This window comes from Falsiroseomonas sp. CW058, from assembly GCF_050563535.1.
Lineage (GTDB): Bacteria > Pseudomonadota > Alphaproteobacteria > Acetobacterales > Acetobacteraceae > Falsiroseomonas.
Window position 1 is genome coordinate 1 of the sequence record NZ_JBNXUO010000016.1, and the last position, 55973, is coordinate 55973.

Here is a 55973-nt window from a genome sequence, read left to right on the forward strand (position 1 = left end):
CCGATGAGAGCCCCTCCGCGCCCGGGCTCGACCTGCTGCTCCGGTCCTCGCCGGAGTTGCCGCGTTGGGCCGCGGGCCTGCCCGCACCCGTCGTCACGGGGCTGACGGCGGACAGCCGCGCCGTCGCGCCCGGCTTCCTGTTCGCCGCCCTGCCCGGCGCGCGCGCCGATGGCCGCGCCTTCATTGCCGATGCCGTCGCGCGCGGCGCCGCCGCCGTGCTGGCGCCCACCGGGACGGCCTGGCCCGAGGGCGTGGCGCCGCGGCCGCTGCTGGCCGCCGAGGACCCGCGCCGCGCGCTCGCGCTGCTCGCGGCTGCCTTCCATGGGGCGCAGCCGCGCATCGTGGTCGCGGTGACGGGGACCAACGGCAAGACGAGCACGGTCGACTTCCTGCGCCAGGTCTGGGCGGCGGCGGGGCTGCGCGCCGCCTCGCTCGGCACGCTCGGCCTGCGGGCGGAGGGGTTCGCGCCCGGCCCCTCGCTGACCACGCCGGATCCGGTCGCGCTGCATGCCACGCTCGCCGCGCTCGCGCGCGCACGCGTGGAGGCGGCGGCGATGGAGGCGTCTTCCCACGGGATCGACCAGCGCCGGCTGGACGGCGTGGCGCTGGCGGCCGCGGCCTTCACCAACCTGACGCGCGACCACCTGGACTACCACGGCAGCATGGCGGCGTACCGTGCGGCCAAGCTCCGCCTGTTCGACACGCTGCTGCCGGCCGGCGCGCCGGCGGTGGCGCATGCGGGGATGGAGGCCGGGACCCTCGATGCGCTGCGCGGCATCGCGGCGCGGCGCGGCCTGCGCCTGCTGACGGTGGGCGAGGACGGGGATGCGGTGCGGCTGGTCGCCCAGCGCCCGACCCCGGCGGGGCAGGAGATCCGCCTCGACGCCTTCGGCCGGCGGGAGGACCTCGTCCTCGCCCTGCCCGGCCGCTTCCAGGCGGACAATGCGATGGTCGCGCTGGCGCTCGCGGTCGGCTGCGGGATGGAGGCGGCGCGCGCGGCCGCGCTGCTGCCGCGCCTCATGGGCGTGCGGGGGCGGATGGAACTGGCGGCGAGGCTGCCGAACGGCGCCGCCGTCTATGTGGACTACGCCCACACGCCGGATGCGCTGGAACGGCTGCTCGCCGCCCTGCGCCCGCATGTGGCGCCGGGGGCACGGCTGCATGTGCTGTTCGGCGCCGGCGGCGACCGCGACCCGGGCAAGCGCCCGCTGATGGGCGCCGCCGCGGCGCGCCATGCCGATCTCTGCTGGGTGACGGACGACAACCCCCGCAGCGAGGACCCGGCCGCGATCCGCCGCGCCGTGCTGGCCGGCTGCCCGGGCGGGGTGGATGCGGGCGAACGCGCCGACGCCATCGCGCGGGCCATGTCGGCGCTCCGCCCCGGCGACGTGCTGGCGGTGGCGGGCAAGGGGCATGAGAGCGGGCAGACCATCGGCGCCGTGACGCATCCCTTCGACGACGCCGCGCTGGTGCGCGGCCTGGCTGGGGGAGCCGCGGCATGACCCCGCTCTGGACCGCGGCGGAGCTGCGGGCGGCGACCGGCGGCAGCCTGGCCGGCGAGGGCGGCGCGACCGGCGTGTCGATCGACAGCCGCGCCATCGCGCCGGGCGACCTGTTCGTGGCGCTGCGAGATGCGCGGGACGGGCATGATTTCGTCGCGGATGCGCTGGCGCGCGGCGCCGCGCTTGCCATGGTGGACCGCGACCCGCCCGGCGTCGCGCCCGGTGCCCCGCTGCTGCGGGTGGCGGACACGCTGACGGGACTGGGCGCGCTGGGCGCCGCGGGGCGGGCGCGCAGCGGGGCGCGGGTGGTGGGCGTGACCGGCAGCGTCGGCAAGACGACCACGAAGGAGATGCTGCGCCTCGTCCTCGCCGCGCTCGGCCCCACCCATGCCTCGGCGGCGAGCCACAACAACCACTGGGGCGTGCCGCTGACCCTCGCGCGGCTGCCGCGCGACGCCCGCTTCGCGGTGGTCGAGATGGGGATGAACAACCGCCACGAGATCGCGCCGCTCTCGCGCCTCGCGCGGCCGCATGTGGCGGTGGTCACGGCGATCGGCACCGCGCATATCGGCCATCTCGGCAGCCAGGCCGCGATCGCGGAGGAGAAGGCCGACATCGTGCTGGGGCTGGAGCCGGGCGGCGCCGCGGTCCTGCCCGCCGACACGCCCTTCCTGCCGCGGCTCCGTGCCCGCGCGGCGGAAACGGGGGCCACGGTCGCCACCTTCGGCGAGGCGGCCGAGGCGGATGCCCGGCTGCTGTCCTGGCGCGGCGACGCGACGGGGGTGGACGCCGAGATCGAACTGCGCGGCGCGGTGCTGCCGGTGCGCATCGGCGCGCCCGGGCACCACATGGCGCTGAACGCCTGCGCGGTGCTGGCGGCGGTGGCCGCGCTCGGCGCCGATGCAGGCCGGGCGGCCGCGGCGCTGGCGCTGTTCGGCGCGGGGGCGGGGCGCGGGCAGCGGGTGGCGCTGCGCCTGCCCTCCGGCAACGCGACGCTGATCGACGACAGCTACAACGCCTCCCCCGCCTCGATCCGGGCGGGGCTCGACGTGCTGGCGGCGCAGCCGGCGGCACGGCGCATCGTCGCGCTCGGCGACATGCGGGAGCTGGGGGCGGAGGCGCCGGCGATGCATGCGGAGCTGGCCGGGGATGTCGCGCGGGTGGCGGACCTCGTATTCTGCTGCGGCCCGCTGACCGGCCACCTGTTCGCCGCGCTGCCCCCCGCGCGGCGCGGCGCGCACCTGCCGGACAGCGCGGCACTGGCGCCGTTGCTGGCCGCCGCGATCCGTCCGGGCGACGCGGTGCTGGTGAAGGGTTCGCTCGGCAGCCGGATGGCGCTCGTGGTCAGCGCGCTGAAACAACTGGACGCGAATGTCGGCATGGCCGGCGCAGGGGTGCTTTCGTGATCTTCAACCTGCTCTCGCCGCTTGCCGACGAGTTCATCCTGTTCAACCTGATCCGCTACACGACCTTCCGCGCCGGCGCCGCCTGCATGACCGCGCTGTTCCTGGCGCTGTTCTTCGGGCCGGCCATCATCCGCTACCTGCGCGCCACGCAGAACGGCGGCCAGCCGATCCGCGAGGACGGGCCGCAGAGCCACCTGGTGACGAAGAAGGGCACGCCGACGATGGGCGGCGTGCTGATCCTGTTCGCGCTGGCGGTGTCCACGCTGCTGTGGGCGGACCTGCGCAACGGCTTCGTCTGGGCGGTGCTGCTGGTGACGCTGGGCTATGGCGCGCTGGGCTTCGCGGATGACTGGCTGAAGGTCACGAAGCGCAACACCAAGGGGGTGTCGGGGCGGCAGAAGCTGGTGGCGCAGGCCGCCATCGGCGCGGTGGCCGCTGTCTGGATCGCCTGGCTGATGCCGCCCGGCCTCGGCGACAAGCTGGCCTTCCCGGTCTTCAAGGAGGCGCTGCTGCCGCTCGGCCTCGCCTTCCCCATCCTGGCGATGCTGGTGATGATGGGCGCGTCCAACGCGGTGAACCTGACCGACGGGCTGGACGGGCTGGCGATCGTGCCGGTGATGATCGCGGCGGGGGTCTTCGGGCTGATCGCCTACCTCGTCGGCAACCGCGTCTTCGCGGACTACCTGCAGCTGCATTTCGTGCCGGGCACGGGCGAACTGGCAGTGTTCCTCTCGGCGCTGATCGGCGCGGGGCTCGGCTTCCTGTGGTTCAACGCGCCGCCCGCGGCGGTCTTCATGGGCGACACCGGCAGCCTGTCGATCGGCGGCGCGCTCGGCGCGGTCGCGGTTGCGACCAAGCACGAGATCGTGCTGGCCATCGTGGGCGGGCTGTTCGTGGTGGAGACGCTGTCGGTCATCATCCAGGTCTTCTGGTTCAAGCGCACCGGGCAGCGCGTCTTCCTGATGGCGCCGCTGCACCACCATTTCGAGAAGAAGGGCTGGGCGGAGCCCACCATCGTCATCCGTTTCTGGATCATCGCCATGGTGCTGGCGCTGGTCGGCCTGTCGACGCTGAAGATCCGATGAGCGCGCCGGGCCGCGAAGCGCCGCAGGGGCGCAACCCGGACATGGCCGGCGGGCCGCGCTTCGCACCCTTCGCGGGGGAACGCGTGGCGCTGGTGGGCCTCGGCCGCGCCGGGCTGCCGGCGGCGCTGCGCCTGCGCGACTGGGGCGCCGAAGTGACGGTGTGGGACGACCGGGCGGAGGCGCGCGCGGCGGCCGAGGCCGCAGGGCTCGCGCTGCGCGACGTCTCCTCCGGCCCCTTCCCGGCCGATGCATTGCTGCTCTCGCCCGGCATACCCCATGCAATGCCCAGCCCGCACCCCGCCGCCGAACGCGCGCGGGACGCGGGGGTGCCGATCCTCTGCGACGTGGAGTACCTGTTCCGCGCGGTCCGCGCCGCGGGCAGCGGGGCGGCCTTCGTCGGCATCACCGGCACCAACGGGAAGTCCACCACGACGGCACTGGTCCACCACCTGCTGCGCGGCGCGGGGCGGGTGGCGGAGGTCGGCGGCAATCTTGGCCCCGCGGCGCTCGGCCTCAAGATGTTGGGGTCGGACGGCGTATACACACTCGAAATGTCGTCTTACATGTTGGAGCGAATCGCAACGGTCGTCTTCAACCTGGGCGTGATGCTGAACCTCAGCCCCGATCACCTCGACCGTCACGGGAGCATGGCCGGCTATGCCGCTGCGAAGGCGCGCATCTTCGCCGGACAGCGCCCGGAGGATCTTGCCGTGCTGGGCCAGGACGACCCGATGACGGCGGCGATGGCGCCGGCGGTGACGGCGCGCCTGGTGCCGATCTCGGGCCGGCGCCGGGTGGCGGGCGGGATCTGGGCGGAGGGGATGTCGCTGCGCGACGAGGCGGGCGAGATCGCGGACCTGCGCGCCGCCCCGGCCCTGCCCGGCGCGCACAACGCGCAGAATGCGGCGGCCGCGGCGGCGGTGGCCTTCGGGCTCGGCCTGACGCGGGCGCAGGTGGCGGCGGGGCTGGCCGGCTTCCCCGGGCTGGCGCACCGGCAGGAAGGGGTGGGCAGCCTCGGCGGCGTCGCCTTCGTCAACGACAGCAAGGCGACCAACGTGGACAGCGCGGCGCGCGCGCTCGGGTCCTATGACCGCGTGGTGTGGATCGCGGGGGGGATGGGCAAGGAAGGCGGGATCGAGGGGCTGGCGCCCTTCTTCCCGCGCATCGCCCGCGCCTTCCTGATCGGGCGCGACGCGGCCGCCTTCGCGCAGACGCTCGCCGAGGCCGGCGTCCCGCACGAGGTCGCGGGCACGCTGGAGGCTGCGGTCCCGGCCGCCGCGGCGGCCGCGCTCGGCGGCGCGGCGCCGGTGGTGCTGCTGTCGCCCGCCGCGGCCAGCTTCGACCAGTTCACCGGCTTCGATGCGCGCGGCGACCGCTTCCGCGCGCTGGTGCGGGCGATGATCGCCGGCGCCGCAGGCTCGCCCGGGGGGAAGGCCGCATGATCGCCGTCTCGCGCGCGGACACGTCCCGCCTCGGCCGCTGGTGGTGGACGGTGGACCGCTGGACGCTGGCGGCGCTGCTGGCGCTGATCGGCTTCGGCTACGTGATGATGCTGGCGGCGTCGCCCGCGGTGGCGGAACGCATCGGCGCCTCGTCGCGCAACATGTTCTTCCTGCGCCAGATCTTCTACCTCGGCGCCGCGACGGCTGTGATGCTGGCGGTCTCCACGCTGAACGTGAAGGAGGTGCGGCTGCTCGCCTGGCTCGGCTTTGCGGGGGCGCTGCTGCTGGTGGCGGCGACGCTGGTGGCGGGGGTGGAGATCAAGGGCGCGCGGCGCTGGCTGTCGCTGCCCGGCATCGGGTCGCTGCAACCGTCGGAATTCCTGAAGCCGTGCTTCGCCGTGGTGGCCGCCTGGCTGGTCGCCGAGGGCAAGGTGAACCGGCGCTGGGGCGCGACAATCCTCGCCATCGCGCTCTACCTGCTCATCGCGGGCCTGCTGAAGGGCCAGCCGGACATCGGGATGCTGCTGGTGGTCACCGCGGTGTTCTTCGCGCAGTTCTTCGTGGCGGGGCTGAACCTGTTCGCGGTGGGCTTCGTCGGCGCGCTCGGCGTGGCGGGGGCGGGGCTGGCCTATCTGCTGTTCCCGCACGTCCAGTCGCGCGTGCACCGCTTCCTCGACCCCGCGGCGGGCGACAACTACCAGGTGACGGTGGCGCTGGAGGCCTTCGGCAATGGCGGGCTGCTGGGCCGCGGCCCGGGCGAGGGGCGGGTGAAGAACGTCCTGCCCGACGCGCATGCCGACTTCGTCTTCGCCGTCGCGGGGGAGGAGTTCGGCCTGGTGATCTGCCTGGTCATCCTGGCGCTGTTCTGCTTCGTGGTGGTGCGCGGCCTGGTGCGGCTGCTGGGGGAGACGGACCTGTTCATCGTGCTGGCGGCATCGGGGCTGCTGACGCAGTTCGGGCTGCAGGCCTTCGTCAACATGGCGTCCTCGCTGCACCTGATCCCGACCAAGGGGATGACCCTGCCCTTCGTCAGCTATGGCGGGTCCTCGGTGCTGGCGATCGCGCTGGGGATGGGGTTCCTGCTGGCGCTGACGCGCCGGCGCCTGTCCCGCGCCGAGGATGAGCGATGATGCGCGGCCCCGTGGCACGCCCCATCGTGATCGCCGCCGGCGGCACCGGCGGCCACCTGTTCCCGGCCGAGGCGCTGGCGGCGGAGCTTGCGGCGCGCGGAGAGCGCATCGCGCTGATGACCGATGCGCGGAGCTCGGCCTATGAAAGCCCGGCCTTTGGCGGGGCGGAACGCTTCGTCCTGAAGGGCTCGGGCCTGGCCGGGCGGGGCGCGCGGGCGGCGGCGCGCGGCGCGCTGGCGCTGGCGGCGGGCACGATGGAGGCCCGCGGCATCCTGAAGCGGCTCGACGCGGCGGCGGTGGTGGGCTTCGGCGGCTACCCCTCGGTGCCGCCGCTGCTGGCGGCGCGCACGCTCGGCCGTGCCCGGCGGCCGGTGACGGCCCTGCACGAGCAGAACGCCGTGCTCGGCCGCGCCAACCGGATGCTGGCGCCGGGCGCGGACCTGCTGGCGCTGTCGGTGCAGGACACGACGAAGGTGCCGGCCTCGGCGCGGGTGGAGGTGGTGGGCAACCCCGTTCGCCCCGCGCTGGCGGCGCTGGCCGGGCAGCCCTATTCCCCGCCGGCGGAGGACGGGGTGATCCGGCTGCTGGTGCTGGGCGGGTCGCTCGGCGCGCGCGTGCTGGCGGATGTGGTGCCGGCGGCGGTGGCCTCACTGCCCGATGCGCTGCGCGCGCGGCTGGTGGTCACGCAGCAGACGCGGGCGGAGGACCTGCCGCGGGTCGAGACCGCGTATCGCGCGGCGGGCGTGCCGGCCGACCTGTCGCCCTTCTTCGGCGACGTCGCGGTGCGGCTTTCGGTCGCGCATCTGGTGATCGCGCGGGCGGGCGCCTCGACGGTGGCCGAACTCGCCTGCGCGGGTCGTCCTTCCATCCTGGTGCCGCTGCCGCACGCGATCGACGACCATCAGACCGCCAACGGAAGGTCCCTTGCCTCCGTCGGCGCGGCGTGGCTCATGCCGCAACCCGGCTTCACCCCCGATGCACTGGCCAGGCACCTGGCGGCGATGTTCGCCTCGCCGCCCGTGCTGGCGCGCGCGGCGGGGGCGGCGCAGGGGCTGGCGCGCCCGGATGCGGCGCGGCGGCTGGCCGACCTCGTCCTCTCCCTCGTGGCGCGCGCGGATGCGTTGCCGGAGCCCCGCTAGATGCGCGCCCTGCCCCTCTCGATCGGCCCCATCCACTTCGTCGGCATCGGCGGCATCGGCATGTCCGGCATCGCCGAGGTGCTGCACAACCTGGGCTATGCGGTCCAGGGCAGCGACATCTCGGAAGGCTACAACGTCGCCCGCCTGCGGGAGGCCGGGATCCCGGTGATGGTGGGCCATGACGCCGCCAACCTGGGCGCGGCGCAGGTCGTCGTCGTCTCCACCGCCGTCAGGCGCGACAACCCCGAGGTGCAGGCCGCCCGCGCGCGGCTGGTCCCCGTGGTGCGGCGCGCCGAGATGCTGGCGGAGCTGATGCGGCTGAAGTGGTCGGTCGCCATCGGCGGCACCCATGGCAAGACCACCACCACCAGCCTCGTCGCCGCCGTGCTGGAAGCCGCGCGGCTCGACCCCACCGTGATCAACGGCGGGATCATCAACGCCTATGGCACCAACACCCGCCTCGGCGCGGGCGACTGGATGGTGGTGGAGGCGGATGAGAGCGACGGCAGCTTCCTGAAGCTGCCCGCCGTGGTCGCCGTGGTGACCAACATGGACGCCGAGCACCTGGACCACTGGGGCACGGCCGAGGCGATGAAGGAAGGCTACGCCGCCTTCGTCGGCAACATCCCCTTCTACGGCTTCGCCGTGCTCTGCGCCGACCACCCGGAGGTGCAGGCGATGATCCCGCGCCTGTCGGACCGGCGGATCATCACCTACGGCTTCTCGCCGCAGGCGGATGTGCGGGCCGAACGCCTGATCACCGACCGCATGGGCGCCACCTTCGAGGTGGTGGTGCGCGACCGCGCCACCGGCCGCAGCCGCACCATGAAGCCGATGCGCCTGCCGATGCTGGGCAGCCACAACGTGCAGAACGCGCTTGCCGCCATCGCCATCGCCACCGAGATGGACGTGGACGAGCAGACGATCCGCACCGCGCTGGCCGGCTTCAAGGGCGTGAAGCGCCGCTTCACCCGCACGGGCGAGGCCGGGGGCATCACCATCATCGACGACTACGGCCACCACCCGGTGGAGATCGCGGCGGTGCTGAAGGCGGCGCGCCAGGCCGGCGCGCGCGACGTGGTGGCGGTGGTGCAGCCGCACCGCTACTCGCGCCTCGCCTCCCTGTTCGAGGATTTCTGCGCCTGCATGAACGACGCCGGCACGGTCATCGTCGCCGATGTCTACGCGGCGGGCGAGCAGCCGATGCCCGGCGTCGACCGCGACGCGCTGGTGGAGGGGCTGCGCGCGCGCGGGCACCGGTCCGTCGTGCCGCTGCCCGGGCCCGACAGCCTGGCGGAGATGGTGAACGCCATCGCGCGGGCGGGCGACTACGTGGTCTGCCTCGGCGCGGGCAACATCACCAACTGGGCGCATGCGCTTCCCGAACAGCTCGCCGCGCTGCAGACGCGCACGCGGCCGCGGCTGGTGGGCGGCAGCAAGTGAGGGCGGGGATGCAGGCGCACGCCGCCCTTCCCCCGTTGCGCGGGCGCGTGCAGCAGGGCGCGGCACTCGCGCCCCTCACCTGGTTCCGCGTCGGCGGGCCGGCGGAATGGCTGGTGCGCCCTGCGGATGCCGACGACCTGCTGCTGCTGCTGCGCGACCTGCCGGCGGAGATGCCGCTGACGGTGCTCGGCGCCGCGTCGAACACCATCATCCGCGACGGCGGCCTCCGCGGCGTGGTGGTGAAGCTCGGCGGGCGCGCCTTCGGCGCGGTCGAGGTGGAGGCGGACGGCATCGTCGCGGGCGCCGCGGCGCTGGATGCGACGGTTGCGGAACATGCCGCGGCGGCGGGTCTCGCGGGGCTCGAGTTTCTGTGCGGCATCCCGGGAACGCTGGGCGGGGCGGTCGCGATGAACGCCGGTGCCTACGGGGGCGAGGTGAAGGACGTGCTGGACTGGGCGGAGGTCGCGACGCCGCACGGGCTGCTGCGCCTTCCGGCCGAGGCGTTCCGCTTCGCCTATCGCCGCGCGGAACTGCCGCCGCGCTCGGTGGTGGTGCGCGCAAGGCTGCGCGCCGCGCCTGGCGATGCCGCGGCGATCGCGGCCCGCATGGCGGGGATCCGCGGCGCGCGGGAGGCGACGCAGCCCGTCCGCGCGCGCACCGGCGGGTCCACCTTCAAGAACCCGCCCGGCGCGCGCGCCTGGCAGCTGGTCGACGCGGCGGGCTGCCGCGGCCTGGTGCGCGGCGGCGCGCAGGTGTCCGAACTGCACGCGAATTTCCTGCTCAACACCGGCGGCGCCACGGCGGCCGACATCGAGGGCCTGGGCGAGGAGGTCCGCGCGCGCGTCAAGGCGCGGAGCGGGGTCGAACTGGAATGGGAGATCAGGCGCATCGGGGAGGCCGCGGCATGACGACGCGCGTTGCAGTGCTCCATGGCGGGGTCTCGGCCGAGCGCGAGGTCAGCCTTGCGACCGGGGCGCAGGTGATCGCGGCGCTGCGCCAGGGCGGCTTCGAGGTGACGGCGATCGAGGTCGGCCCCGACCTCGGCGCCGCGATCTCGGCGCTGCAGGCGGCGAAGCCGGATGCGGTGTTCAACGCGCTGCACGGCCGCTTCGGCGAGGATGGCTGCATCCAGGGCGTGCTGGACTGGCTCGGCCTGCCCTACACGCATTCCGGGCTGCGCGCTTCCGCGGTGGCGATGGACAAGGAAGCGGCCAAGGCCGCCTTCGCCGCGGCTGGCATCCCGGTGGCGGAAAGCCGTGTCGTCTCGCCCGAGGAGCTGGAGGCGGCGGACCCGCTGCCGCGCCCCTATGTGGTGAAGCCGGTGAACGAGGGGTCGTCCGTCGGCGTCGAGATCCTGCGCGACGGCGACAACCGCCGGGCCGAGATCGCGCGGCGCTGGAAGTTCGACCGCCGGATCATGGCGGAAGCCTTCATCCCGGGGCGGGAGCTGACGGTGGCGGTGATGGGCGACCGGCCTCTCGAGGTGACGGAGATCGCGACCGGCAACGTCTTCTACGACTACGAGGCGAAATACGCCGAGGGCGGCAGCCGGCACACGCTGCCCGCGCCGTTGCATCCTTCGGTGCGCGAGCAGGCGATGGCGATCGCGCTGCGGGCGCACCGGGCGCTCGGCTGCCGCGGCGTGTCCCGCGCCGACCTGCGCTATGACGACACGGCGGGGGAGCCGGGGCGCCTGTTCCTGCTCGAGGTGAACACCCAGCCCGGCATGACGCGCACCTCGCTGGTGCCGGAACAGGCGGCGCATGTCGGCATTCCCTTCCCCGAGCTCTGCGCCTGGATGGTGCGGGAGGCCCGGCATGGCCCGTAGCGCGACCCTCTCCGCCGGCCGTGCGCGGCGGGAGCCGGACCGGCCGAGCCGGCTGCGGCTGTGGTTGAAGCGGAGGCGCGGACTGGCCAGGCCGGCGGCGCTCGGGCTGCTCGGCCTCGGCGCGCTCGGCGCGGTGGCGGTCGGGCTGTATGCGGCCGATCCGGCGGGGCGGGTGCAGTCGGTCGTGGAGAACGCGGCGGAGATCGGGCTCGCGGCCGGGCTGCAGTACCGCGACCTCGTGCTGGAAGGGCACCGCAACACGCCGCCCGACCTGATTCGCGCGGCGCTCGGCGTCGAGCGCGGCGACCCGCTGCTGTCCTTCTCCCCGGTGGAAGCGCGCGCGCGGCTCGAGACCATCGCCTGGGTCGAGAGCGCGCATGTGGAACGCCGCTTCCCCGGCACGATCCTGGTCCGCCTGACGGAGCGCACGCCCTTCGCCATCTGGCAGAATGGCGGCCGCTTCGCGGTGATCGACCGCGAGGGCCGGGTGGTGACGACCGAGACGCTGGACGCCTTCGGCCCCCTGCCGCTGGTGGTCGGCGCGGGGGCGGAGCGGCAGGCGGCGGCGCTCCACGACCTGCTCGTCGCCCATGCCGAGGTGCTGCGCCGGACGCAGGCGATGGTGCGGGTCGGCGAGCGGCGGTGGAACCTGCGGCTGCACAACGGCGTGGACGTGCTGCTGCCCGAAGGCCAGGAGGCCCCGGCGCTGAACCGGCTGAACGAGCTGCATGCGCGGCATGCGCTGCTCGACCGGCCGCTGGTGGCGATCGACATGCGGCTGCCCGACCGGCTGGTGCTGCGCCAGCCGCCGGCGCCGGAGCCCGCGCAGCCCGTGCGGCGGGCGGGGAACCCCCGCGGATGAACGCGCTGCCCCGCCTTCCCGTGCCGGTCGATCCCGGGCCCGAGCGGCGGCGCCGCGGCGCGCGCGGCGGCCCCTTCGGCGTGCTCGACATCGGCACCACCAAGGTGGTCTGCCTCATCGCCCGCATCGAGGCCGATGGCGAGCCGCGGGTGCTGGGCTTCGGCTGGCAGCGCGGGCGGGGCGTGAAGGGCGGCTCCATCGTCGACCTGGAGGAGGCGGAGCGCGCGATCCGCGCCGCCGTCGGCCAGGCGGAGGAGATGAGCGACACGCAGCTTTCGGGCGCGATCGTCAACCTGTCCTGCGGGCAGCCGGATTCGCGGCTGGTGCATGTGCAATGGCCGATCGGCGGGCGCGCGGTGACGGAGGCGGACCTGCGCGCCATCCTGTCCGAAGGCCGCCGCCGTGGGCACGAGGACGGGCGGGAGACGGTGCACGGCTCTCCCGTGTCCTTCACCGTGGACGCCACGCCGGGGGTCGAGGACCCGCGCGGCATGGTGTGCGACACGCTCGGCGCGCGGGTACACCTGGTGGATGCGTCGCAGGCGGCGCTGCGCAACCTCGGCGCCTGCCTGCTGCGGTGCGACCTCGAGGTGGAGGAACTGGTCTCCGCGCCGCTGGCCGCCGGGCTGGCGACGCTGGTGGAGGACGAGAAGCGCATCGGCGCGACGGTGATCGACATGGGCGGGGGCACAACCTCGCTCGCGGTCTTCAGCGAGGGCCAGCTGATCCACACCGCGCAGATCCCGGTGGGCGGGTGGCAGGTGACCAACGACCTCGCCCGCGTGCTGTCCACCCCGATCAGCCATGCCGAGCGGCTGAAGACGCTCCATGGCGGCGCGCTGGCCGCGCAGGACGACGAGCGCGAGATGCTGCCCGTGCCGCTGGTGGGCGAGGACGAGGACCACATCGCCCGCGTGCCGCGCGCGATGGTGGTGAACATCATCCGCCCCCGGCTCGAGGAAACCTTCGAGATGGTGCGGGAGAGGCTGGAGCAGGCCGGCGTCGCGAAGGAGGCTGGCACCCGCGTGGTGCTGACCGGCGGCGCGAGCCAGCTGATCGGCGCGCGCGAGCTTGCCGCGCGCGTGCTGGACCGGCAGGTGCGCATCGGCCGCCCGCGCGGCGTGCGCGGCCTGCCGGAGACCGCCGGCGGCCCGCCCTTCGCCGCCGCCATCGGGCTGCTGGCCTGGGGCGCGGGCGAAGGCCGCCCCCTGGTCGACATCGCGCCGGGGCCGGACCGGCCGCGCGGCGTGGTGCGGCGCGTGATCGACTTCGTGCGGACGCGGCTGTGATGCGCCGCGCCGCGCCCTTCCCCCTTCGTCCCGCCGCCGCGCGCCGATGGCGCAGCATCGTCGCGATGCGTGCAGGAACGACGACGTCCGCCACCCCCCCTTTCCCCGACTCCGCCGCGCAAGGTTGAGATCAAGCAGGAGGCCCCGCCAATGACCCTGAACCTGACCATCCCGAGCCACCAGCACACCGATTTCAGCCCGCGCATCACCGTCGTCGGCGTCGGCGGCGGCGGCACGAATGCCGTGAACAACATGGTGGCCATGGGCCTCGACGGGGTGGAGTTCCTCGTCGCGAACACCGACGCGCAGTCGCTGGTGAACAGCAAGGCGGACCGCCGCGTGCAGCTCGGCCCGCACCTGACGCAGGGGCTCGGCGCCGGCGCCAAGCCCGAGATCGGCCGTGCCGCGGCCGAGGAGGCGACGGAGGAGCTGGCGCGGCACCTCGACGGCAGCCACATGGTCTTCGTCACCGCCGGCATGGGCGGCGGCACCGGCACGGGGGCGGCTCCGGTCATCGCGCGCATGGCGCGGGAGAGGGGAATCCTGACGGTCGGCGTGGTGACCAAGCCCTTCGACTTCGAGGGGCCGAAGCGCAAGAAGTCCGCCGATGCGGGCATCGAGGAGCTGCAGCAGTTCGTCGACACGCTGATCGTCATCCCGAACCAGAACCTGTTCAGGCTGGCCAATGAGCGCACGACCTTCGCCGAGGCGTTCAAGATGGCGGACAACGTGCTCTACATGGGCGTGCGCGGCGTGACCGACCTGATGGTCAACCCGGGCCTCGTCAACCTCGACTTCGCCGACATCCGCACGGTGATGGCGGAGATGGGCAAGGCGATGATGGGCACCGGCGAGGCCGAGGGCGAGGAGCGCGCGGTGAAGGCGGCGGAAGCCGCCATCAGCAACCCGCTGCTGGAGGACACCTCCATGCGCGGCGCGCGCGGCGTGCTGATCAACATCACCGGCGGCTACGACATGACGCTGTTCGAGGTGGACGAGGCCGCGAACCGCATCCGCAAGGAAGTGGACGAGGACGCGAACATCATCTTCGGCTCCTCGATCGACGAGGACATGAACGGCCGCATCCGCGTCAGCGTCGTCGCGACCGGCATCGACGCGCGCGAGCGCGAGGCGGAGCGCCCGAAGCTCGTCGCGATGGGTGGCGGCGCGGCGGTGCAGGCCGTGGCAACCCAGCACGCGCCGCAGCCGCAGCCGCAGCGCGGCCCGGGCGGCTTCACCCCGCGCGTGGCCGTGGCCGCCGCGCCCGCGCCCGCCGCGATGCGCCCGGCCCAAGCCTTCGTCGCCCCGGCGCAGGTGGCCCCCGCTCAGCCGGCGCCGCTGGAAGCCCCCCCGGTGGCCGAGGCGCCGGTGGTGCTGAGCCACCAGGCCGAGCCCGCCCTGCGTGCCCCCGCCGCGACCCGCGCCCCGGCCCAGCCCGCACCGGCCGCCGGCGCCTTCAACGGGCTGTTCCGCCGCGCAACCGGCCTGATGCGGCGCGACGTGCCGGACGCCGCCCCGACCCCGCAGGCTGCCCCGGCCCCGCGGGCCGAGCCGGCTGCCCCTCGGCCCCAGGCGCGGCCCGCGCAGCACGACGAGGCGGGGCTCGACATTCCGGCCTTCCTGCGGCGGCAGAGCAACTGAGGCCGGAATAGGGCGATTTCGCGCCGCAGCAACCCTTCATTAACAGGGACTTGCGGCGTAATATCGCGAAACAAGGCTTGAATGGCGCCCCGGCGGCGTGGGTGGCATCACCCACTTCCCGGGGCGCCGTCATGTTCGGCGCGCTGCGGGCCATGACCGGCCGACAGACAGGCCATCGGGGGAATGTCAGCGGATTGCGCCCCTTTCCGGGGCGGGGCCGATGACGTCATCAGGGGCTGAACGCGCATGGACGGATTCCTTTCGATCGACCGGGCCCGGCGTCGCACGCTGAAGACGGCGATCGGCTGTGTCGGCGTCGGGCTGCACAGCGGGCGGCGCGTGTCGCTGACGCTGCGGCCGGCCGCCGCGGGCAGCGGGATCGTCTTCCGCCGCACCGATCTCGGCATCGACATTCCGGCGCGCTTCGACCGCGTGGTGGACACCCGGCTCTGCACCGCGCTCGTCGCCGAGGAGGCGCCGCAGGCGCGCATCGGCACGGTGGAGCACCTGATGGCCGCGCTGGCCGGCACCGGCGTGACCGACGCGCTGGTCGAGCTGGACGCCGCCGAGGTGCCCATCCTCGATGGCTCCGCCGCCCCCTTCGTCTTCCTCATCGACTGCGCCGGCACCGTCGCGCTCGGCGCGGCCGCCCCGGTGGTCGAGGTGCTGCGCCCGGTCCGCGTCGAGGAACGCGGGGCCCATGCCGAGCTGCTGCCCGCCGCGACGCCAGGCTTCGAGGCGACGCTGTCCATCGACTTCCCCGGCACCGTCATCGGCCAGCAGCGCCTGGCGATGCGGGTGACGCCGGCCGCCTTCCGGGCCGGCCTGATGGATGCGCGGACCTTCACCCTGGCGGAGGAGATCGCGCGGCTTCGCGCGGCCGGCCTGGCGCAGGGCGGCAGCCTCGACAATGCCGTGGTGGTGGACGGGCCGCTGGTGCTGAACCCCGGCGGGCTGCGTCGGCCGGACGAATTCGTGCGGCACAAGCTGCTCGACGTCGTGGGCGACCTGGCGCTGGCCGGGGCGTCCCTGTCGGCGCGCTTCGTCGGCCATCGTTCGGGCCATGCGCTGAACAACAAGCTGCTGCGGGCGCTGTTCGCCGACCGCGCCGCCTGGCGCCTGGTGGAAGGCGAGGTCCTGGCCGACGGCGTCGCCACCCGCCTGCCCGCCGCAGCCGCCCCGGCGATGGCCTGACGCCGTCCCGGCGATGGCCTGACGCCGTCCCGGCGATGGCCTGACATCGCCCCGGGCCGACTTTCCCCGACCCGGGCGCCTTGCCCGCACCGCGCCCGGACGTGGTATAGGGATGCCCCCATGCGCGACCGGTCCCCGATGCTCCGACGTCTGCTTCTGATCCTTCCGCTCCTGCTGCCCCTGGCCGCCTGCGGCACCAATGCCTGGGATGGCCGGATGGCCAGCATCGGCGCGTCCCGCAACGCCGCGGCCGAGGATACCTCGGCCGAGGGGCTCTATGCCGCGGGGATGGAGGCGCTGGACCGCCGCGAATTCGCCCGCGCGGTGGACCGCTTCGACATGGTCGAGCGCGAGCACCCCTATTCGCCCTTCGCGACCAACGCGAAGCTGATGTCGGCCTATGCCGAGTACCAGCGCAACCGCTACACCGAGGCGATCGGCGGCCTCGACCGCTTCATCCAGCTGCACCCGGCGCATCGCGACATCGCCTATGCCTACTACCTGCGCGCGCTGTCCTATTACGAGCAGATCAACGACACGCAGCGCGACCAGCGCATCACCGAACAGGCCATGGCGGCGCTGCAGGACGTTGCGAACCGCTTCCCCGGCACGCCCTATGCGCGCGACGCGCGGCTGAAGATGGACCTCGCGCGCGACCACCTGGCGGGGCGCGAGATGGTGGTGGGCCGCTTCTACCAGAACCGTCGGCTCTACGCCGCCGCGATCGGCCGCTTCCGCCGTGTGGTGGACGAATACCAGACCACCAACCACGTCCCCGAGGCGCTGCACCGCCTGACCGAGCTGTACCTGACCCTCGGCCTGACGGAGGAAGCGCGGCGCACGGCCTCCGTGCTCGGCCACAACTACCCGGGCAGCCCCTGGTACCAGGACAGCTACGCGCTGCTGGTGGCGGGCGCGGAACCGGCCGAGATCGACCGGCCGGGCTTCCTGCGCCGCGCGGCCAGCACCCTGTCGCTGGGGCTGTTCTGATCCCTCCGCCGATGGGCGGGGCACGGGGCGCGCCATGCTGAGTTCGCTCGCCATCCGCGACGTGGTGCTGATCGAGCGGCTGGACCTCGCCTTCGGGCCGGGCCTGACCGTGCTGACGGGCGAGACCGGCGCGGGCAAGTCCATCCTGCTCGACAGCCTCGGTCTCGCGCTCGGGCAGCGCGCGGAAAGCGGGCTGGTGCGCGCGGGCCAGCCGCAGGCGAGCGTGGCCGCCGCCTTCTCGGTCGCCGATGCGCACCCCGCGCGGGCGATGCTGGCCGAACAGGGGATCGAGGCGGAGGACGAGATCGTGCTGCGGCGCGTCGTCACCGCCGATGGCCGGTCGCGCGCCTTCGTCAACGACCAGCCGGTCGGGCTCGCGCTGCTGCGCCGCCTTGGCGCGCTGCTGGTGGAGGTGCAGGGCCAGCACGACCAGGTGGGCCTGGCGGACCCGGCCAGCCATGCCGGGCTGCTCGATTCGGCCGGCGCGCTGGAGAGGCTCCGCGCCGCGGTCGGCGAGGCGCACCGCGCCTGGCGCGAGGCGGAACGCGCGCTGGCCAAGGCGCGGGAGGAAATCGCCGCCGCCGCGCGCGACGAGGAGTTCCTGCGCCATGCGGTGGCGGAGCTGCAGGACCTCGCCCCGGTCGAGGGGGAGGAGGATGCGCTGGCCGCCGAGCGGCAGCGCCTGCAACAGGGCGAACGCCGGGGCGAAGCCATTGCCGAGGCGATCGCCGCGCTGAGCCCGCGCGACCGCCGCAGCGCCAACCCCGCCAATGCCCTGCGCGGCGCCATCCGCGCGCTGGAACGCCTGCCCGCCCCGAACACCGAGGCGGAGCCGGCGCTCGATGCGCTCGGCCGCGCGCTGGATGCGCTGGCCGAGGCCGAGACGGCGATGGAGCGCCTGGCGCATGAGGGCGGGCCCGATCCGCGCCGGCTGGAACAGGTGGAGGAGCGGCTGTTCGCGCTCCGCGCCGCCGCGCGCAAGCACCTGGTGCCGGTGGTGGAACTGCCGGCGCTGCTGGAGGCGCTGAAGGCGCGCCTCGCCGCGCTCGACGCCGGAACCGGCGCGGTCGCCGCAGCGGAGCGCCAGGCGGCGGAGACGCGCGCCGCCTACCTGTCGGCCGCGGGACGGCTCACCGACCAGCGGCGCGAGGCGGCGCAGAAGCTCGAGAAGGCGGTGGCGAAGGAGTTGCCGCCACTGAAGCTGGACCGCGCGCGGCTGGTTGTGGAGGTCGCGGCAAGGGCGGAAGGCGCCTGGGGCCCGGACGGCGTGGACCGCGTGACCTTCCTCGTCTCCACCAACCCCGGCCAGGCGCCCGGTGCGCTGGACAGGATCGCCTCGGGTGGCGAGCTGTCGCGGCTGATGCTGGCGCTGAAGGTCGTGCTGGCGCGCGGCTCGCCGGTGCCGACGCTGGTCTTCGACGAGGTGGACAGCGGCATCGGCGGCGCGACCGCGGCGGCGGTGGGGGACCGGCTGGCGCGGGTGGCGGAACGGCTGCAGGTGCTCGTCGTCACCCATTCGCCGCAGGTCGCGGCGCGCGGCGTGCGGCACCTGTCGGTGGCGAAGCAGGTGAAGGCGGGCCGGGCGGAGACGCGGGTGACCCCGCTCGACGCCCCGGCGCGGCGCGAGGAGATCGCGCGGATGCTGGCGGGCGAGAGGGTGACGGAAGCCGCGCGCATGGCGGCCGACAGCCTGCTGGCGGGGGGACTGCTGTGACCCGGCGGGCGGCGGTGGCGACGGAACCTGCCGGACGGCGCGGCAGGAGGCGGCCGGCATGACGGACCCCGCGCTCCGCACCCGCAAGGTCGAGGTGCTGACCGAGGAGGAGGCAGGCCGGGAACTCGCCGCCCTCGCGGCCGAGATCGCGCATCACGACGAGGCGTATCACCGCCAGGACGCGCCGGAGATCAGCGACGCCGAGTACGACGCGCTGGTGCGCCGCAACCGCGCGATCGAGGCGCGCTTCCCCGCGCTGCTGCGCGAGGACAGTCCCACGCGCCGCGTCGGCGCGGCGGCGGCGGAAGGCTTCGCGAAGCTGCGCCACGGCGTGCCGATGCTCAGCCTCGACAACGGCTTCGGGGACGACGACTTCCGCGAGTTCCTCGCCTCCATCCGCCGCTTCCTGAAGCTGGCGCCGGAGGAGGCGCTGGCCTTCGTGGGCGAGCCGAAGATCGACGGCCTTTCGGTCAACCTGACCTACGAGGATGGCCGCTTCGTCCGCGGCGCGACGCGCGGCGACGGCGCGGTGGGCGAGGATGTGACGCGCAACCTGCTGACGCTGCAGGACCTGCCGAAGCACCTGCCCGCCCCCTTCCCCGCCCGGATCGAGATCCGTGGCGAGGTGTTCTGCGACAAGGCCGATTTCCTCGCCTTCCGCGCGCAGCAGCAGGCGGCGGCGGCCGAGCGCGAGGAGCGGCGCGCGCGGGGCGAGAAGGTTGGGCCTGCCATCACCATTCCCGTCAACCCGCGCAACTTCGCCGCCGGGTCGCTGCGGCAGCTGGACCCCGGGATCACGGCGCGGCGCCCGCTCAAGCTCTTCGCCTATGCGATGGGCGAGGCGAGCGAGCAGCCCGCGGAAACCCACTGGACCTGGCTGGAGCGGCTGCGGGGATGGGGCTTCGCGGTCAACCCGCTCTCCGCCCTGCTGGAGGGCGAGGAGGCGGCGCTGGCCTTCCAGCGGCGCATGGCGGAAACGCGCGCCGACCTCGCCTATGACATCGACGGCGTCGTCTACAAGCTGGACCGGCTGGACTGGCAGCGGCGGCTCGGCTTCGTCGGGCGGGCGCCGCGCTGGGCCATCGCCTGGAAATTCCCGGCGGAGCAGGCGACGACCACCCTGCTCGACATCGAGATCCAGGTCGGCCGCACCGGCGCGCTGACGCCGCGCGCGGTGATGCGGCCGGTCGGCGTCGGCGGCGTGATGGTGACCCATGCCAGCCTGCACAACGAGGACGAGATCGCGCGGAAGGACGTGCGGATCGGCGACACAGTCATCCTCCAGCGCGCGGGCGACGTCATCCCGCAGATCCTCGGCATCGTGCCGGAGCGGCGGCCGGAGGGCGCGCAGCCCTTCGCCTTCCCCGACCGCTGCCCGGTCTGCGGCAGCCACGCGGTGCGGCCGGAAGGCGAGGTGGTGCGCCGCTGCACCGGCGGCCTGACCTGCGCGGCGCAGACGGTGGAACGCCTGATCCACTTCACCCGCCGCAACGCGATGGACATCGAGGGGCTGGGCGTCGAGAACATCCAGGCCCTGTTCGACGCCGGCCTGGTCAGGGGCCCCGCCGACATCTTCCGCCTGGCGCGGCACGAGGCCGAGATGCGCGGCTGGGAGGGCTGGGGGGCGAAGAAGATCGCCAACCTGCTGGCCGCCATCGAGGCGCGGCGCCAGGTGCCGCTGGAACGCTTCATCTTCGCCCTCGGCATCCGCCGCATCGGCGAGGCGAATGCGAAGCTGCTGGCGCGGCACTACCATTCCTTCGCGGAATGGCGGCAGAGGATGGTCGCCGCCACCACCATCGGCAGCGAGGCGCGGGAGGAGCTGGGCTCGATCCAGGGCATCGGCCCCGCCATCGCCACCGAACTCGCCGAGTTCTTCGCCGAGCCGCACAACCGCGCCGCGCTCGACGACCTGGCGCGGGAGGTGACGCCCCAGGATGCCGAGATCGCGGCGGCGGCGGACAGCCCCTTCGCGGGCCGGACGCTGGTGTTCACCGGCACGCTCGGCACGATGAGCCGCGACGAGGCGGAGGCGCAGGCCGAACGGCTGGGCGCGAAGGTGACGAAGAGCGTCTCGCGGAAGACGGACTTCGTCGTGGTCGGCGCCGATGCCGGCAGCAAGGCGGCGAAGGCCGCGGAGCTTGGCGTGCGGGTGCTGACCGAAGCGGAATGGAGGGAGATGGCGGGGCTGGGCTGACGGGCGGCCTTGCGCCGGCCGGCCCGCGCGCCCTATCTCGGCGCGCCATGCATGCCTCCCTCATCGCCGCGCTGCTGCTGTCGGTCGCGGCCTACATCCACACGCGCTCCGCCGATCCCGCGATGCGGCCGGCGAGCCCGGCGGCGGACCTCGCCTGGCGCGGGCTGTCCTTCGCGGCGCTGGTCGTCTGGGGGGCGCTGGTGGTGAAGCTGTTCTACGAACGGGACTGGGCGGATGGGCTGGCCGCGCTGCTCGGTTCCTTCGCGCTGAACTGGTATTTCGGCCATCGCGGGCCGAAGCCGACCTGGCCGGGGCTGTCGATGCTGTTCGCCGTGGTGGGGCTCGGCCTCGCGGGCTACGCCTTCACGCGGGGATAGCCTGCGATCGGCCCGGGTGTGCGCACCGGAGGTGGGCACGCCGGGCCGTGAATCGCTGGCGTGGACGAGGGCCGGACCCGCATCGGCGGGATCCAGTCAGGCCGATGCGGGTCCGGGCGGCAGATCGAGGCGCAGCACCTCTCCCCCGCTGCCGTCCAGCGCGGGGAAGCGGCTGCGCACCAGCGGGTCGTGGCCGGGGATGACCAGGCTTTCGTCGCCGCCGGCCAGCGCGCGCGCGCGGCGCCAGCCCTGCACCATGGCGCCGAGGTCGAAGACGATCGGGAACGGGTTCTCCCGCGCCATGTTGGCGTAGTAGTGGCTGGCATCCCCCGCGATCACCAGCGGGCCGCGCGCGGTGGCGACCCGCACCATCTGCAGCCCGTCCGAATGGCCGCCGACGCGGTGCAGCGTGACGCCGGGCGCGACCTCCCCTTCCCCGTCGTGGAAGCGCACGCGGTCGGCGTAGAGCGCGCGGACCAGCGCCACCACGTCCTCCGCCTCGAAGGGGTGGCGCAGGCAGTGGCTGCACATGTGCCGCCCCGTGGCGAAGGCCATCTCCCGGTCCTGGACGTGGAAGGCGGCGTTGGGGAACAGGCCCAGGTTGCCCGCGTGGTCGTAGTGCAGATGCGTCACCACCACGTCGCGGATCGCCTCCGGCGCCGTGCCGACGGCGCGCAGGCAATCCGAGACGGGGCGGAGGATGGTGCGGCCGCGCCGCGCCGCGGTGGCCGCGTCGAAGCCGGTGTCCACCAGGATCTCCCGCCCCCCCGGCCCGCGCAACAGCCAGACGAAGTAGTCCATCGGCATCGCCTCGTGCGCGTCGGCGACGGGCATCAGGAAGTTGGCCCCCGCCGCGCGGTCGTGATGCGCGTAGCGAAGGGCGAGGACCTGCCACATGCCGCTCACCCCTGCCCCGCGCCGATCTCGCCCGCCGCCAGCATCTCGGCGAAGCGGGCGGCGGCGGTGTGGTCCTGGCCGGGGCCGAGCAGCTTCGCCGCCGCCGCCCAGAGTTCGCGCGTCTGCGCGCCGAGCGGCGCGGGCGTCTCCGTCTCCCGCCCGATCTGCATGGCGATGGACAGGTCCTTCACCATCAGGTCGAGCCCGAAGCCGGAATTGAACTTCCGGTTCAGCACGAACTGCTTCAGCTTGCGCTGCGTGCTGTTGTTCATGCCGGAGGAGGCGTTCAGCACATCCACCATCACCTCCGGGTCGAGCCCGAAGCGGGACCCGATCAGCAGCGCCTCCACGCTCGCGAGGAAGCCGGCGGCGCTGACCAGGTTGTTCAGCGCCTTCATCGCCTGCCCCGCCCCGACATCGCCGCAGCGCGTGACGCTGCCGCCCATGGCGTGCAGCAGCGGGTCCACGCGTTCCAGCGGCACCGCGTCGCCGCCGGTCATGATCGCCAGCGTCCCCGTCTCGGCCCGCGCCACGCCGCCGGAGACGGGCGCATCCACCACAGTCACGCCGCGCAGCGCGAGTTCGGCGGACAGCGCGCGCGTGACCGACGGCTCGCCGGACGACATCTCGACCAGGACCGTGCCGGCCGCGAGGCTGCCGGCGATGCCGCGCACCACCTCCGCCACCTGCCGGCTGGCGGGCAGCATGGTGATGACGGCGTCCGCGCCTTCCGCGCAGGCGGCGGCGGAGGCGGCGGCGGTGCCGCCGTGGCGGCGGGCGAAATCCTCGGCACGGCCGGGCGCGGCATCGTGCACGGCCAGCTGGAAGCCGGCCTCCACCAGCCGGATGGCCATGGGCCAGCCCATGCTGCCGATGCCGATGAAGCCCACGCGCGCGATCGCCGCCATCCGTCCGTCCGTCCCCGCCTGATTGGCCGCGCAAGGCTGGACCGCAGGGCCGCGCCGGGTCAACGCTGCGCCGTCAGGCGGGAGGAACGGCCGGTGTTGTTCGAGGGATTCGCGCTGGAGCACCACGAGGCGAATGGCGGGCGCTTCCGTCTGCGCCGCGGGGGCGAGGGGCCGCCCCTGCTGCTGCTGCACGGGAACCCGCAGACCCATGCGATGTGGCACCGGGTAGCGCCGGCGCTGGCGCGACGCTTCACCGTGGTCTGCCCGGACATCACGGGCTACGGCTTCTCGGCAAGGCGTCCGGTCACGCCGGACCACGCGCCCCATGCGAAGCGCGCGATGGCGGCGGACATGCTGGCGCTGATGCGCGGGCTCGGCCACGACCGCTTCGGGGTCGTGGCGCATGACCGCGGCGCGCGCGTCGCGCACCGGCTGGCGCTGGACGCGCCGGGGGCGGTGGAGCGGCTCTGCGTCATGGACATCGTGCCGACGCTGCACCACTTCGAGCAGGCCGACATGGACTTCGCCATGGGCTACTATCACTGGTTCTTCCTGGCCCAGCCGCACCCGAAGCCCGAACGCATGATCCTGCGCGACGTGGAGGACTGGTTCGACCTGCAGACCTCGCGCGAGCCGAAGGACAGGGGCTTCTTCCACCCCGAGGCGCGCGCCGACTACCTCGCCGCCCTGCGGGAGACCGGCACGGTGGAGGGCATCTGCGAGGACTATCGCGCCGCTGCCACCATCGACCTGGTGCATGACCGCGCGAGCCGCGCGGCCGGCGACAGGCTGCGCTGCCCGCTGCTGGCGCTGTGGGGCGCCAAGGGGAAGGTCGGGGGCTGGTACGACGTGCCGGCGGTGTGGCGCAGCTACGCGGATGGTCCGGTCACCGCCGCGGCGGTGAATTCCGGCCACTACCTGGCGGAGGAGGCGCCGGAGGAGGTGCTGGCCGCGCTGGACGGGTTCCTCGGCCGGGCGGGCTGACGGGCGCCGAACCGCGCCCCGCGGCGGGGCGTTGCATCCGCGCCGGACCGGACCGGATCCCGGCGCATGATGGAGATGCCCGCATGATCCGCCTGACCGCCGCCGCCTTCGCATTGGGCAGCGTCCTCGCCCTTCCCGCCCTGGCGCAGGCGCCGGCGCCGGCCACGGGCGCGACCACCGCCATCCCCGGCACCGCCGGCGGCGGCCCGATCACCTCGCTGACGGCGGGGCAGATGACGGCCGGGCGGCTGATGGACCTCGACGTCCATGGCAGCGACGGCACCCGGATCGGCGAGGTGGAGGACTTGGTGCTCGACCCCGCCTCGGGCCGGATCGTCGCCATCGTGATCGAGGTGGCCGGCACGCTCGGCATCGGCGAGCGCGAGGTGGCGCTGCCGCTGGAGAGCGTGCGGATGGAAGGCGACCGCCGCGTGACGGTGGGCATGACGCGTGAGCAGCTGCGCGAACTGCCCCGCTTCGAGCGGCGCTGACGGCGCCGCCCGGGATCAGTCGAAGGGCAGGATGAAGGGCAGGTCGGTGTCGCCGGTCCGCCCGCCGAAGGCGGTGACCAGGGCATGCGCCTGGCCGCGGTGATGGGTCTGGTGGTTGAAGAAATGCGTCACCAGCACCGCCACCGGCCGCGTCACCTCCCGCCCCATCGCGCCGCTGAACCAGGTGAGCGTGCCGCCGAGCCAGGCGGGGTCGATCCGCGCGGCCCAGGACTCGATGCCGGCATCGGCTTCGGCGCGGCCGGCCTTCAGCCGGTCCCAGTCCGGGTGCAGGGCTGGGCTGTCCTTGATGCCGACGCGCGGCGCGTCCCAGCCCGCGAAGCGGCCCATCCAGGTCGTGTCGCCCCAGAGCAGGTGGGACAGGGTGCCGTGGATGGAGCCGAAGAAGGCGCCGCGATCCTGCCTGCGCTGCGCATCGGTCAGCGCATCCGCCGCGGCGTAGAGCCTGCGGTTCATCTCGGCATTGTAGGCCGCCATCATGCGGCACCAGTCCGGCGTGATCATGGGACGAGCGCCTTCCAGAAGAATGCCGTGTCGTGCGGCGCGTGGTCCGCGCCCAGTTCGAAGCCTGGAATGGTGCCGAGCGCGGTCCAGCCGGCGGCGCGGACCAGCGCCTCCGCCGCGCCGCCAGCGCGGGCGTCCAGCACCAGGATGCGGCGCCCCATCCCGCGCGCGGCCTGTTCGGCGCGGCGCATCAGCGCGCGGCCGACGCCGCGGCGGCGCGCGGGGGGCGCAACCATCAGCGTCCGCAGTTCCGCGACATGCGGCCGGTTCTCCGGCAGGTCGAGACGAAGGTGGACGGCACCCGCCACCTCGCCCTCCAGCCAGGCCACCAGCAGCACGGCCTTGCCGAGCGCGACCCCGGAGGAGATGCCGCGCCAGTGGTCCTGCGCGACGGCAGGCGCCAGCGGCGGCAGCCAGGCGGGGCCGCCGCCGTCGGCGACGCAGTCCACCAGCAGCCGGGTCAGCTGCCGTTCCGCGCTGGCGGCCGCCGCGGCGTCCAGCGCCTCCACCTGCAGCCCGGCCAGCGGCTTGGCGTAGCGGAATTCCAGGCTGTTCGAGAGGTCGTCGAGGATGCGGATCGAGCCCTGCCGCACGAAGCCGCGCTTCTCGTAGAAGCGATGCGCGGCGTCGAAGCGCGTGTCGGTCCAGAGCACGAGGCGTTCGGCCCCGGCGGCGCGGGCATGGCCTTCCACCGCGCCGAGCAGGGCATGGGCCAGCCCGCTGCCGCGCGCTTCCTTCGCGACATAGACCTTGCAGACCTCCCAGGCGCGGTCCTGGTGCATCGGGCGCGTCGCGGCCATGCCGACCACGCGGCCCCCTTCCCCCGCTGCCCAGAGCGCGCCGCCGGCCGCGCGGAAATGGGTGGCGAGGGCGCGGAGTTCCGGCACCTCGCCATCCACGTCGAGCACGCAGCCCGGGTATTCGGACCAGCAGGCGCCGATGAGGGCGATGAAGCCCTCCGCGTCCTCGTCCCGGCCCGGGCGGATGGGCGGCGTCACGAAAGCCCGCGGCAGAACTCCTGGATGCGGCCGCAGGCCTCGCGCAGACTGTCCGTGTCGGTCGCGTAGGAGATGCGGATGTAGGGGCTCATGCCATAGGCCGCGCCCTGCACCAGGGCGACGTGGTGTTCCTCGAGCAGGGCGAGGGCGAAGTCGGTGTCGGTGGCGATCTTCCGCCCGCCCTTCGTCGTCTTGCCGAGGCAGCCGGCGACGTTCGGGAAGACGTAGAAGGCGCCTTCGGGCTTGTGGCAGGCGATGCCGGGGGCCTGGTTCAGCATCTCGACCACCATGTCGCGGCGCTGGCGGTAGATGGCCGCGCGTTCGGCCACCAGGTCCTGCGGGCCGTCGAGCGCGGCGACCGCGGCGGCCTGGCCGACCGTGCTGATGCCGCTGCTGATCTGGCTCTGCATGTTCACCATCGCCGCGATCAGCGGCTTCGGCCCGCCGCAGAAGCCGACGCGCCAGCCGGTCATCGCATAGGTCTTGGACACGCCGTTGACCGTCAGCACGCGGTCCTTCAGCCGCGGCTCGACCTCGGCGATCGTGCAGAACTCGAACCCGTCATAGACGAGGTGCTCGTACATGTCGTCGGTCATCACCCAGACATGCGGGTGCTTCAGCAGAACCTCGGCCAGCGCCTTCATCTCGGCGCGGGAACAGGCGGCGCCGGTCGGGTTGTTCGGAAAATTCAGGATCAGCCACTTGGTCTTCGGCGTGATCGCCGCGTCCAGGTCCTCGGGGCGCAGCTTGAAGCCGTTGTTCTGCGGGCAGTTCACCGTGACCGGCTTCGCGGTGGCGAGCTTCGCCATCTCCGCGTAGCTGATCCAGTAGGGGGCGGGGATCAGCACCTCGTCGCCCGGGTCGCAGGTGCCGAGCAGGGCGTTCATGATGACCTGCTTGCCGCCGTTCGAGACCATGATCTCGTCGAGCGCGTAGTCCAGGTTGTTGTCGCGCTTGAACTTGCGCTGGATCGCCTGCTTCAGCGCGCGGGTGCCGTCCTGCGGCGGGTATTTCGTGTCCCCCGACAGCGCCGCCTGGTGCGCCGCCTCGACCGCATGGGCGGGGGTGTCGAAGTCCGGCTCGCCGACCGCGAGGCTGATGACCTTCACGCCCTTCGCCGCGAGTTCGCGCGCCTTCGCGGTCATGACGGCGGAGGCCGCGAGTTCGATGTCCTTCAGGCGGTTCGCAAGGGCGGGCATGATGACGGCGGGTTCCCTGGGATGTGCCGCGCCACCCTAATCCGCGCGCGCCGCACGCTCAATCCGCGGGGCGCTCCATGATCCAGTCGAAGGGGGCTTCCCCGGTGAGGACGAAGCCCTGGCGTTCCCAGAACCGGCGGGCGGGGCTTGCCTTCAGCACCTCGATCCACCAGCCCCGGCCGGGGTGGCGGGCACGGAGCGCCGCGAAGACCTCGGCGCCGAGACCCCTGCCCTGCACCCGGGGCTCCAGGAAAACGCTGTGCAGTTCCATCGCCGCACCGCGGGGGTAGAGGCCGAGGCAGCCGATGGCCGCGCCATCCCGCTCGATCACCATGAGGCTGCCGGCGTCGAGGTGCTGGCGCATCCGGGCGCGCCGGCGTTCGGGATCGAACCGCCCGATCCGCTCCAGATGCGCGCGCATCGTGCGGATCGAGAGGTCGAGCAGGTGCTCGAAATCCGCCTCCGCCGCGGGACGGAAGCGGATGGGCACTACTTCAGCCCCGCGCAGAACTTCTGGATGCGCGTGCAGGCATCGGTCAGCGACGCGTCGTCGGTGGCGTAGCTGATGCGGAAATGGCCGGGGAACATGAAGGCCGCGCCGTGCACCGTGGCCACCCCCTGTTCCTCTAGCAGGGCGAGGCAGAAATCCTCGTCCGTCTCGATCCTCCGCCCCGTCGCGCTGGTCTTGCCGAGGCAGCCGCGGATGTCGGGGAAGACGTAGAAGGCGCCTTCCGGCGTCGGGCAGCGCACGCCCTCGGCCCGGTTCAGCATGCCCACCACCAGGTCGCGCCGGCGCTGGTAGACCTTCCGCATCTCCTCCACGCTGTCCTGCTGGCCGCACAGCGCCTCGATCGCCGCGGCCTGGCTGATGGAGGAGGTGTTGGAGGTGGACTGGCTCTGCAGCTTGTCCATCGCCTTGATCAGCTTCACCGGCGCGCCCGCGAAGCCGATGCGCCAGCCGGTCATCGCATAGGCCTTGGAGCAGCCGTTCATGGTGACGGTGCGGTCCTTCAGCCGCGGCTCGACCCCGGCGAGGGTGGCGAACTTCGTGTCGCCGTAGACCAGCTTCTCATAGATGTCGTCGGAGAAGATCCAGACATCGGGGTGGCGCAGCAGCACCTCGGCCAGGGCCTTCAGCTCCGCCGCGCTGTAGGCGGCGCCGGTCGGGTTGCTGGGGTTGTTGAGGATGAGCCACTTGGTGCGGGGCGTGATCGCCGCCTCCAGCTGCTCCGGCGTCATGCGGAAGCCCTGGTTCGGGCCGCAGGGCACGATCACCGGCTTGCCCTCGGCGAGCGAGACGATGTCGGGGTAGCTGACCCAGCAGGGGGCGGGGATGATGGCCTCGTCGCCCGGGTTGATGGTGGCGACCAGCGCGTCGAAGATCACCTGCTTGCCGCCGGTGGCGACCAGGATCTCCTCCGGCTTGTACTCGACGTCGTTGTCGCGCCTGAACTTCTCGCAGACCGCCTTCCGCAGCGCGAGGGTGCCGGCGACGTCGGTGTAGCGCGTCTCGCCCCGCTCGATCGCCGCGATGGCGGCGTCCTTGACGTTGCGGGGGGTGTCGAAGTCGGGCTCGCCCGCGGCGAGCGAGATCACGTCCCGCCCCTCCGCCTTCAGCGCGCGCGCCTTCGCCGTCATGGCGATGGTCAGCGAGGGCGAGATGCGGTCGAGGCGGTCGGCGATCAGGTTCATGGCGCGTGGCGTTCCCTGCCGCCCCGGGGGCAGGATGCGTCCCGGGCGCGGCCGGGCGTTTTCCTAGCGCCGGCGGCGCGCCCCGTCCACCGGCCGGATCACTCGAACCGCAGGGGGCGGTAGCCCTGGAAGGTGAAGCCCTGGGCGGCCATGCATTGGCGGCGCCAGGCCTGGCGGGCCCCCTCGTTCACGTCCACCTGGGCGTGGCGGGCAGGGCGCCAGCGTTCCACCACCCGGCAATGCTCCCGCCCGCCGTCGCGCCAGCAATGCCGGTCGCGTTCCACCCGCGGGCCTTCGACCATCTGCCAGACGTAATGCGGCGGCACGGCCAGCGCCGCCTCGTTCCCGCAGGCGGCGTTGGCCGCATCGCCCTCCGCCTCGGTCGCGCCGGGGCGGGACCACCGCTCGGCGCAGCCGGCCAGCAGGACGGTCAGGAGAAGGGGGATCAGGCGGCGCATGATGGGCACCATGGCACGCGGTCGTGCCGGAATCATGGCGGTGCGCGACGCGCCCGCGCGCGGAAGACCAGCCACAGCGCGGCCAGCAGCCCCGCCCCCACCAGCAGCACCAGCAGCGTCGCCAGCGCGTAGAGTTCCGGCGAAAGGCCGAGCCGGACGGCGGAGAAGACAAACATCGGCAGCGTCGTCGCGCCCGGGCCGGAGACGAAGCTCGCCACCACCAAGTCGTCGAGCGAGAGGGTGAAGGCCAGCAGCCAGCCCGCCGCGACCCCGGGCGCGATCAGCGGCAGGGTGATGGTGCGGAACACCGTCCAGGGCCGGGCGCCGAGATCCATCGCCGCCTCCTCCAGGCTCATGTCAAAATCGGCCAGGCGGGACTGCACGACGACCGCCACATAGGCGGCGCCGAAGGTGGCATGCGCGATGGCGACCGTGCCCGCGCCGCGCCCGGCCGGGACGCCGATGGCGGATTCGAGCGCGACGAACAGCAGCAGCAGCGACAGGCCGGTGATCACCTCCGGCATCACCAGCGGCGCGGCCATCACTGCGGCAAATCCGGCTCGGCCGCGGAAGCGGCGCCAGCGGGCCAGGGCGAAGCCCGCCAGCGTGCCGATCACCGTCGCGGCCGTGGCGGAGACGGCGGCGATCCGCAGCGACAGGAACAGCGCCTCCCGCAGCGGCGCATTCTGCCACAGCGCGGCGTACCAGCGCGTGGAGAAGCCGGTGAAGGACGTGACCATCCGGCTGTCGTTGAAGCTGAACAGCGCCATCAGCAGGATGGGCAGGTAGAGGAAGGCGAAGCCGAGGCCGAGCGGCACGAGCAGGCGCCGGGGCGCGGTCATGCGCGCGGCGCCTTCCACTGGAACAGCGCGATCGGCACCACCAGCGCCACCAGCAGCACGACCGCGAGCGTGGAGGCCAGCGGCCAGTCCCGGTTCTGGAAGAACTCGGTCCACAGCACCCGGCCGATGAGTTGTGCCCCCGGCCCGCCCAGCAACTCGGGGATCACGAATTCGCCCACCGCCGGGATGAAGACCAGCAGCACGCCTGCCACGATCCCCGGCAGGGACAGCGGCAGCGTCACCGTCAGGAAGGCGCGCCAGGGGGGCGCGCCGAGGTCGGACGCCGCCTCCAGCAGCGCCGGGTCCTGCTTCGCGAGCGTGGCGTAGAGCGGCAGGACCATGAAGGGCAGGTAGCAGTAGGTGATGCCGAGATACATCGCGAGGTCGGTGTAGAGCAGTTGCAGCGGCTCCTCCACCAGGCCGAGCGCGAGCAGCATCCCGTTCAGCCATCCCTGGTCCTGAAGAATGCCGATCCAGGCGGTGATCCGCAGCAGGAAGGAGGTCCAGAAGGGCAGGATCACCAGCACCAGCAGCGCCGGCCGCCACCGCTCCGGCGCGCGGGCGATGGCCAGCGCCATGGGGTAGCCGAGGCCGAGGCACAGCAGCGAGGAGACGGCCGCGACGCGCAGGCTGCGCAGGTAGGCGCCGAGGTAGAAGGGGTCCTCCGCCAGCAGGCGGAAATTCGCGCCGCTCGCCCCGGCTTCCGGCCAGGCATAGGGGGGCAGGCCCTCTGCCACTTCCGCCACCGAGATGGACAGCACGATGGCGAAGGGTGCGAGGAAGAACACCGCCATCCAGGCCAGTGGCAGGGCCAGCACCAGCAGGCGTCGGCGCGGCGTCACGCGGGCAGGACCATGGTGGCGGCGGCGTCCCAGGTCAGCAGCACGCTGTCGTCCCAGTCCACCGGCCGTTCGGTGCTGCGGGTGGCGCCGTGCAGGCTGACTCGCAGCTCCGCCCCGCCCGGCGTCAGGACATGTACGATGAAGACGTCGCCGAGATAGGCGATGTCCCGCACGCGGCCGGCGACCCGGTTCTCCCCGTGCGTCGCGTCCTGCGGCGCGGGCGCGATCCGCATCCGCTCCGGCCGCAGCGCGACCGCGACGCGCGCGCCCGGCGGCTGCGGCGCCGCGCCCGCATGGCGGATCCGCAGGCCGGGCTCGGACGGGACCGCGATGCCGCCCGGCTCCGCCACGCCCTCCAGGATGTTGGCGGTGCCGAGGAATTCGGCGGTGAAGCGGCTGTTCGGGAATTCGTAGACCTCGGCCGGCGTGCCGACCTGCACCAGCGCGCCGCGGTCCATCACCGCCAGGCGCGTGGCCATGGTCATCGCCTCCTCCTGGTCATGGGTGACGATGACGAAGGTGGTGCCCGTGCGGCCCTGGATGCCCATCAACTCGAACTGCGTCGCCTCCCGCAGGTTCTTGTCGAGCGCGGAGAGCGGCTCGTCCAGCAGCAGCAGCTTCGGGCGCTTCGCCAGCGCGCGCGCCAGCGCCACGCGGGCGCGCTGCCCGCCCGACAGATCGGAAGGGCGCCGCGCGCCGAACCCCTCCATCCGCACCAGCGCCAGCATCTCCTCGACGCGCGCGCGGATGGCGGGCTTCGGCAGGCCGTCCTGCACCAGGCCATAGGCGATGTTGCGCGCCACATCCATGTGCGGGAACAGCGCATAGGACTGGAACATCATGTTCACCGGCCGCGCATGGGGCGGCACGCCCGTCATGTCCTGCCCGTCGAGCAGGATGCGCCCGGCATCCGGCGTGGCGAGCCCCGCCAGGCAGCGCAGCAGGGTGGACTTGCCCGAGCCCGATCCGCCGAGCAGCGCGAAGAACTCGCCCCGCCAGATCGACAGGTCGATGCCGTCCAGCGCGGCGTGGCCGCCGAACCGCTTGGTCAGCCCCTCGATGCGCAGGAAGGGAGCCGCGTCGGGGTCGCGCCAGGGCGCGGCCGCGCCAGGCCTCACCGCCCGGCCTTGAAGCGCGACCAGACCCGGTTGCGCGCGCGCTCCGCCGCCTGCGGCACGGGGCCGATGGTGAAGAAGGCCGCGCGCGCCGCCTCGGGCGGGAACACGGCCGGGTCCTCGGCCACCTCGCGCGCCACCAGCGCGCGGCTGGCCGGCACGCCGTTCGGGTAGCGCACATGGTTGGTGATGGCGGCCATCACGTCGGGCTGGAGGAGGAAGTTGATGAAGGCGTGCGAGGCTTCCGGGTTCGGCGCGTCGGCCGGGATCGCCAGCAGGTCGAACCAGAGCTGCGCACCCTCCCTCGGCGCCACGTACTGCACCGTGACGCCGCGCCCGGCCTCCCGCGCGCGGACGCCGGCCTGGATGGCGTCGCCCGAATAGGCGAAGGCGAGGCAGGACTGCCCGCCCGCCAGCGCCTCGATGGCGCCGGCGGTGGAGAAGTTGCGGATGAAGGGGCGGATGGCCATCAGCGCGCGCTCCACCTCCCGCAGGTCGGCTTCCGCCGTGCTGTTCGGGTCGCGGCCGAGATGGCGCAGCACGGTCGGGATGACGTCGGCGGCGCTGTCCATCATGGTGATGCCGCAGCGCGCGATGCGGCGGGCATGCTGCGGGTCCAGCAGCAGTGCCAGGCTGTCCATCGGCGCGTCTGGCGCCAGCGCGCGGATGCGCTCGGGGTTCACGCCGAGCCCGATCGTGCCCCAGAGGTAGAGCACGCCGAAGCGGTTGCCCGGGTCGCTCGCCGCCACCTGCCGCTGCAGCGCGGGGTCGAGATTCGCGAGGTTCGGCAGCAGCGCGGGGTCGAGCGGGCGGAACGCGCCGGCGCGGGCGAGGCGGGAGAAGGTCGGCTCGCTCGTCGGCACGACGATGTCGTAGCCGGACCGCCCGGCCGAGAGCCGGCCCTCCAGCGTCTCCAGGCTGTCATAGACGTCGTAGCGCACGCGGATGCCGGTCTCCCGCGTGAAGCGCTGGACCATGTAGGGGTCGATGTAGTCGTTCCAGTTGAAGACGTTCACCACCCGCTCCTGCGCGCGCGCCGGCATGGCGGCGAGCAGCGTGGCGCAGGCGGCGAGCAGGAGGAGGCGACGCAGCATTCCCGGCATCTCCCGAAGGGTGTCGGTTCGCAACCTATCATGCGGCGGCGCGGCTGCACCGGGGGCTGGCCATGGGTGGCGCGGGAATTTGTTCTTGACTTGTTCCTAATCCGCCCGTAGATCGAACCCGCCACGGCCCGAACTGCGTCCAGCGCAGGCCCTGGCATTCCCCACCCCGTCAAGCCCACGCCGCGCGCCGCCCCGCCGGGCCGCGTGCGCGCCCTGCCGTCCCCAGCCCCGCCCGCCCCGACGCGCCGCCCGGCACGCCGGCGGCGGCGCCTGTCCGACCGGAGCCCCGCATGCCCTTCGACAACGCCGGCCTCAACCCGCTGCTCAGCGCCAGCGGCTTCACCTTCTGGCTGTACCGCACCACGGACACGCGGGCGCAGACGCTGGTCGCGGGGTATTTCGCGCCCGCCGCGGCGCGGCTCGAAACCGGCGACCTGATCCTAGTGCAGGCGGCGGATTCGGTGGCCTTCCAGCCCGTGCGCGCGGGCGACGTGGTGGCGGCGGGGCTGGTGATCGACACGGCGCCGGCGCCCTTCCGCGTCAGCCGTGCCGCCGCGCAGAGATTTTCCGTCCGGCAGGCGGTCAGCGCGGTGGCGATGACCGTCGTGCTCATGCCGCTCGCCGCCGGGATCGTCGCCAATGGCAGCCTGCGGGCCGAGGCCGCGGTCGCGGGCCCGGTCGCGGAGGTGCGGTTCAGCATCCGCGACGCCGCCGGCAGCACGGTGCGCGGACCGACCGCCGCTGCGGTGACCGCCGGGACGGCAAGCGTGACCTTCGCCGCACCTGCGGCCGGCAGCGGCTATCGCCTGCGGGTCGAGGCAACCGGCCGGCCGGAGGTGTCCGACACCTCGCCCCCCTTCGCGGTCACCGCGCCCTTCGCGCTGCTGCTCCAGAGCCTCGGCACCCTGCTGCTGCAGGACGGCGGGCGCGTGCTGGTCTGATCCCGCCGCGCCGCGCCCGCCCTTCCCCGCCCCTTCCCGCACAGGACACCGAGCCCGATGGCCGACACCCGAATCTCCGACCTTCCGGCGGCGGCCGCACTCGCCGCGGCCGACCTCGCGCCCGTGGTGCAGGGCAGCGGCGCGGCCGCGCAGACGCGGCGCGCGACCTTCGCGCAGATCACCGCCGGCGTGCATGCCGAACGCATGCTCCATGTGCGCGACTTCGGCGCGGTGGGCGACGGCAGCACCGATGACGCGGCCGCCATCCAGTCGGCGATCGACGCGGCGGCGGCGGCGGGCGGCGGCATCGTGCGGCTCGGCCCGCGGCGCTACCGCGTCGCCGCGGCGGGGCTGGCGGTGAAGGAGAATGTCTGCCTCGAAGGCCCGGTCTTCCCGGGCGGGCAGCGCCTGAACGCCGACTACCGCGCCATCCCCGGCAGCCTGCTGGTGGATGCCGCGCGCACCATCCGCGTGCTGCGCGGCGCCACGGTGCGGCGCGCCGCGGTGATCCGCGACGGGCTGGGCGCGCCGCCCACGGGACTGCGCAGCGCGATCGCGCTGCGCAACGCCATGGCGGGCACGGCCATCACCATCGGCGACGGGTCGGGCACGCATCACGACGTCCTGCTGGAGGACCTGCTGGTGCTGGGCTTCGACCTGGCGGTGCGGTCCGACAACAGCCAGCGCCTGAACATCCGCCGGATGCGGGGCGACAACCGCAACGGCATCTGGCTGTCGCAGACCTATGACGTCACCCGCGTCCACGACGTCCATTTCTGGCCCTTCCTGACCGGCAACCTGGGCGGCGTGTCGCTGGTGCAGATGGCCGTCTCGGCCGTGGCGAACAACGGCGCGGGGCTGGTGCGCGTGACCACCGCCACCCCGCATGGACTGGCCAGCGGGGACCTGGTGAATGTGCACGGCGTGGCGGGCGTGGTCGCGGCCAATTCGCGCCGCTTCGTCACCGTGGTGGACGCGACGCGCTTCGACATGGCCGGCACCAGCTTCGCCGGCAGCCATGCCGGGGGCGGGACCGTGTCGGTCTGGAACAACCGCCGCAGCGGCACCGCCTTCCGTGTCGAGAGCAGCGACGTTGCCGAATTCGTCAACTGCTTCTGCTACGGCTACGACATCGGCTTCGACCTCGGCAGCGGCAGCCAGTCGATCCAGCTGCACAATTGCAGCGTGGACGACCTGCTGTCCCTGAAGGACCCCTTCACCGTCGGCGCCTGGATCCGCGGCGACGCCTTCCGCACGAAATGGGTCGGCGGCTTCATCAGCAGCATGGCCACCGCGATCCGCGTGAACAGCAGCGCGTCCAACCAGGGCGACAACCAGTTCGTCGGCGTCATGGTGGGGGGCGATGGCGCCTGGCGCACGGTGGAGGTGCTGGATGGCGGCCTCACACTCGTCGCCTGCGACCTGCCGGCGGCCAGCGTCTATCTCGCCAGCGCCGGCGACAGTCTCTCGGTCGTCGCGTCCGACACGCGGTCGGCCAGCTTCGGGGCGGAGACGCCGGGCGACCTGGCGCGCATCGTTCTGGTGGGCAACCGCACGCAGCCCATGGGCTCCACCGCCGACCAGACCAGCACCGTGCTGCACCGGCGTTCCGCCGGGCTCGGAGCGGAGCTGGACCTCGAGAACCAGGACGCCACCATCACCTACGCCGTCGGGATCGGCGCGGGCAGCGGCGCGCCGTTGCTGATCGGCGGCGATGCGGTGGCGAACCCGAATGGCGGCGTGGTGTTCGGCGCGCCCGCCGCGATGACCGCGCCGATGTCGGTGACGCTCCGCCGCGCCTCCGCCGCGCCGGCCAATGGCGACGCGCTCGGGCGGGTCGCCTTCAGCGGCAACAACGCCGCGGGCGCCGAGACCGCCTTCGCCCGCATCGGCGGGGTGAGCGAGACGGTGGCCGCCGGTTCGGAGGCCGGCGCCTTCGTGGTGGAGGTGCGGAGCGCGGGCGCCCTGGCCGAACGCCTTCGCATCTCCCCCACCGGGACGGTCACGCTCCACGGGCCGCTGGTGCTGCCGGCCGACCCCGCCGCCCCGGCCCAGGCCGCCACGAAGGGCTATGTCGATGCCCAGTTCACCGCGCGGCGGCTGCCGGTGGTCGCCGCCGCCGCCGCCACGGCGCTGACGCTCGCCGCGCATAACGGGCGGCTGGTCGCGGCGAATGCCGGCGCGACGCTGTCGATCGACTGGGCGGCGACGGGCGACGGCTTCACCTGCCTCGTCATCAACCGCACAGGCGCCGACCTGGCGGTCGCGATGACGGGCTTCAGCGCGGCCACGCCTTCCAACCCCGACGGGATGACGAGGATCCGCGCCGGCGGCCTGGCCACGCTGCTCGCCTTCAGCCCCGACGGCGGCACGACCAGGGTGCTGCTGCTCTCCGGCGCCGGCGCCCCCTGACACCCCACCCCGAGAAGGAGATCCAGGCATGAGCGAATGGATGATGCATCGCTGGCACGGCACGCCGGCGGCCGTGGCCGCGGCGCTGCGCGGCCTCGGCTGGCACGGGCCGGGTGATCCGCCGGCGGTGCCGGACCCGCGGATCGGCGGGTTCATCCCCCCGCCCGGCGAGGCGGCGCGGGAATTCGACGGCTGCGCCTATGTCGCCATCGTCGCGACCGAGGCCATCCCCCTCCCGGCGGGCCTCCTCCCGACCGGTCCGCAGCTCTCCACCGCGCTGCTCGGCAGCTTCTGAGGCGCGCCGCGGCACCGCCCGGCACGCCACATCCCCCGACCCGCAGGAACACCCGCCATGACCGACCTGACCGACCACGCCAAGAACCTGCTCTCGCGCGCGCTCTGCGGGCGGCTGCCCACGCTGCCGGGCGCCGTCTGGGCGGCACTCGGCACCGGCGGCGCGGACGCCACCGGCGTCGCCGGCGAGCCCGCCGGCACCGGCTATGCCCGCCAGCGCGTCACCTTCACCGGCACCGGCGCGCAGCGCAACGTCGAGGCGCTGCGCTTCACCTTCACCGGCGCGGCCGGCACGCTCAGCCATCTCGGCCTGTTCGACGCGGCGACGGGCGGCAACCCGCTGACCTGGGGGCCGCTGAACCAGCCGGTCACGGTGGCGGGCCCCGGCACCGTGACCATCGCGATCGACGCGCTGACCGTCACGCCCGACTGAGTAGGGCAGCCCCCCGCCGGCGGGGCCACCATCGGCGCTTCCGCCGCGCGCGGATGGTGTCCCGACGGGCGCCGCCGGCTTGCGCCCCGGAATTTCAGGCAGTCCTTATGGAATTCGCCATGGGGTGGTTGAAGCCGGGCAACGGCGTCGGATAGCCTCGCCCCGTCAGGGTTGGGGAGTCGGGGGCGGTGAATCCGCTGGATGCGGCCAGGCGGCTGACGCGCGAGGCGCTGGGCGAGGGCCAAGTGTGCACGACCTGCGGATCGCGGGTGGCGGGGCTCTGCCGCCCTCTCGACGCGGCGGCGCTGGACGAGGTGGTGGCGGAGACCGAGCAGATCGCCTTCGCCGCCCGCGACACCCTGTTCGACGAAGGGGACCGGGCCGGCCATGTCTTCACCCTCGTCACCGGGACGGCGAAGCTGACGCGCCTGCTGGCCGACGGGCGCGAACAGGTGCTGGGCTTCCGCTTCGCGGGCGACGTGCTCGGCTATACCGTGGGCGAGACCTATCCCTTCGCCGCGCAGCTGCTCACCCCGGCCCAGGTCTGCCGGCTTGAGCGCCGCAGGCTGGAGACGCTGCTGCGCCGATACCCGGCGCTGGAACGCCGCTTCCTCGACCTCTGCGTGCAGGAACTCGCGGCGACTCAGGAACAGCTGGTCAGCGTCGGCCGCCGCACGGCGGAAGGCCGTGTCGCGGCCTTCCTGCTGTCGCTGGTGGAGGCGGGGCGGCGGCGGGGCGCCGTCGGCGGCGTGCTCGACATGCCGATGACGCGCGGCGACATCGCGGACTTCCTCGGCCTCACGCTCGAGACCGTGAGCCGCACCCTGACCGCCTTCCGCCGCCGCGGCTGGATTCGGGAGCCGTCGCATGGCCGCATGGAACTGCTGAGAAGCGACCAGCTCACCGCGCTCGCCGAAGGCTCGCCCGCGGAATAGCGCGCGCGGCCGGTGGTGCTGCTGAAGAGGATTGAACTCTTGACCTCTCCCTTACCAAGGGAGTGCTCTACCACTGAGCTACAGCAGCGGACCGGGCTAAGTTGCGGGGCTTCCTAGCGGTTTGGGCGGGTGGCCGCAACCCCCGATCCGGCATGAGGGCGAACGGAACGGCACCAAGTGGTGCAGAAAGTGGTGCAAAACTGGTGCAGTCCGTTCCTACTCTGTCCGGGTGAAATGACCAATCTGGAGAATTTCGTTCTCTTTCCCGGTTCCGCGGCCACCGTTGGCCTGTCGGAGAGACGATTGAATCCGACCGGATGCAGAACGGCGTGAAGTCCCTCGGCGGACTGCTGCGGAAGCCGCATGCCGGGATGAGCTGCGACATCGTCCTCGTCCAGAGGCATCGCAATCGCCGCCCGGCTACGCGACAGCCCTGGCCGGACGGTCTTCACTACGTTCGGCGGACGGTCGCAGCGGCCTGCGCTGCGCACGCCACGCGAGGGGCTGATCACGGCGGGGGAAACCCGGGGAGAGCCGAAGAGAGGAACAGCGCAGGTGCGGCAACATCCAGCGGCAACGGCGCTAATCCGGCAATCGGCTGAAGAGCAGGATACACTGGAACAAGGATACCAGAGATGCCCGACAAACCCCGTGACGGCGAAGCGCACGGCGACTTCCTGTCGGCCGTCGGCAGGCTACGCGTTGTGCTCCCAGGCCTGACCGAGGCGGAAGCCGCGCGGCTATCCTCATGCTGGTCGAGCCGTGGGCGGGATCTCCGGCTGCGGCACGAGATTGGGCAACGCGGGTCAGCCCGTCACTCGGCGCCTCGCCGGCCGAACTGCTCGCAGAAGGGCGCGGGGCGCTCATCCTCGACCACCTCGAGAGGATGGCCCATGGGGGTTACGCATAACCGGCGGACCGCCGGCATCCTCGGCAGACACGCGGGGGACGTCGCGCTTAAACCCTCCCCGACGCGCTCGGGGGACAGGCGAGGCAGGTCGTCGATCATCGCGGACCTCGCCAACGTCATCGCCCCGACATTCTTATCGGCCAAGGTGTCGGCGCCGAGCCAATCGCTGGCGACGCGGCGTCGCGAAGACCAGCTTCCTCGGCGCAGCCATGGTGCAGTCGCGCATCGGGCGGGGCGCCAGCACCGGGAACATCATCGGGCGAAGGGCACGCGCCACGCCGGACGGCCGGTCCCGGCCAGAGCCCGCATTCTGCACGAACAGCCCAGCCGGTCGGGCTGGATGCGCCCTCTGAGGATATCAGGAGCCCTCACCACTCCGGCGCGTCGTCGCCCTCGCCGCCACGGCCCTCCACCGCCGCGCGGAGCCTCGCCCGCAGCCCGGCCGGGATTGTCGCGAGGGCGCGGTCGGACAGGTCCACCTCGCCCCAGACCCGGGCGAGCATCTCGGCCGCCGCCAGACCCTGGTCCCGGTCGCGCTGGCGCTTCAGCGGCTCGCGCCCCAGCTCCTCGGCGAGCCAGAGCTTGTGCGCCGCCCACCAGCGCGGGTCGGCAGCGGCGATCCAGACAGGCAGGCCATCCTCGGCCACAGCCACGGCGGAGAAGCGCGGCGCGTCCACGATCATCTCGAGCCTCGGCACCTCCGCAGCCTCCACGTCCTCCACCGCGGCGATGTCCTCGGCGCCCAGCCGCCGCTGACGGCGCGGCAAGGCCCGCATCGGCACCTTCGGCTCCGGCGTGATGAGGTCCACCATCAGGCCGTCCCTGTTCACGGCCGAGAAGTGCCCGGCTGCGATTGGGGCGAAGGACGCGTCGATCTTCCGGAGCAGGCCGAGCAGCCCTTCCGGCATGGTCCGTCCGGCGAGCGCCAGGTTGCGGCGCGCATCGAGGGCGATATCGATGTCCGCGGTCGCCAGGAGGTCCGACTGGAACCGGATGCCGGCGCGAGCTTCGTAGGCGAAGAGGGCGTTGGTGCCGACGACGCAGACCTGCTCACCCAGCACCCCGGCCTCGTCCAGCCGCCTCAGAATGCGCCCGACGAGGCTCGGGACGCGCCCGAGGCCCATCGCGCGGTTCACCCGCGCCATGCCCCGCAGCGTCTGCCGGAGGCCGTTCGCCCGCTCTTCAGCGAGGGCCTTGCCCGCCTTGAAAGCGCGTTCAATCTCCTCGGTCTCCGGGCTCCTCGGGCCGAGGCTCTTCTCGACCCGGCCGTTGCGCCGGTAGAGATACTCGTGAGCGTCGCGCGCCTTCCAGGCCATGCTCCCGACGAAGCGCCGGCGCAGGTCGCCGTCCGCGGCCCGCAGGGCCTCGGCGCGCTGTTGGACATCTATGAGACGCTGTCGCGCCCCATTGTCTATCTCATTGAAGAAAATCGCTTTGCCCATGTGCACTCACATCATACGTCGCGGATGGGCAAAATCAATATTTTCTGTGGGTTGAAGCTTTAATTCCGTTCAGCCTAAGGGCTCGCCGCCACGCTGCGGTGATGGACGGAGGGGGAATGCAACCCTCCTTCGCGGAACGGTCAAAGCCGGCTGTTGGTGGGTGCCGTGGACTGCTTCACTCTCGAGAGCGGACATGGAGGCCGCTAGCTTACTCCGGCGTGGTTTGGCCGAAAGCAGAACAACCAGCTCCGAGCGATCTGGTGCCTGCTGCGCTACCCGACGTCGCGACGCAGCCGCCACCTCACGGCTGCCGCAGCCGTGATCGCCCTGGGTGAAACTTTATGGCACCCGCGCGGCGTTGCGTGTCAGAAGCCACCATGCCCAGCAAGCACCACCTCAACGTCTCGGTGACGGAGCACGTCGCCCGCTTCGTCGCCGACCAGGTCGCGTCCGGCCGCTTCGGCTCCTCGAGCGAGGTGGTGCGGGCGGGCCTGCGCCTGCTAGAGCGCGAGGTGGCGGCCAGTCCGGACGCCCCCGGCGCCATCGGTGGCGCGGGCACACCGTCCTGACCCGGTCCGCCTTCCCGATCGTCGGCATCGGCGCCTCCGCTGGCGGCATCGAGGCGCTGGAGGGCTTCTTCCGCGGCCTGCAAGGACAGCCCGGGTTCGCCATCGTCATCGTCACCCACCTCAGCCCGGATCGCGAGAGCCGGCTGCATGAGGTGGTGGCCAACCTGACCGACCTGCCCGTCCGCGTTGCCGCCGATGGCATGCCGATCGAGCCGGACACCGTCCACGTCCTGCCCGCCGATGCGGTCCTCGGCATCGAGGGCGGCCGCCTCCGGCTGCAGCGCCCCAATTCGGGCCGGCGCGAGCGCAAGCCGATCGACATCTTCTTCAGCACGCTCGCCGCCGACTGGGGCGAGGCAGCGGCCGGCGTCGTGCTCTCCGGCGGCGATGGGGACGGAACGCTCGGCCTCAAGGCGATCAAGGAGCGCGGCGGGATGACCCTCGCGCAGGTCGCCGACGGCCACGGGCCCGGCCACCCGGAGATGCCGGAGAGCGCGATCTCCTCGGGCGTCGTGGACCTCGCCATGCCGGCCGACCAGATGGGTGGGCACCTCGTCGCCTTCGCCCGCGGCCTGAGCATGCTCGATGGCATCGCGGTCGACGGCTCGGGCCAGGTGGAGGCGGCGCGCGCGCTCGAGGAGGCGCGTCGTGAGATCTACGCCATCCTGCGTAGCCAGCTCGGCCATGACTTCTCCGGCTACAAGGCGAAGACCTTCCTTCGCCGCGTGCAGCGGCGGATGCAGGTGGTCGGGCTCGACACGGCCGAGGCCTATGTCGAGCGGCTGCGCGGGGACCCGGGCGAGGTTGCGGCGCTGTTCCGCGACCTGCTGATCGGAGTGACCAACTTCTTCCGCGACGCCGACGCCTTTGAGGCGCTCGGCCGGCTCGTCATCCCGAAGCTGTTCGAGGGGCGCGGCGCGGAGGACGCCGTCCGGGTGTGGGTGCCGGGCTGCGCGACGGGGGAGGAGGTGTTCTCGCTCGGCATGCTGATCCGCGAGCACATGGACGGCCTCACCGCCGTGCCGCGCGTGCAGCTCTTCGCCACCGACATCGACGACCGCGCTCTCCGTCGCGCGGGCCGCGCGCTACCCTGCGCCGTTGCTCGACAGCGTCACGCCGGAGCGCCGGGCGCGCTTCTTCGTGGCCGATGGCGGCAGCTACGTGGTCTCGAAGGAGGTGCGCGACCTCTGCATCTTCTCGCCGCACAGCGTCATCCGCGATCCGCCCTTCTCCCGCATCGACCTCGTCTCCTGCCGCAACCTGCTGATCTACTTCGGACCGGACGTGCAGAACGGGGTGCTTCCGGTGTTCCACTACGCGTTGCGGCCGGAGGGCTACCTGTTCCTGGGCACGGCAGAGGGCATCGGGCGGTATGGCGACCTCTTCACGCCGATCGAGAAGAAGCAGCGCATCTTCCGGCGCCGGGCAGACGGGAGTGAGGGCACGCGCCTGCCGATGTCGATGTCGCGCCTTCGCCTCGGGCACACGACTGGCGCCGCGCCGCACAAGGCGGGCCTGGGCGGGATCGCGCTGCGCTAGGCGGTCGAGGGACAGGTGCTGGAGCGCTTCGCGCCGGCCTTCGTCGTGGTGAACCGCGAGGGCGAGGTCGCCTACTACTCGGCGCGCACGGGCAAGTACCTCGAGGCCGCAGCCGGGACCCCGACGCGGCAGCTCCTGACCATGGCGCGCAAGGGACTTCGCCTCGATCTCCGCACGGCGCTGCGCGAGGCCGTGGAGGCCGGTGCCAGCGCGACGCGGGAGGGCGTGGCGGTCGAGGGCGAGGATGGCCGCGTCCAGATGGTGACGCTGACGGTCGAGCCCCTGCGCGAGGCCGACCGCGAGGAGCCGCTCTTCCTTGTGCTCTTCGCCGATGACGGCCCGACCCTGACGCGGCAGGAGGCACTCGGCCGGGTCGCCACTCAGGACGGCGCGGCGCTGCACCTGGAGCGCGAGCTGCGCGAGACCCGGGAGCGGCTGCAGTCACTGATCGAGGAATACGAGACGGCGCTCGAGGAGCTGAAGTCCTCGAACGAGGAGCTCGTCTCGGTGAACGAGGAGATGCAATCGACCAACGAGGAGCTCGAGGCCTCGAAGGAGGAGCTGCAATCCGTCAATGAGGAGCTGCACACCCTCAATGCCGAGCTGAGCGGCAAGGTGGAGGCGCTCGACCGCGCCAACAACGACCTGCACAACCTGTTCGAGAGCACCGACGTCGCGACCGTCTTCCTCGACCACGAGCTGGTGATCCGCAGCTTCACGCCGGCGGTGGCCAAGATCTTCAACATCCTGCCCGGCGACCGCGGGCGGCCGATCACCGACCTGGCCAGCCGCTTCAGCCTGCCGGACCTCGCCCTCGACGTCGCCGCGGTGCTCGCCGGTGGCGAGCCGATCGAGCGGCGGGTGGACCAGCCGGCGGGAGACGCCCACTACCTCGTCCGGATCTCGCCCTACCGCAACGCCGACAGGCGGACGCGGGGCGTGGTGGTGACTTTCCTCGACGTCACCGGCCTGACCAGGTCCGAGGACCAGCAGCGGGTTCTCATCGCCGAGCTGCACCACCGCACGCGCAATCTGCTGACGGTCGTGCAGGCGATCGCCACGCTTACCCTCGGCAAGGGCGGGACGCTGAAGAGCTTCACGGACCGCATCGCCGCCCTCGGGCGAGCGCAGGAGCTGCTGGCCAGGGGCGGCCGCGACGAGCTCGACATCGGTGAGGTCATCAGGCTCGAGCTGGGTGCGCATCCTACGGCGGTGGACGGCCGGGTGACAGTCGCCGGCCCGGTCGTGCTCCTCGGCCCGGAGCGCGTGCAGGCGCTGGCATTGGCGGTCCACGAGCTGGCGACGAACGCGGCGAAGTACGGTGCGCTGAAGCAGGAGAGCGGGCGTCTCGAGGTCCTCTGGCGACTGGAGCCCGACGCGGCCGGTGGCCGCCGCGTACTGTTGGACTGGCGCGAGAGCGGCTGCGTCATGCCGGCCGCTCCGTCAGGCCGCGGCTATGGGCGGCGCCTGATCGAGCAGGCCCTCGGGCACACACTCGGCACCCGAGCGGAACTCACCTTTGGCGGGGACGGCGTGGCCTGCCGCATCGCGGTGCCGCTCGGAAGGCGGCCGGCGCAGATGAAGCCGGATCGGCACCCCTGATGCCGTGCTGCAGCAAGGAGGGCGCCAGAGGCGTCGCCGGCCGAACCGCGGGGAGTGATCCCTGGGTCCTCCTTCGGTGCACAGGCGCGAGACAACACCGAGGGCCGCCGGTTGCTCCTTCCGAAGGACTGCCTGGCGCCTAACTGGGCTGATCGACGACGGGAATGGGATGTCCGGTTTCGGGATGGCACCGGCGGCCGGTTGACGACCGTCATGGGCGCAAAGCTGCCGAACCCAAGTTCTCGCCAGCGAGGTCTGCTTTCGCTTTACCAGCAGACGTGTCGGCTACGATTACGAGCGTCTCCTCCCGGTTGGACGGCAACGGTCCCGCTTCGGACGCGATCGTCGGCGCCATCACCGAGCTACGCCTTCGACAGCGTCGAGATCGCGAGGGAGATGGGCTTTGGGACGGCAGAGCCCCCTGGGAGAAAATCCTCTCTCCGCGCAAAATCGGGAGCAAGAGGACGCCAGCCCAAGTGGTGCAAAATTGGTGCAGTCTACCGTCTGTGTCGCCAAGATCGACGACAGGAGCAGCGTTTTTTGATGGCTACTCGCTCCCTTACCAAGGGAGTGCTCTACCACTGAGCTACAGCAGCGGACCGGCGCAAGGCGCGCGCTTCCTAGCGGTTCGGGGGGGTCCCCGCAACCCCCCGATGCGGCAGGACGGCGAACGGAAGCGCACCAGGGCGGCCGCCGGCATCCTGCCCGCCTGCAGGACGGCCCGGATCGGCCGGGGTGACCTTCGCGCATGCGGCGGCCACCCGCCGGCGGTGCAGGGCTTCGAGCGAGGTTTCGGCGGCCCCCACAGCCTCCACCACGGGGACGAAGCCGGATCACCCTGGCTGGCCGGGCACGCGCGCAGCCTGCATGAATTCCCCTCGCATCAGGCCGGCGGCTCGTCCCGGCCATGAGAGGACATGCAAGGTGACCTGCTGCCCGCCCTCATTCCCTGCATCCGCCGTCCCGCCGCGCCCGGCCCCTGCCCTGGCCGGCGGGCGCGACGACGCGCCGACGGTGTGGGTGCCGGGCGGCCCCGCGACCATCGGCACGGACCGGCCGGAGCTCCTCCTGGATGGCGAGGGCCCGTCGCGGCGCGTGGTCCTGGCGCCGTTCCGCATGGACGCGCACCAGGTCACCAACCGGCGCTTCGCGGCCTTCGTGGCCGCGACCGGCTACGTCACCGAAGCGGAGCGCTTCGGCTGGTCCTATGTCTTCCACCTCTTCGCCGACCCGGCGCTGCCGGCCCTGACGCCGGAAGGAACGCCGTGGTGGCGGAAAGTGCATGGCGCGTCCTGGGCAGCGCCGGAGGGGCCGGGATCCTCGGTCGCCGACCGCCTCGACCACCCGGCGGTCCATGTCGCCTGGAACGACGCGGCGGCGTTTGCCGCCTGGGCGGGCGGCCGCCTGCCGACCGAGGCGGAATGGGAACACGCGGCCAGGGGTGGCCGCGACCAGGCCCGCTTCCCCTGGGGCAACGAGGAACCCACCGACACGCGGATCTTCTGCAACATCTGGCAGGGCGATTTCCCCCACCGCAACACCGCGGCCGACGGCTTCGCCGGCACCGCGCCGGTGGACAGCTTCGCGCCCAACGGCTTCGGCCTGTTCAACACCTGCGGCAATGCATGGGAATGGTGCGCCGACCCCTTCCGGGTGCGATCGCTGGCGAAGGCGGCGAAGCACCGCAACGCCGCCGCAGCGGCGGAACGCGAGAGGCTGATGAAGGGCGGCAGCTACCTGTGCCACGTCAGCTACTGCTACCGCTACCGCATCGCCGCGCGCGCCGGCCGTAGCCCCGACACATCTGCGGGCCATACCGGCTTCCGGCTGGTCTACGACGGGTAGCGCGCTGCCCCGCACGCGCCGCGCCCCCGGCGCCACGGATGGGCGCCAGCCGCCTGCCTGTCCCGTCAGTCGCCGGGCGCCCCCGCGCGGCGGCGTGCCGGGCGCCGGGGCGCGGATCGCGCCGGCAGGGCGACGCGCGCCGCAAGCTCGGGATAGGGGTCGGTCGCGTGCGGGATGGCCATGGCGGCGACGAATTCCGCCTGGAAGCCGGGCTCCACCGCCGTCTCCACCTTCTCGATCCGGCGCACCAGCGCCTGCAGCTCGCGCCGCGCGGCGGCGTTCAGCAATGCGATTCGCGCCCCATGGCCCGCCGCGTTGCCGACCGAGGCGATGCGCTCCGGCGCGCAGTCCGGCACCAGGCCCAGCACCAGGGCGTGCAGCGGGTCGATATGCGCGCCGAAGGCGCCGGCCAGGCGGATGCGCTCCACCCGGTCCACCCCGCGGCGGTGCATCAGCAGCTTCGCGCCCGCGTGCAGCGCCGCCTTGGCAAGCTGGATCGCCCGCACGTCGTGCTGCGTCACGGCGATGCGCGGCGCCTCCTCGCGGATGAGATAGGTGAAGCTGCGGTATTCCTCCCGGACGCGCCGGCTGCGCGCGGCCAGGGCGCCGTCGATCCCGCCATCGGTCCGCAGGATGCCTGCCAGGTGCATCTCCGCGATCGCCTCGATGATGCCGGACCCGCAGATGCCGGTGACGCCGGTGCGGCGCACCGCCTCGGCGAAGCCCGGCTCGTCCGACCACATGTTGCAGCCGATCACCTTGAAGCGCGGCTCCAGCGTCGCGGGGTCGATCCGCACGCGCTCGATCGCGCCAGGCGCCGCGCGCTGGCCGGCGGTGATCTGCGCGCCCTCGAAGGCGGGCCCGGTGGGCGAGGAACAGGCGAGCAGCCCGTGCCGGTCCCCCAGCACGATCTCCGCATTCGTGCCGACATCGACCAGCAGCGTCAGCTCCTCGGACAGGTCGGGCCGTTCGGCCAGCACCATCGCCGCGGCATCCGCGCCGACATGCCCCGCGATGCAGGGCAGGACATGCACGAAGGCGCCCGGCGCGATGGCGAGGCCGAGGTCGCGCGCCGGCAGGTCGAGCGCGGCATCCGCCGCCAGCGCGAAGGGCGCGGCGCCGAGCTCCACCGGGTCGAGGCCGAGCAGCAGGTGGTGCATCACGGGGTTGCCGGCCACCGTCACCTCGGCGATGCGCGACGCCTCGATCCCCGCCTGCCGCGCGAGCGAGCCCACCAGCCGCGCCAGCGCGTCCCGCGCCGCCGCCGTCAGCGCCGCCGCCCCGCCCTCGTTCATCATGGCGTAGGAGACCCGGCTCATCAGGTCCTCGCCGAAGCGGATCTGCGGGTTCATCTCGCCCGCCGAGGCCACCACCCCGCCGGTGCCGAGGTCGCAGAGATGCGCCGCGATGGTGGTGGAGCCGAGATCGACCGCGACGCCGTGCAGCGTCTCCACCAGCCCCGGATGCACCGCCACCACGTCGCGCCGGTGGCGCAGCGCCACGGTCACCGCCCAGCCGCCCTCGCGCAGCGCGCGCTGCAGGCCCGCCAGCACGGGCAGCGGCATGACGAGGCCGGTGATGCCCCATTCCGCCGCCACCGCCTCCTCCAGCCGCCGGGCGTCGCTGCGCGGGTCGTGCATGTCGGGCTGCGCGACCACGACGTGATGCAGCGTCACGACCGGGTCGAGCGTGACCGGCCGCGCATCCGCCGCCTTGGCGACCACCTGCCGGTGCAGCTGGCTGTCCGCCGGCACGTCCACCACCACGTCGCCCGCCAGCCTGGCCTGGCAGCCGAGCCGCCGGCCGGGGGCGAGCGCGCCGCGCCGCGCTGCGAAGCGCGCCTCGACCTCCCCCGCCGCCGTCAGGTGGTCCGGCGCGCTGGTGATGGCGTGCTTCAGGTGCTCCCCCGGCTGCAGTTCGACCTGGCAGCGCCCGCAGAGGCCGCGCCCGCCGCAGACGCTGTCGAGATCGACGCCGAGCGCGCGTGCCGCCGCCAGCAGCGACGTGCCCGGCGCGAACCGCCCGCGCCGGCCGGAAGGGGTGAAGACGACGGCGCAGTCGCTCATGCCGCGCCGCCCGATTCGACGAGGGCGAACAGCCGGTCCTCGTCGTACTCCGCCTCGATCAGCGCCGCGCGTTCGGCCAGCGCCGCAGCCGGGTCGCCTTCCTCCGTGCCGAGCGGCGCGCGCACCCAGCCTTCCAGATAGGCGGCCTCGTCGCGCGCGCCGCCGCGCATCGCCGCGCGGTCGATCGCCTGGGCGAAGCGCGGGGAAAGCTCGTGCCGCAGCGTCCGCCGCCCCTCCCGTGCGAGGAGCTGCGCCGGGATGCCGCGCCAGGAGATCAGGATCAGCTCCGCCATGTCATGCCACGCGCGGCGCGAGGAAGGCGGACAGGCCGCCGAGCCCGGTGACGCGCGTCACCAGCGGCAGGCCGAGCCGCGCGGCCGCCGCCGCGGCCCGTGCCGCGATGGCGGGGTCGGGCTGCTGCACCAGGTGAACGACGCGCCGGTAATGGGCGAAATAGGCGTCGCGCAGCTCCGGGTGGCGGTCGAGCCCGAGCCCGCGCCAGACCAGCCGGTCGAACTGCCGCGCGAGGAAGTCGGTCAGGAAGAAGCTGCCGGGCTCCTCCTCCATCAACCCGTCGAAGGCCCCGGCGCCGGCGAGGAAGGCGTAGCAGTGCGGCCCCTCGATCCGCTCCGCCCCCTCCTCCACCAGCACGGCGTCGAGCGCGCCGCCGGTGCCGCAATCGCCGTAGAGCACCAGCACCTCCCCATGCGTGCGGCGGCCGGCGCGGATGCGCGCGCGCAGGGCGGCGGGGATGCGGTCCGGCCGGTTGTGCAGCAGGGCGGGCAGGCAGGAGACGTCCATGTGGTCCCAGCCGTTCAGCGCCTTCAGCGCCACCACCTCCCGCGCCAGCGCGCCGCAGGCGACGAGCAGGATGCGCCCGGGCCGTGCCTCCGCGCCCGTCACGCCGCCCGCCGCGGCGCCCCGCCCTGCGTGAGGAAGCGGCGCGCCGTCTCCACCGCGACAGCGGCGTCGCGGCAATAGGCGTCGGCGCCGATCGCCTCGGCGAACTGCTCGTTCACCGGCGCGCCGCCGACCAGGACGATCACGTCGTTGCGGATGCCCTTCTGCTTCAGCGCCTCGATCACCGTCTTCATGTAGGGCATGGTGGTCGTCAGCAGCGCCGACATGCCGAGGATGTCCGGGCGGTGCGCCTCCAGCGCGTCGAGGAAGGTCTCGACCGAGGTGTTGATGCCGAGGTCCACCACCTCGAACCCCGCGCCCTCCATCATCATGCCGACCAGGTTCTTGCCGATGTCGTGGATGTCGCCCTTGACGGTGCCGATCACCATCTTGCCGAGCTTCGGCGCGCCCGTCTCGGCCAGCAGCGGGCGCAGGATGTGCATGCCGGCCTTCATGGCGTTCGCCGCCATCAGCACCTCCGGCACGAACAGGATGCCGTCGCGGAAGTCCTCCCCCACGATCCGCATCCCCTCGACCAGCGCCTTCGTCAGCACGTCATAGGGCGTCCAGCCGCGGTCCAGCAGCAGGCGCACCCCCTCCTCGATCTCGGGCTTCATGCCGTCGTAGAGGTCCTGGTGCATCTGCGTCACCAGTTCGTCGTCGGGCAGGTCGGAGAGGATGATCTCGTCGGTCATGCGTCACCTCGGGGCCGGCGGGGATGTAGGCAGGGCGCGGGCGCCTGTCATCAGGCAGGCACCGGGTAGCCGGCCGCCAGGGCATCGCGGTGCCAGGCGAGGGTGGGGGCGAAGGCATCCGGCGCGACCGGGGCGAAGCCCTCGATCAGCAGCGGCCCGGCATGGCGCGCGAACCAGGGCCGCGACGCCGCCGCGGCGAAGGCGGCCCGCAGCCGCGCCAGGTCTGCGGCCGGCAGGCCCGGCGCGGCGACGAAGGGCGGCATCGGCGCCAGCGCCGTGCTGTCCAGCACGCGGATGCCGGCCGTCAGTTCCGGCCGGTGGCGGGCGATCAGCGCGTGCCAGTAGGCATCGAGCGGCCCGATGTCGATGCTGCCGTCCAGCACCGAATCCAGCACCTTCCGCGCCGTCACCAGGTCGCCGCGCACCTCGGCATAGAGCGGCCCGCCCCGTGCGCGCCAATGCGGCAGCAGGTGGTGGCGCAGCGCGTTGAAGCCGGACTGCGAATGCGCGACCGTCCAGCCCAGCCGGTGGCCGAAGCTGTCCTCCAGCCGCCGGAAGGGGCTGTCCGCCCGCACGATCAGATCCGTGCGGTACGCCGCCCGCCCGCCGGCCCAGGGCAGCGCCGGGATCGGCGCCGCGATCGGCACGACATCGGCGATGCCGAGCGCGATGGGATAGCCGCACATCTGCACGCAGCCGAGGTCGGGCCGCCGCCACAGCTCCTCGAGCGGCCGCGGCGCGGGATGGGGCAGGTAGTCGAGCGCGACGCCCGCTTCCGCCGCGACCTGCGCGATCAGCGCCTGCCAGGCGGCCTCCGCCTCCGGCGCCACCGCATACATCCGCGCATTGGCGATGAAGGATGCGGCCATGCTCAGGCGAACCGGATGCGCTGCCCGACGCCCAGCTTCTCGCCCTTCTTCAGCATCGCGTGGCCGAGCGCGATGTCGGACAGCGACAGGCCGCGGTGCCAGAACAGGATCGTCTCGTCCTCGCTCTCCCGCCCCGGCTTCAGGCCGGCGACGACCTCCCCGATCTCGGCGTGGTAGCGGCCGGGATGCAGGCGGCCCGCGTCGAACAGCGGCTTCAGCGCGCCGAAATTGCCGGACCGCGCCTGGCCGAAATCATCCATCAGGAACTTGTCGGCGATGTCGGCCAGCGAAAGCTCCACCGCGCTGATCGTGCCGTAGGGCATCACCAGCGCGCCCTTCTTGATCCATTCGGTCTTCAGCAGCGGCTCCGGCGTGACGAGGCGCGACGCCTCCACCACGATGTCGGCGCCGCGGATGCAGCTTTCCCAGTCCTCGGTGACGACGACCTTGCGGCCGAGGTCGCGTTCCAGCCGCGCGCCGAAGGCGTCGCGGCTTTCCTTGCGGCGGGAATGCACGCGGATCTCCTCGAAGTCGAACAGCTTCGCCATCAGCCGCACGTTCCAGTACGCCGTGCCGCGCGCGCCGATGTGGCCGAGCACCCTGGCCCCCTTCGGCGCCAGGTATTTCGCGCCGATGGCGGTGACCGCGCCGGTGCGCATGTCGGTGATGGCGGATGCGTCGATGATCGCCTTGGGCACGCCCTTGAAGCGGTCGAACAGCAGCAGCAGGGCAAGCTCCGACGGCAGGCTGTGCAGGTAGTTGTCGTAGAAGTCGGACACCACCTTCACCCCGGCCGAATCCACCTCCCCGCCCAGCGACCCGCGCAGCACGTTGAAATGGCCGCGCGCCACGCCGGGCTCGAGGTGCATCCGCGGCTCGATCACCGCCTCGCCCCGCCCCTGGGTCGCGAGCTGCTCCTCGATGGCGGAGAGGATCTCGTCGTCGGTGATGCCCAGCGCCTCGACGTCGAAGCGGTTCATGTAGGTGAAGTAGAGCGGCGGCATGGATTCGTATTCGTGCATCGTCCGGTCCTCGGCGCGGTGTCGCCCGGCGGAAGGCGCCGGGCCGATGGGGATGGCGGGCGGCCTCACGCCGCCGGCCCGCCCGGAAGGGCGAGCGAGAAGGGGTAGTGGCAGCGCGCCGTCCGGTCCGGCGCGACCTCCCGCAGCGCGGGGGGAACGGCGGCGCAGTCCGGCTGCGCCGCGGGGCAGCGGGTGTGGAAGCGGCAGCCGGGCGGCGGGTTCAGCACGCTCGGGATCTCGCCGCGCAGCACGATGCGGCGGCGGCCCGGCGCCTCGCGCAGGCCAGGGCTCGCGGCGACGAGGGCGGCGGCATAGGGATGGGCGGGGCGGGCGAAGATCGCGCGCGTCGGCCCCTCCTCCACCACCTGGCCCAGATACATCACGGCCGTCCGTTCCGTCACGCGGCGGACGACGTGCAGGTTGTGGCTGACGACGAGGTAGGTGAGGCCGAGTTCCGCCCGCAGGTCCAGCAGCAGGTTCAGCAGGTCGCCCTGCACCGACACGTCGAGCCCGGCCGTCGGTTCGTCCGCCACGATCATGCCGGGCTGCATCACCAGCGCGCGGGCCACGCCGATGCGCCGCGCCTGCCCGCCCGAGACCTGGTGCGGATACTTCCCCGCGATGTCGGACGGCAGGCCGAGCCGCCGGAGCAGCCCCGCCAGCCGCGCGCGTCCCTCCTCCAGCGGCAGGCGGTGGATCAGCAGCGGCTCCTCCAGCGCGCGGCCGATGGTCATCCGCGGCGAAAGGGACGCCACGGCATCCTGCAGCAGCATCTGCACGCGGCGGCGGAAGGCGCGGGCATCCCCGCGCAGCCAGTCGCCGACCGGGCGCCCGTCGAAGGTGACGCGCCCCTCGGCCGGCGGCGTCAGGCCGAGCAGGGTGCGGCAGAGCGTCGTCTTGCCGGACCCCGATTCACCCACCAGGCCGAGAATGCCGCCCCGCGGCACCGCCAGACTGACATCGTCGAGCGCGCGCACCCCGCCGCCGAAGGTCACGCCCACCCGCTCGAACTCCGCCAGGGCGCCGCCGGTCACGACCATTCCTCGAAGAAGTGGCAGGCGGCGGCGCGCCCCTCGCTGGCGGCGCGCAGGGCGGGCGGCTCCGCGGCGCAACGCGCCTCGGCCCGCGGGCAGCGGGGCGCGAAGACGCAGCCCGGCGGGGGCGCGACCGGGTCCGGCACGTCGCCGGGGATGGAGGCGAGCCGCCCTTCCCCGCCCTCCCCGATCTCGCAGGCGAGCAGCGCGCGCGTGTAGGGGTGGCGCGGCGCGGCGATGACGGGCGCGACCGGCCCCGTCTCCACCACCCGCCCGCCATACATCACCGCGAGGTCGTCGCAGAGCTGCGCGACGAGGCCGAGATGGTGGGAGATGAGGACGATGCTGCCCGCGAAGTCGCTCCGCAGCTCCTCCAGCAGGGCCACGATCTGCGCCTCCACCGTCGCGTCCAGCGCCGTCGTCGGCTCATCCGCCAGCAGCAGGTCGGGGCCGGCGAGCAGGGCCATCGCGATCATCGCCCGCTGGCGCATCCCGCCCGAGAGCTGGTGCGGATAGGCCGACAGGCGCGCGCGCGGATCGGCGATGGCGACCCGGCGCAGCATCGTCTCCGCCCGGTCCAGCGCCGCCGCGCGCGGCAGGCCGGGGTCGCGCCGGCGGATCACGTCCACCATCTGCGTCCCGATGGTGAAGACCGGGTTCAGCGCCGTCATCGGGTCCTGGAAGATCATCGCGATGCGGGTGCCGCGCCAGGCGGCCATCGCCGCCGGATCGAGGGCGAGGAGGTCGGTCCCGTCGAAGGCCACCTCCCCCGACAGGCGCGTGACGTTGCCCGGCAGCAGCCGCAGCAGGCACGCCGCGAGGCTGGACTTGCCCGACCCCGATTCGCCCACCACGCCGAGGATGCGCCCCCGCCCGATATCGAGGTCGACGCCGCGCAGGATGCGCGCCGTCCCCCGCGCCGTCGCGGCTTCCAGCACCAGGTCGCGGATGCGGACCAGCGGCGCGTCCATTCAGTGCCCCCGCCCGATGCGCGGGTCCACCGCGTCGCGCAGCGCCTCGCCGAACAGGGTGAAGCCGAGCGTGGCGAGGGCGAGCGCGAGGGAGGAGACGAGGACCGGCACCCAGCTGTCGGACAGGAACTGGTAGCCGTCCTGGATCAGCACCCCCCAGCTGGCCAGCGGCGGCCGTACGCCGAGGCCGAGGAAGGACAGCCCCGCCTCGATCGTGATGACCACCGGGATGTCCATCGAGGCGAGGACGATCAGCGGGCCGAGGATGTTCGGCAGGATGTGGTGCAGCACGATCCGCGCGCGCGAGGCGCCGAGGATGCGTTCCGCCTCCAGGAAGGGCGCGCTGTCCAGCGCCAGTGCCTGCGCGCGCGCGACGCGGCCGAAATGCGGCGCCAGCGTCACGCCGACGATGGCCACCACGATCGGGGTCGAGGGCCCGAACACCGCCACCACCGCCAGCGCCAGCACCAGCGACGGGAAGGAGGAAATTGTGTCGAAGGCGACCAGCACCGGCCGTTCCGCCCGCGCCGGCAGCGAGGCCGCGAGGATGCCGAGCGCGGTGCCCGCCACCAGCGCCAGCGCGATGGCGCTGAGCGCGACCGCCATCGCCACCGTCGCCCCATGCACCAGGCGCGAGTAGAGGTCGCGCCCGAGATGGTCGGTGCCGAGCCAGTGCGCGGCGGAAGGCGCGGCGAAGCGGTTCATCACGTCCAGCCGGTCCGGGTCGTGCGTGGCGACCCAGGGCGCGAACAGCGCGGCGCCCAGCACCAGCAGCACCAGCACGCAGCCCAGCGCGCCGGGGAAGCTGCCGCATGTGCGCCGCAGCACCCGCATCGCCCCGCCCGCCGCCGTCACCTCGGCAGCCCCTCCCGCGCGGCGTCCCGGCGCATCCGCGGGTCGATGGCGGAATAGGAGAGGTCCACCAACAGGTTCACCACGACGAACAGCACCACCACCACCAGCACCGCCCCCTGCACCACAGGGTAGTTGCGGACCGAGATCGCGTCGTAGATCAGCCGGCCGAGGCCGGGACGGGAGAACACGATCTCCACCAGTACCGCGCCGCCGAGCAGCCGGCCGATGCCCATGCCGAGGATGGCGAGGGTCGGGATGCAGGCGTTCTTCAGCGCATACTTGTAGGTCACCAGGCGTTCCGGGATGCCGTAGGCCCGCGCGGTGCGGATATAGGCCTCGCCCATCACCTCCAGCATCGAACTGCGTACCAGCCGCGCGATGAAGCCGATCCAGCCGAGCGAGAGCGCGACGGTCGGCAGGACCAGCCGCTTCGCCTGGTCCCACAGGTCGCCCTCCCGCCCCGCGCCGAGCACGGGGAGCCAGTCGAGCCAGATGGAGAAGACCAGCAGCAGCAGGATGGCGACCACGAAGCTCGGCAGCGCGATGAAGGACACGGACAGGAAGGCCAGCACGTTGTCCGCCACGCTGCCGCGCCGCGTCGCGGCGAGGATGCCGAGCGGCACGCCCAGCAGCACCGCAAGCCCGATCGCCGCGAAGGTCAGCGCGAAGGTGTAGGGGATGACCGCCATCACCATCCCCGCCACCGGCCGCCCCGACAGCACATCCACCCCGAGGTTGCCGCGCAGCACATTGGCGAAGAACAGGAACAGCCGCTCGTGCAGCGGCCGGCCCAGCCCCATCTCCCGCACGAACTGGCGGGCGAATTCGGGGGTCGCCTGCGGGCCGAGCAGCGTCGCCGCCGGGTCGCCCGGCACCAGCGCCGTCAGCGCGAACAGAAGCAGCATCGCCCCCAGCACGATGAGCACGGAGGTGACGAGACGGCTCGCCAGGTACCGCGCCGTCCCGCCATCCATGGATCAGGCCACCGCGAAGCTGTCGTACTGCCAGTCGAGCCAGCCGGGCACGGATGCCGGGCGCAGCCAGGACCGGTGCGCCAGGAAGGACACGTTGTTGGTCAGCCAGACGAAGGCGGCGGAGCGGTCCATCAGCTGCTGCGCCTCGATCACCATGGCGCGGCGCCGCGCGGGGTCGAGCTCGGCGGCTGCCTGTTCGAACAGCCGGTCGAATTCGGGGCTGGCGAAGCGCTGCCAGTTCCAGGTGCCGACCTGGCCGCTGACGAACCACTGCATCAGGAAGTTGGGGTCGAGCTTCCCGTTGAAGACCATCATGTGCATGTCGATCTCGCGGCCGGCATCGCCGCGCCCGGCCGACCAGAAGCCGCCGCCGTC

51 protein-coding genes, 1 tRNA gene and 1 pseudogene (1 of these 53 running past the window's edge) are annotated in these 55973 nt (G+C 73.1%); 28 read left to right on the top strand and 25 right to left on the bottom strand.

What is annotated here, in order from left to right:
* The first annotated feature begins 56 nt into the window (after positions 1-56).
* From ACK8OX_RS13980 to ACK8OX_RS14060, 17 genes are all read left to right on the top strand, one after another.
* Positions 57-1502 carry a UDP-N-acetylmuramoyl-L-alanyl-D-glutamate--2,6-diaminopimelate ligase gene (locus ACK8OX_RS13980; protein ID WP_430664873.1) on the top strand — a complete coding sequence of 482 codons (1446 nt, stop codon included), beginning with the start codon at positions 57-59 and terminating at the stop codon, positions 1500-1502.
* Positions 1499-2908, top strand: coding sequence for a UDP-N-acetylmuramoyl-tripeptide--D-alanyl-D-alanine ligase (locus ACK8OX_RS13985; RefSeq protein WP_430664758.1), 1410 nt, complete (start codon positions 1499-1501; stop codon positions 2906-2908). The genes ACK8OX_RS13980 and ACK8OX_RS13985 overlap by 4 nt, the downstream gene beginning before the upstream one ends.
* Positions 2905-3993 carry a phospho-N-acetylmuramoyl-pentapeptide-transferase gene (mraY, locus tag ACK8OX_RS13990; protein WP_430664759.1) on the top strand — a complete coding sequence of 363 codons (1089 nt, stop codon included), beginning with the start codon at positions 2905-2907 and terminating at the stop codon, positions 3991-3993. The genes ACK8OX_RS13985 and mraY overlap by 4 nt, the downstream gene beginning before the upstream one ends.
* A gap of 41 nt (positions 3994-4034) precedes the next feature.
* A complete protein-coding gene (gene murD, locus ACK8OX_RS13995) occupies positions 4035-5435 on the top strand; it encodes a UDP-N-acetylmuramoyl-L-alanine--D-glutamate ligase (protein WP_430664874.1) in 1401 nt (466 codons plus the stop codon).
* Complete coding sequence (locus ACK8OX_RS14000) at positions 5432-6565, top strand: FtsW/RodA/SpoVE family cell cycle protein (protein WP_430664761.1); 1134 nt, start codon at positions 5432-5434, stop codon at positions 6563-6565. The genes murD and ACK8OX_RS14000 overlap by 4 nt, the downstream gene beginning before the upstream one ends.
* A complete protein-coding gene (gene murG, locus ACK8OX_RS14005; protein ID WP_430664762.1) occupies positions 6562-7704 on the top strand; it encodes an undecaprenyldiphospho-muramoylpentapeptide beta-N-acetylglucosaminyltransferase in 1143 nt (380 codons plus the stop codon). Before ACK8OX_RS14000 ends, murG begins: the two co-directional genes overlap by 4 nt.
* Entirely contained in the window at positions 7705-9147 is a 1443-nt protein-coding gene (murC, locus tag ACK8OX_RS14010; protein ID WP_430664763.1) for a UDP-N-acetylmuramate--L-alanine ligase, read from the top strand.
* An 8-nt stretch (positions 9148-9155) separates the two neighbouring features.
* Positions 9156-10055, top strand: a complete 900-nt coding sequence (gene murB, locus ACK8OX_RS14015) for a UDP-N-acetylmuramate dehydrogenase (protein WP_430664764.1) — start codon at positions 9156-9158, stop codon at positions 10053-10055.
* Positions 10052-10975, top strand: coding sequence for a D-alanine--D-alanine ligase (locus ACK8OX_RS14020; protein WP_430664765.1), 924 nt, complete (start codon positions 10052-10054; stop codon positions 10973-10975). The genes murB and ACK8OX_RS14020 overlap by 4 nt, the downstream gene beginning before the upstream one ends.
* Positions 10965-11837, top strand: a complete 873-nt coding sequence (locus tag ACK8OX_RS14025; protein WP_430664767.1) for a cell division protein FtsQ/DivIB — start codon at positions 10965-10967, stop codon at positions 11835-11837. The genes ACK8OX_RS14020 and ACK8OX_RS14025 overlap by 11 nt, the downstream gene beginning before the upstream one ends.
* Positions 11834-13126, top strand: a complete 1293-nt coding sequence (gene ftsA, locus ACK8OX_RS14030; protein ID WP_430664768.1) for a cell division protein FtsA — start codon at positions 11834-11836, stop codon at positions 13124-13126. Before ACK8OX_RS14025 ends, ftsA begins: the two co-directional genes overlap by 4 nt.
* A 150-nt stretch (positions 13127-13276) precedes the next feature.
* On the top strand, positions 13277-14767 hold the full coding sequence (ftsZ, locus tag ACK8OX_RS14035) for a cell division protein FtsZ (RefSeq protein WP_430664770.1): 1491 nt from the start codon (positions 13277-13279) through the stop codon (positions 14765-14767).
* Between the two features lie 246 nt (positions 14768-15013).
* Positions 15014-15961, top strand: a complete 948-nt coding sequence (lpxC, locus tag ACK8OX_RS14040; protein ID WP_430664772.1) for a UDP-3-O-acyl-N-acetylglucosamine deacetylase — start codon at positions 15014-15016, stop codon at positions 15959-15961.
* Positions 15962-16099: 138 nt separating this feature from the next.
* Positions 16100-16951: an outer membrane protein assembly factor BamD gene (locus ACK8OX_RS14045; RefSeq protein ID WP_430664774.1), complete on the top strand. Its 852-nt coding sequence runs from the start codon at positions 16100-16102 to the stop codon at positions 16949-16951.
* A gap of 34 nt (positions 16952-16985) precedes the next feature.
* Entirely contained in the window at positions 16986-18665 is a 1680-nt protein-coding gene (gene recN / locus ACK8OX_RS14050) for a DNA repair protein RecN (protein WP_430664775.1), read from the top strand.
* 58 nt (positions 18666-18723) lie between these two features.
* Positions 18724-20862 (top strand): NAD-dependent DNA ligase LigA, encoded by a 2139-nt coding sequence (ligA, locus tag ACK8OX_RS14055; RefSeq protein WP_430664776.1) that lies wholly within the window; start codon positions 18724-18726, stop codon positions 20860-20862.
* A gap of 47 nt (positions 20863-20909) precedes the next feature.
* Positions 20910-21239, top strand: a complete 330-nt coding sequence (locus tag ACK8OX_RS14060; RefSeq protein WP_430664777.1) for a multidrug DMT transporter permease — start codon at positions 20910-20912, stop codon at positions 21237-21239.
* 96 nt (positions 21240-21335) lie between these two features.
* Here the strand turns inward: ACK8OX_RS14060 and ACK8OX_RS14065 are convergent, their stop codons facing one another.
* Both ACK8OX_RS14065 and ACK8OX_RS14070 read right to left on the bottom strand, forming a co-directional pair.
* A complete protein-coding gene (locus tag ACK8OX_RS14065; RefSeq protein WP_430664778.1) occupies positions 21336-22136 on the bottom strand; it encodes an N-acyl homoserine lactonase family protein in 801 nt (266 codons plus the stop codon).
* A gap of 5 nt (positions 22137-22141) precedes the next feature.
* Positions 22142-23044, bottom strand: a complete 903-nt coding sequence (locus ACK8OX_RS14070; protein WP_430664779.1) for an NAD(P)-dependent oxidoreductase — start codon at positions 23042-23044, stop codon at positions 22142-22144.
* A gap of 93 nt (positions 23045-23137) precedes the next feature.
* Here ACK8OX_RS14070 and ACK8OX_RS14075 point away from each other — a divergent pair, with 93 nt between their 5' ends.
* Both ACK8OX_RS14075 and ACK8OX_RS14080 read left to right on the top strand, forming a co-directional pair.
* Positions 23138-24028, top strand: coding sequence for an alpha/beta fold hydrolase (locus ACK8OX_RS14075; protein ID WP_430664780.1), 891 nt, complete (start codon positions 23138-23140; stop codon positions 24026-24028).
* 83 nt (positions 24029-24111) lie between these two features.
* Positions 24112-24519, top strand: coding sequence for a PRC-barrel domain-containing protein (locus ACK8OX_RS14080; RefSeq protein ID WP_430664782.1), 408 nt, complete (start codon positions 24112-24114; stop codon positions 24517-24519).
* A gap of 15 nt (positions 24520-24534) precedes the next feature.
* On the opposite strand, the gene ACK8OX_RS14085 is transcribed toward ACK8OX_RS14080, so the two are convergent.
* The 10 genes from ACK8OX_RS14085 to ACK8OX_RS14130 all read right to left on the bottom strand — a co-directional run bounded on the left by ACK8OX_RS14085 (position 24535) and on the right by ACK8OX_RS14130 (position 33281).
* Positions 24535-25041 (bottom strand): DinB family protein, encoded by a 507-nt coding sequence (locus ACK8OX_RS14085; protein ID WP_430664783.1) that lies wholly within the window; start codon positions 25039-25041, stop codon positions 24535-24537.
* Entirely contained in the window at positions 25038-26039 is a 1002-nt protein-coding gene (locus tag ACK8OX_RS14090; RefSeq protein ID WP_430664784.1) for a GNAT family N-acetyltransferase, read from the bottom strand. The genes ACK8OX_RS14085 and ACK8OX_RS14090 overlap by 4 nt, the downstream gene beginning before the upstream one ends.
* Positions 26036-27238: a pyridoxal phosphate-dependent aminotransferase gene (locus ACK8OX_RS14095; protein WP_430664785.1), complete on the bottom strand. Its 1203-nt coding sequence runs from the start codon at positions 27236-27238 to the stop codon at positions 26036-26038. The genes ACK8OX_RS14090 and ACK8OX_RS14095 overlap by 4 nt, the downstream gene beginning before the upstream one ends.
* Before the next feature lie 58 nt (positions 27239-27296).
* A complete protein-coding gene (locus tag ACK8OX_RS14100; RefSeq protein ID WP_430664786.1) occupies positions 27297-27728 on the bottom strand; it encodes an N-acetyltransferase family protein in 432 nt (143 codons plus the stop codon).
* Positions 27728-28930, bottom strand: coding sequence for a pyridoxal phosphate-dependent aminotransferase (locus ACK8OX_RS14105; protein ID WP_430664787.1), 1203 nt, complete (start codon positions 28928-28930; stop codon positions 27728-27730). Before ACK8OX_RS14105 ends, ACK8OX_RS14100 begins: the two co-directional genes overlap by 1 nt.
* Positions 28931-29028: 98 nt before the next feature.
* Positions 29029-29388, bottom strand: a complete 360-nt coding sequence (locus tag ACK8OX_RS14110) for a hypothetical protein (RefSeq protein WP_430664788.1) — start codon at positions 29386-29388, stop codon at positions 29029-29031.
* Positions 29389-29420: 32 nt separating this feature from the next.
* Positions 29421-30230: an ABC transporter permease subunit gene (locus ACK8OX_RS14115; RefSeq protein ID WP_430664789.1), complete on the bottom strand. Its 810-nt coding sequence runs from the start codon at positions 30228-30230 to the stop codon at positions 29421-29423.
* A complete protein-coding gene (locus ACK8OX_RS14120; protein ID WP_430664790.1) occupies positions 30227-31072 on the bottom strand; it encodes an ABC transporter permease in 846 nt (281 codons plus the stop codon). Before ACK8OX_RS14120 ends, ACK8OX_RS14115 begins: the two co-directional genes overlap by 4 nt.
* Positions 31069-32190 (bottom strand): ABC transporter ATP-binding protein, encoded by a 1122-nt coding sequence (locus ACK8OX_RS14125; RefSeq protein ID WP_430664791.1) that lies wholly within the window; start codon positions 32188-32190, stop codon positions 31069-31071. Before ACK8OX_RS14125 ends, ACK8OX_RS14120 begins: the two co-directional genes overlap by 4 nt.
* Positions 32187-33281 (bottom strand): polyamine ABC transporter substrate-binding protein, encoded by a 1095-nt coding sequence (locus ACK8OX_RS14130; RefSeq protein WP_430664792.1) that lies wholly within the window; start codon positions 33279-33281, stop codon positions 32187-32189. The genes ACK8OX_RS14125 and ACK8OX_RS14130 overlap by 4 nt, the downstream gene beginning before the upstream one ends.
* A 299-nt stretch (positions 33282-33580) precedes the next feature.
* Here ACK8OX_RS14130 and ACK8OX_RS14135 point away from each other — a divergent pair, with 299 nt between their 5' ends.
* The 5 genes from ACK8OX_RS14135 to ACK8OX_RS14155 all read left to right on the top strand — a co-directional run bounded on the left by ACK8OX_RS14135 (position 33581) and on the right by ACK8OX_RS14155 (position 38305).
* Positions 33581-34231, top strand: a complete 651-nt coding sequence (locus ACK8OX_RS14135; protein WP_430664793.1) for a hypothetical protein — start codon at positions 33581-33583, stop codon at positions 34229-34231.
* 57 nt (positions 34232-34288) lie between these two features.
* On the top strand, positions 34289-36643 hold the full coding sequence (locus ACK8OX_RS14140; RefSeq protein WP_430664794.1) for a glycosyl hydrolase family 28-related protein: 2355 nt from the start codon (positions 34289-34291) through the stop codon (positions 36641-36643).
* Between the two features lie 28 nt (positions 36644-36671).
* Positions 36672-36938, top strand: a complete 267-nt coding sequence (locus tag ACK8OX_RS14145) for a hypothetical protein (RefSeq protein WP_430664795.1) — start codon at positions 36672-36674, stop codon at positions 36936-36938.
* 57 nt (positions 36939-36995) lie between these two features.
* Complete coding sequence (locus ACK8OX_RS14150) at positions 36996-37370, top strand: phage tail fiber protein (protein ID WP_430664796.1); 375 nt, start codon at positions 36996-36998, stop codon at positions 37368-37370.
* Between the two features lie 188 nt (positions 37371-37558).
* Positions 37559-38305, top strand: a complete 747-nt coding sequence (locus tag ACK8OX_RS14155) for a Crp/Fnr family transcriptional regulator (RefSeq protein WP_430664797.1) — start codon at positions 37559-37561, stop codon at positions 38303-38305.
* A gap of 13 nt (positions 38306-38318) precedes the next feature.
* On the opposite strand, the gene ACK8OX_RS14160 is transcribed toward ACK8OX_RS14155, so the two are convergent.
* Both ACK8OX_RS14160 and ACK8OX_RS14165 read right to left on the bottom strand, forming a co-directional pair.
* A tRNA-Thr gene (locus tag ACK8OX_RS14160) sits at positions 38319-38393 on the bottom strand.
* Between the two features lie 1190 nt (positions 38394-39583).
* A complete protein-coding gene (locus ACK8OX_RS14165) occupies positions 39584-40657 on the bottom strand; it encodes a GSU2403 family nucleotidyltransferase fold protein (protein WP_430664798.1) in 1074 nt (357 codons plus the stop codon).
* A 377-nt stretch (positions 40658-41034) separates the two neighbouring features.
* Between ACK8OX_RS14165 and ACK8OX_RS14170 the strand changes: the two genes are divergently transcribed.
* From ACK8OX_RS14170 to ACK8OX_RS14185, 4 genes and pseudogenes are all read left to right on the top strand, one after another.
* Positions 41035-41226 (top strand): type II toxin-antitoxin system ParD family antitoxin, encoded by a 192-nt coding sequence (locus ACK8OX_RS14170; RefSeq protein WP_430664875.1) that lies wholly within the window; start codon positions 41035-41037, stop codon positions 41224-41226.
* Between the two features lie 26 nt (positions 41227-41252).
* Positions 41253-42765, top strand: a pseudogene (locus tag ACK8OX_RS14175) (CheR family methyltransferase).
* A 15-nt stretch (positions 42766-42780) separates the two neighbouring features.
* Positions 42781-44367 (top strand): sensor histidine kinase, encoded by a 1587-nt coding sequence (locus ACK8OX_RS14180; protein ID WP_430664799.1) that lies wholly within the window; start codon positions 42781-42783, stop codon positions 44365-44367.
* Positions 44368-45387: 1020 nt separating this feature from the next.
* Positions 45388-46212, top strand: coding sequence for a formylglycine-generating enzyme family protein (locus ACK8OX_RS14185; protein ID WP_430664800.1), 825 nt, complete (start codon positions 45388-45390; stop codon positions 46210-46212).
* 65 nt (positions 46213-46277) lie between these two features.
* Here ACK8OX_RS14185 and ACK8OX_RS14190 read toward each other — a convergent pair whose 3' ends face one another.
* From ACK8OX_RS14190 to ACK8OX_RS14240, 11 genes are all read right to left on the bottom strand, one after another.
* Complete coding sequence (locus tag ACK8OX_RS14190; protein ID WP_430664801.1) at positions 46278-48278, bottom strand: ASKHA domain-containing protein; 2001 nt, start codon at positions 48276-48278, stop codon at positions 46278-46280.
* On the bottom strand, positions 48275-48571 hold the full coding sequence (locus ACK8OX_RS14195) for a virulence factor (RefSeq protein ID WP_430664802.1): 297 nt from the start codon (positions 48569-48571) through the stop codon (positions 48275-48277). Before ACK8OX_RS14195 ends, ACK8OX_RS14190 begins: the two co-directional genes overlap by 4 nt.
* 1 nt (position 48572) lies before the next feature.
* On the bottom strand, positions 48573-49181 hold the full coding sequence (locus ACK8OX_RS14200; RefSeq protein ID WP_430664803.1) for a DUF1638 domain-containing protein: 609 nt from the start codon (positions 49179-49181) through the stop codon (positions 48573-48575).
* Entirely contained in the window at positions 49178-49873 is a 696-nt protein-coding gene (locus ACK8OX_RS14205) for a corrinoid protein (protein WP_430664804.1), read from the bottom strand. Before ACK8OX_RS14205 ends, ACK8OX_RS14200 begins: the two co-directional genes overlap by 4 nt.
* Positions 49874-49923: 50 nt before the next feature.
* Positions 49924-50742, bottom strand: a complete 819-nt coding sequence (locus ACK8OX_RS14210; protein WP_430664805.1) for a phosphate/phosphite/phosphonate ABC transporter substrate-binding protein — start codon at positions 50740-50742, stop codon at positions 49924-49926.
* Positions 50743-50744: 2 nt separating this feature from the next.
* The gene (locus ACK8OX_RS14215; RefSeq protein WP_430664806.1) at positions 50745-51764 is read right to left on the bottom strand and encodes an ornithine cyclodeaminase family protein; all 1020 of its coding nucleotides are present in this window, start codon (positions 51762-51764) and stop codon (positions 50745-50747) included.
* Positions 51765-51829: 65 nt separating this feature from the next.
* Entirely contained in the window at positions 51830-52804 is a 975-nt protein-coding gene (locus ACK8OX_RS14220) for an oligopeptide/dipeptide ABC transporter ATP-binding protein (RefSeq protein ID WP_430664807.1), read from the bottom strand.
* A complete protein-coding gene (locus ACK8OX_RS14225; RefSeq protein WP_430664808.1) occupies positions 52795-53769 on the bottom strand; it encodes an ABC transporter ATP-binding protein in 975 nt (324 codons plus the stop codon). The genes ACK8OX_RS14220 and ACK8OX_RS14225 overlap by 10 nt, the downstream gene beginning before the upstream one ends.
* Complete coding sequence (locus tag ACK8OX_RS14230) at positions 53770-54624, bottom strand: ABC transporter permease (protein WP_430664809.1); 855 nt, start codon at positions 54622-54624, stop codon at positions 53770-53772.
* Complete coding sequence (locus ACK8OX_RS14235; RefSeq protein WP_430664810.1) at positions 54621-55598, bottom strand: ABC transporter permease; 978 nt, start codon at positions 55596-55598, stop codon at positions 54621-54623. The genes ACK8OX_RS14230 and ACK8OX_RS14235 overlap by 4 nt, the downstream gene beginning before the upstream one ends.
* 3 nt (positions 55599-55601) lie before the next feature.
* Positions 55602-55973, bottom strand: partial view of an ABC transporter substrate-binding protein gene (locus tag ACK8OX_RS14240; protein ID WP_430664811.1) — the final stretch only. The gene runs 1179 nt beyond the window's last position; the window shows 372 of its 1551 coding nt (coding positions 1180-1551); the start codon falls outside the window, past its right edge; it ends in the stop codon at positions 55602-55604.

Bases quoted from the DNA above. Each gene is read 5' to 3' on its own strand.
- ACK8OX_RS14205 (WP_430664804.1), bottom strand. From the start codon at position 49,873: ATGACCGACGAGATCATCCTCTCCGACCTGCCCGACGACGAACTGGTG.
- ACK8OX_RS14215 (WP_430664806.1), bottom strand. From the start codon at position 51,764: ATGCACGAATACGAATCCATGCCGCCGCTCTACTTCACCTACATGAAC.
- ACK8OX_RS14150 (WP_430664796.1), top strand. From the start codon at position 36,996: ATGACCGACCTGACCGACCACGCCAAGAACCTGCTCTCGCGCGCGCTC.
- murC (WP_430664763.1), top strand. From the start codon at position 7,705: ATGCGCGCCCTGCCCCTCTCGATCGGCCCCATCCACTTCGTCGGCATC.
- ACK8OX_RS14115 (WP_430664789.1), bottom strand. From the start codon at position 30,230: ATGACCGCGCCCCGGCGCCTGCTCGTGCCGCTCGGCCTCGGCTTCGCC.
- ACK8OX_RS14060 (WP_430664777.1), top strand. From the start codon at position 20,910: ATGCATGCCTCCCTCATCGCCGCGCTGCTGCTGTCGGTCGCGGCCTAC.
- lpxC (WP_430664772.1), top strand. From the start codon at position 15,014: ATGGACGGATTCCTTTCGATCGACCGGGCCCGGCGTCGCACGCTGAAG.
- ACK8OX_RS14190 (WP_430664801.1), bottom strand. From the start codon at position 48,278: ATGAGCGACTGCGCCGTCGTCTTCACCCCTTCCGGCCGGCGCGGGCGG.
- ACK8OX_RS14140 (WP_430664794.1), top strand. From the start codon at position 34,289: ATGGCCGACACCCGAATCTCCGACCTTCCGGCGGCGGCCGCACTCGCC.
- ACK8OX_RS14235 (WP_430664810.1), bottom strand. From the start codon at position 55,598: ATGGATGGCGGGACGGCGCGGTACCTGGCGAGCCGTCTCGTCACCTCC.
- murB (WP_430664764.1), top strand. From the start codon at position 9,156: ATGCAGGCGCACGCCGCCCTTCCCCCGTTGCGCGGGCGCGTGCAGCAG.
- ACK8OX_RS14130 (WP_430664792.1), bottom strand. From the start codon at position 33,281: ATGCTGCGTCGCCTCCTCCTGCTCGCCGCCTGCGCCACGCTGCTCGCC.
- ACK8OX_RS14085 (WP_430664783.1), bottom strand. From the start codon at position 25,041: ATGATCACGCCGGACTGGTGCCGCATGATGGCGGCCTACAATGCCGAG.
- ftsZ (WP_430664770.1), top strand. From the start codon at position 13,277: ATGACCCTGAACCTGACCATCCCGAGCCACCAGCACACCGATTTCAGC.
- murD (WP_430664874.1), top strand. From the start codon at position 4,035: ATGGCCGGCGGGCCGCGCTTCGCACCCTTCGCGGGGGAACGCGTGGCG.
- ACK8OX_RS14095 (WP_430664785.1), bottom strand. From the start codon at position 27,238: ATGCCCGCCCTTGCGAACCGCCTGAAGGACATCGAACTCGCGGCCTCC.
- ACK8OX_RS14020 (WP_430664765.1), top strand. From the start codon at position 10,052: ATGACGACGCGCGTTGCAGTGCTCCATGGCGGGGTCTCGGCCGAGCGC.
- ACK8OX_RS14080 (WP_430664782.1), top strand. From the start codon at position 24,112: ATGATCCGCCTGACCGCCGCCGCCTTCGCATTGGGCAGCGTCCTCGCC.
- ACK8OX_RS14070 (WP_430664779.1), bottom strand. From the start codon at position 23,044: ATGGCGGCGATCGCGCGCGTGGGCTTCATCGGCATCGGCAGCATGGGC.
- ACK8OX_RS14210 (WP_430664805.1), bottom strand. From the start codon at position 50,742: ATGGCCGCATCCTTCATCGCCAATGCGCGGATGTATGCGGTGGCGCCG.
- ACK8OX_RS14110 (WP_430664788.1), bottom strand. From the start codon at position 29,388: ATGCGCCGCCTGATCCCCCTTCTCCTGACCGTCCTGCTGGCCGGCTGC.
- ACK8OX_RS14145 (WP_430664795.1), top strand. From the start codon at position 36,672: ATGAGCGAATGGATGATGCATCGCTGGCACGGCACGCCGGCGGCCGTG.
- ACK8OX_RS14170 (WP_430664875.1), top strand. From the start codon at position 41,035: ATGCCCAGCAAGCACCACCTCAACGTCTCGGTGACGGAGCACGTCGCC.
- murG (WP_430664762.1), top strand. From the start codon at position 6,562: ATGATGCGCGGCCCCGTGGCACGCCCCATCGTGATCGCCGCCGGCGGC.
- ligA (WP_430664776.1), top strand. From the start codon at position 18,724: ATGACGGACCCCGCGCTCCGCACCCGCAAGGTCGAGGTGCTGACCGAG.
- ACK8OX_RS14045 (WP_430664774.1), top strand. From the start codon at position 16,100: ATGCTCCGACGTCTGCTTCTGATCCTTCCGCTCCTGCTGCCCCTGGCC.
- recN (WP_430664775.1), top strand. From the start codon at position 16,986: ATGCTGAGTTCGCTCGCCATCCGCGACGTGGTGCTGATCGAGCGGCTG.
- ACK8OX_RS14165 (WP_430664798.1), bottom strand. From the start codon at position 40,657: ATGGGCAAAGCGATTTTCTTCAATGAGATAGACAATGGGGCGCGACAG.
- ACK8OX_RS14220 (WP_430664807.1), bottom strand. From the start codon at position 52,804: ATGGTCGTGACCGGCGGCGCCCTGGCGGAGTTCGAGCGGGTGGGCGTG.
- ACK8OX_RS14025 (WP_430664767.1), top strand. From the start codon at position 10,965: ATGGCCCGTAGCGCGACCCTCTCCGCCGGCCGTGCGCGGCGGGAGCCG.
- ACK8OX_RS14135 (WP_430664793.1), top strand. From the start codon at position 33,581: ATGCCCTTCGACAACGCCGGCCTCAACCCGCTGCTCAGCGCCAGCGGC.
- ACK8OX_RS13985 (WP_430664758.1), top strand. From the start codon at position 1,499: ATGACCCCGCTCTGGACCGCGGCGGAGCTGCGGGCGGCGACCGGCGGC.
- ACK8OX_RS14105 (WP_430664787.1), bottom strand. From the start codon at position 28,930: ATGAACCTGATCGCCGACCGCCTCGACCGCATCTCGCCCTCGCTGACC.
- ftsA (WP_430664768.1), top strand. From the start codon at position 11,834: ATGAACGCGCTGCCCCGCCTTCCCGTGCCGGTCGATCCCGGGCCCGAG.
- ACK8OX_RS14065 (WP_430664778.1), bottom strand. From the start codon at position 22,136: ATGTGGCAGGTCCTCGCCCTTCGCTACGCGCATCACGACCGCGCGGCG.
- ACK8OX_RS14225 (WP_430664808.1), bottom strand. From the start codon at position 53,769: ATGGACGCGCCGCTGGTCCGCATCCGCGACCTGGTGCTGGAAGCCGCG.
- ACK8OX_RS14195 (WP_430664802.1), bottom strand. From the start codon at position 48,571: ATGGCGGAGCTGATCCTGATCTCCTGGCGCGGCATCCCGGCGCAGCTC.
- ACK8OX_RS14000 (WP_430664761.1), top strand. From the start codon at position 5,432: ATGATCGCCGTCTCGCGCGCGGACACGTCCCGCCTCGGCCGCTGGTGG.